General features: G+C 40.9%; 50 protein-coding genes. 16 read left to right on the forward strand and 34 right to left on the reverse strand.

The genetic code is table 11. The features are described 5' to 3' along the window. Positions 1–498 precede the first annotated feature (498 nt). The gene (locus G4P69_RS22705) at positions 499–1,719 is read left to right on the forward strand and encodes an FIST signal transduction protein (RefSeq protein ID WP_208341392.1); all 1,221 of its coding nucleotides are present in this window, start codon (positions 499–501) and stop codon (positions 1,717–1,719) included. A gap of 4 nt (positions 1,720–1,723) precedes the next feature. Here G4P69_RS22705 and G4P69_RS22710 read toward each other — a convergent pair whose 3' ends face one another. After that, complete coding sequence (locus G4P69_RS22710) at positions 1,724–2,836, reverse strand: metallophosphoesterase family protein (protein ID WP_208341391.1); 1,113 nt, start codon at positions 2,834–2,836, stop codon at positions 1,724–1,726. A 170-nt stretch (positions 2,837–3,006) separates the two neighbouring features. Then, positions 3,007–3,252: a hypothetical protein gene (locus G4P69_RS22715; RefSeq protein WP_208341390.1), complete on the reverse strand. Its 246-nt coding sequence runs from the start codon at positions 3,250–3,252 to the stop codon at positions 3,007–3,009. 249 nt (positions 3,253–3,501) lie between these two features. On the opposite strand from G4P69_RS22715, the gene G4P69_RS22720 reads away from it, so the two are divergent. The 4 genes from G4P69_RS22720 to G4P69_RS22735 all read left to right on the forward strand — a co-directional run bounded on the left by G4P69_RS22720 (position 3,502) and on the right by G4P69_RS22735 (position 7,332). After that, entirely contained in the window at positions 3,502–4,680 is a 1,179-nt protein-coding gene (locus tag G4P69_RS22720) for a pyridoxal phosphate-dependent aminotransferase (protein WP_208351322.1), read from the forward strand. A gap of 22 nt (positions 4,681–4,702) precedes the next feature. Further along, positions 4,703–5,320 carry a Uma2 family endonuclease gene (locus G4P69_RS22725; protein ID WP_208341388.1) on the forward strand — a complete coding sequence of 206 codons (618 nt, stop codon included), beginning with the start codon at positions 4,703–4,705 and terminating at the stop codon, positions 5,318–5,320. 85 nt (positions 5,321–5,405) lie between these two features. Continuing rightward, positions 5,406–5,849 (forward strand): secondary thiamine-phosphate synthase enzyme YjbQ, encoded by a 444-nt coding sequence (locus G4P69_RS22730; protein ID WP_208341387.1) that lies wholly within the window; start codon positions 5,406–5,408, stop codon positions 5,847–5,849. A 304-nt stretch (positions 5,850–6,153) separates the two neighbouring features. After that, positions 6,154–7,332 (forward strand): family 10 glycosylhydrolase, encoded by a 1,179-nt coding sequence (locus tag G4P69_RS22735; RefSeq protein WP_208341386.1) that lies wholly within the window; start codon positions 6,154–6,156, stop codon positions 7,330–7,332. Between the two features lie 6 nt (positions 7,333–7,338). On the opposite strand, the gene G4P69_RS22740 is transcribed toward G4P69_RS22735, so the two are convergent. The 3 genes from G4P69_RS22740 to G4P69_RS22750 form a co-directional block, all read right to left on the reverse strand. Beyond that, on the reverse strand, positions 7,339–8,079 hold the full coding sequence (locus G4P69_RS22740; protein WP_310834150.1) for a hypothetical protein: 741 nt from the start codon (positions 8,077–8,079) through the stop codon (positions 7,339–7,341). 292 nt (positions 8,080–8,371) lie between these two features. Continuing rightward, positions 8,372–9,448, reverse strand: a complete 1,077-nt coding sequence (gene cax / locus G4P69_RS22745; RefSeq protein ID WP_208341385.1) for a calcium/proton exchanger — start codon at positions 9,446–9,448, stop codon at positions 8,372–8,374. A gap of 80 nt (positions 9,449–9,528) precedes the next feature. Beyond that, positions 9,529–9,789, reverse strand: coding sequence for a DUF7219 family protein (locus G4P69_RS22750; RefSeq protein ID WP_208341384.1), 261 nt, complete (start codon positions 9,787–9,789; stop codon positions 9,529–9,531). A 218-nt stretch (positions 9,790–10,007) separates the two neighbouring features. On the opposite strand from G4P69_RS22750, the gene G4P69_RS22755 reads away from it, so the two are divergent. Next, positions 10,008–10,847, forward strand: a complete 840-nt coding sequence (locus tag G4P69_RS22755; protein ID WP_208341383.1) for an alpha/beta fold hydrolase — start codon at positions 10,008–10,010, stop codon at positions 10,845–10,847. Between the two features lie 272 nt (positions 10,848–11,119). On the opposite strand, the gene G4P69_RS22760 is transcribed toward G4P69_RS22755, so the two are convergent. The 8 genes from G4P69_RS22760 to G4P69_RS22795 all read right to left on the reverse strand — a co-directional run bounded on the left by G4P69_RS22760 (position 11,120) and on the right by G4P69_RS22795 (position 25,377). Next, the gene (locus G4P69_RS22760) at positions 11,120–11,728 is read right to left on the reverse strand and encodes a hypothetical protein (RefSeq protein WP_208341382.1); all 609 of its coding nucleotides are present in this window, start codon (positions 11,726–11,728) and stop codon (positions 11,120–11,122) included. 231 nt (positions 11,729–11,959) lie between these two features. Then, positions 11,960–16,165, reverse strand: a complete 4,206-nt coding sequence (locus tag G4P69_RS22765; protein ID WP_208341381.1) for a chemotaxis protein CheB — start codon at positions 16,163–16,165, stop codon at positions 11,960–11,962. A 500-nt stretch (positions 16,166–16,665) separates the two neighbouring features. Next, positions 16,666–17,937, reverse strand: coding sequence for a sensor histidine kinase (locus G4P69_RS22770; protein WP_390692866.1), 1,272 nt, complete (start codon positions 17,935–17,937; stop codon positions 16,666–16,668). Positions 17,938–18,023: 86 nt separating this feature from the next. Beyond that, positions 18,024–20,780, reverse strand: a complete 2,757-nt coding sequence (locus tag G4P69_RS22775; RefSeq protein ID WP_208345037.1) for an ATP-binding protein — start codon at positions 20,778–20,780, stop codon at positions 18,024–18,026. Positions 20,781–21,005: 225 nt separating this feature from the next. After that, positions 21,006–21,647 carry a GUN4 domain-containing protein gene (locus tag G4P69_RS22780; RefSeq protein ID WP_208345036.1) on the reverse strand — a complete coding sequence of 214 codons (642 nt, stop codon included), beginning with the start codon at positions 21,645–21,647 and terminating at the stop codon, positions 21,006–21,008. A gap of 20 nt (positions 21,648–21,667) precedes the next feature. Beyond that, positions 21,668–23,110 (reverse strand): HAMP domain-containing methyl-accepting chemotaxis protein, encoded by a 1,443-nt coding sequence (locus tag G4P69_RS22785; RefSeq protein ID WP_208345035.1) that lies wholly within the window; start codon positions 23,108–23,110, stop codon positions 21,668–21,670. A gap of 463 nt (positions 23,111–23,573) precedes the next feature. Beyond that, positions 23,574–24,362, reverse strand: a complete 789-nt coding sequence (locus G4P69_RS22790; RefSeq protein ID WP_208351324.1) for an ABC transporter permease — start codon at positions 24,360–24,362, stop codon at positions 23,574–23,576. 10 nt (positions 24,363–24,372) lie between these two features. Next, entirely contained in the window at positions 24,373–25,377 is a 1,005-nt protein-coding gene (locus tag G4P69_RS22795) for an ABC transporter ATP-binding protein (protein ID WP_208346357.1), read from the reverse strand. A gap of 388 nt (positions 25,378–25,765) precedes the next feature. Between G4P69_RS22795 and G4P69_RS22800 the strand changes: the two genes are divergently transcribed. Then, entirely contained in the window at positions 25,766–26,155 is a 390-nt protein-coding gene (locus G4P69_RS22800; protein ID WP_208351326.1) for a hypothetical protein, read from the forward strand. A gap of 95 nt (positions 26,156–26,250) precedes the next feature. On the opposite strand, the gene G4P69_RS22805 is transcribed toward G4P69_RS22800, so the two are convergent. Next, complete coding sequence (locus G4P69_RS22805; RefSeq protein WP_208346109.1) at positions 26,251–26,739, reverse strand: DUF4149 domain-containing protein; 489 nt, start codon at positions 26,737–26,739, stop codon at positions 26,251–26,253. A gap of 330 nt (positions 26,740–27,069) precedes the next feature. Here G4P69_RS22805 and G4P69_RS22810 point away from each other — a divergent pair, with 330 nt between their 5' ends. Both G4P69_RS22810 and G4P69_RS22815 read left to right on the forward strand, forming a co-directional pair. Continuing rightward, the gene (locus tag G4P69_RS22810) at positions 27,070–27,678 is read left to right on the forward strand and encodes a DUF2808 domain-containing protein (RefSeq protein WP_208351346.1); all 609 of its coding nucleotides are present in this window, start codon (positions 27,070–27,072) and stop codon (positions 27,676–27,678) included. 92 nt (positions 27,679–27,770) lie between these two features. Further along, positions 27,771–27,962 carry an RNA-binding S4 domain-containing protein gene (locus G4P69_RS22815; RefSeq protein ID WP_208346108.1) on the forward strand — a complete coding sequence of 64 codons (192 nt, stop codon included), beginning with the start codon at positions 27,771–27,773 and terminating at the stop codon, positions 27,960–27,962. Positions 27,963–28,125: 163 nt separating this feature from the next. On the opposite strand, the gene G4P69_RS22820 is transcribed toward G4P69_RS22815, so the two are convergent. From G4P69_RS22820 to G4P69_RS22855, 8 genes are all read right to left on the reverse strand, one after another. After that, positions 28,126–28,707 (reverse strand): hypothetical protein, encoded by a 582-nt coding sequence (locus tag G4P69_RS22820; RefSeq protein ID WP_208351331.1) that lies wholly within the window; start codon positions 28,705–28,707, stop codon positions 28,126–28,128. Continuing rightward, a complete protein-coding gene (locus tag G4P69_RS22825; RefSeq protein WP_208345985.1) occupies positions 28,697–30,256 on the reverse strand; it encodes an LlaJI family restriction endonuclease in 1,560 nt (519 codons plus the stop codon). The genes G4P69_RS22820 and G4P69_RS22825 overlap by 11 nt, the downstream gene beginning before the upstream one ends. A 144-nt stretch (positions 30,257–30,400) precedes the next feature. Further along, positions 30,401–31,492, reverse strand: a complete 1,092-nt coding sequence (locus G4P69_RS22830; protein WP_310834151.1) for a restriction endonuclease — start codon at positions 31,490–31,492, stop codon at positions 30,401–30,403. Between the two features lie 285 nt (positions 31,493–31,777). Continuing rightward, positions 31,778–32,578, reverse strand: a complete 801-nt coding sequence (locus tag G4P69_RS22835; protein ID WP_208351336.1) for a type 1 glutamine amidotransferase — start codon at positions 32,576–32,578, stop codon at positions 31,778–31,780. 35 nt (positions 32,579–32,613) lie between these two features. Continuing rightward, complete coding sequence (locus G4P69_RS22840) at positions 32,614–33,234, reverse strand: Uma2 family endonuclease (protein WP_208343933.1); 621 nt, start codon at positions 33,232–33,234, stop codon at positions 32,614–32,616. A 42-nt stretch (positions 33,235–33,276) separates the two neighbouring features. Further along, complete coding sequence (locus G4P69_RS22845; protein WP_208343934.1) at positions 33,277–33,612, reverse strand: XisI protein; 336 nt, start codon at positions 33,610–33,612, stop codon at positions 33,277–33,279. Positions 33,613–33,753: 141 nt separating this feature from the next. Next, a complete protein-coding gene (locus G4P69_RS22850; RefSeq protein WP_208343935.1) occupies positions 33,754–34,245 on the reverse strand; it encodes a DinB family protein in 492 nt (163 codons plus the stop codon). Positions 34,246–34,335: 90 nt separating this feature from the next. After that, positions 34,336–35,673, reverse strand: coding sequence for a Mur ligase family protein (locus tag G4P69_RS22855; protein ID WP_208343936.1), 1,338 nt, complete (start codon positions 35,671–35,673; stop codon positions 34,336–34,338). 111 nt (positions 35,674–35,784) lie between these two features. Between G4P69_RS22855 and G4P69_RS22860 the strand changes: the two genes are divergently transcribed. The 5 genes from G4P69_RS22860 to G4P69_RS22880 all read left to right on the forward strand — a co-directional run bounded on the left by G4P69_RS22860 (position 35,785) and on the right by G4P69_RS22880 (position 39,610). Next, positions 35,785–36,369, forward strand: a complete 585-nt coding sequence (locus G4P69_RS22860; protein WP_208343937.1) for a thylakoid membrane photosystem I accumulation factor — start codon at positions 35,785–35,787, stop codon at positions 36,367–36,369. A 315-nt stretch (positions 36,370–36,684) separates the two neighbouring features. Next, on the forward strand, positions 36,685–37,293 hold the full coding sequence (locus G4P69_RS22865) for a hypothetical protein (RefSeq protein WP_208343938.1): 609 nt from the start codon (positions 36,685–36,687) through the stop codon (positions 37,291–37,293). Positions 37,294–37,329: 36 nt separating this feature from the next. Next, positions 37,330–38,079: an ATP-binding cassette domain-containing protein gene (locus G4P69_RS22870; protein WP_208343939.1), complete on the forward strand. Its 750-nt coding sequence runs from the start codon at positions 37,330–37,332 to the stop codon at positions 38,077–38,079. Beyond that, positions 38,076–38,717 carry an ABC transporter permease gene (locus tag G4P69_RS22875; RefSeq protein WP_208343940.1) on the forward strand — a complete coding sequence of 214 codons (642 nt, stop codon included), beginning with the start codon at positions 38,076–38,078 and terminating at the stop codon, positions 38,715–38,717. The genes G4P69_RS22870 and G4P69_RS22875 overlap by 4 nt, the downstream gene beginning before the upstream one ends. Then, positions 38,714–39,610 carry a glycine betaine ABC transporter substrate-binding protein gene (locus tag G4P69_RS22880; RefSeq protein WP_208343941.1) on the forward strand — a complete coding sequence of 299 codons (897 nt, stop codon included), beginning with the start codon at positions 38,714–38,716 and terminating at the stop codon, positions 39,608–39,610. The genes G4P69_RS22875 and G4P69_RS22880 overlap by 4 nt, the downstream gene beginning before the upstream one ends. Before the next feature lie 9 nt (positions 39,611–39,619). On the opposite strand, the gene G4P69_RS22885 is transcribed toward G4P69_RS22880, so the two are convergent. The 9 genes from G4P69_RS22885 to G4P69_RS39415 form a co-directional block, all read right to left on the reverse strand. Beyond that, positions 39,620–40,753, reverse strand: a complete 1,134-nt coding sequence (locus tag G4P69_RS22885; protein ID WP_208343942.1) for an XdhC family protein — start codon at positions 40,751–40,753, stop codon at positions 39,620–39,622. Positions 40,754–41,218: 465 nt separating this feature from the next. Continuing rightward, positions 41,219–42,184, reverse strand: a complete 966-nt coding sequence (gene nifH / locus G4P69_RS22890; RefSeq protein WP_208343943.1) for a nitrogenase iron protein — start codon at positions 42,182–42,184, stop codon at positions 41,219–41,221. 421 nt (positions 42,185–42,605) lie between these two features. Continuing rightward, positions 42,606–42,788, reverse strand: a complete 183-nt coding sequence (locus G4P69_RS22895) for a hypothetical protein (RefSeq protein ID WP_208343944.1) — start codon at positions 42,786–42,788, stop codon at positions 42,606–42,608. A gap of 356 nt (positions 42,789–43,144) precedes the next feature. Beyond that, positions 43,145–44,152 carry an NADP-dependent oxidoreductase gene (locus G4P69_RS22900; RefSeq protein WP_208343945.1) on the reverse strand — a complete coding sequence of 336 codons (1,008 nt, stop codon included), beginning with the start codon at positions 44,150–44,152 and terminating at the stop codon, positions 43,145–43,147. Between the two features lie 1,162 nt (positions 44,153–45,314). Continuing rightward, a complete protein-coding gene (locus G4P69_RS22905; RefSeq protein WP_208343946.1) occupies positions 45,315–46,331 on the reverse strand; it encodes a patatin-like phospholipase family protein in 1,017 nt (338 codons plus the stop codon). Further along, entirely contained in the window at positions 46,328–47,305 is a 978-nt protein-coding gene (locus tag G4P69_RS22910) for a diguanylate cyclase regulator RdcB family protein (protein WP_208343947.1), read from the reverse strand. Before G4P69_RS22910 ends, G4P69_RS22905 begins: the two co-directional genes overlap by 4 nt. Continuing rightward, a complete protein-coding gene (locus G4P69_RS22915) occupies positions 47,302–49,692 on the reverse strand; it encodes a dynamin family protein (RefSeq protein WP_208343948.1) in 2,391 nt (796 codons plus the stop codon). The genes G4P69_RS22910 and G4P69_RS22915 overlap by 4 nt, the downstream gene beginning before the upstream one ends. Before the next feature lie 172 nt (positions 49,693–49,864). Then, positions 49,865–50,110, reverse strand: coding sequence for a tyrosine-type recombinase/integrase (locus G4P69_RS39410; protein WP_310833802.1), 246 nt, complete (start codon positions 50,108–50,110; stop codon positions 49,865–49,867). A 25-nt stretch (positions 50,111–50,135) separates the two neighbouring features. Beyond that, positions 50,136–50,315: a hypothetical protein gene (locus G4P69_RS39415; protein WP_243903018.1), complete on the reverse strand. Its 180-nt coding sequence runs from the start codon at positions 50,313–50,315 to the stop codon at positions 50,136–50,138. A gap of 270 nt (positions 50,316–50,585) precedes the next feature. On the opposite strand from G4P69_RS39415, the gene G4P69_RS22925 reads away from it, so the two are divergent. Together G4P69_RS22925 and G4P69_RS22930 are read left to right on the forward strand one after the other, a co-directional pair. Further along, complete coding sequence (locus tag G4P69_RS22925; protein ID WP_208343949.1) at positions 50,586–51,059, forward strand: type II toxin-antitoxin system VapC family toxin; 474 nt, start codon at positions 50,586–50,588, stop codon at positions 51,057–51,059. 2 nt (positions 51,060–51,061) lie between these two features. Then, positions 51,062–51,241 carry a hypothetical protein gene (locus G4P69_RS22930; RefSeq protein WP_208343950.1) on the forward strand — a complete coding sequence of 60 codons (180 nt, stop codon included), beginning with the start codon at positions 51,062–51,064 and terminating at the stop codon, positions 51,239–51,241. 129 nt (positions 51,242–51,370) lie between these two features. Here G4P69_RS22930 and G4P69_RS22935 read toward each other — a convergent pair whose 3' ends face one another. From G4P69_RS22935 to G4P69_RS22945, 3 genes are read right to left on the reverse strand one after another with little or no spacing between them, the layout of a single operon-like run. Beyond that, positions 51,371–53,584 carry a xanthine dehydrogenase family protein molybdopterin-binding subunit gene (locus tag G4P69_RS22935; protein WP_208351342.1) on the reverse strand — a complete coding sequence of 738 codons (2,214 nt, stop codon included), beginning with the start codon at positions 53,582–53,584 and terminating at the stop codon, positions 51,371–51,373. Further along, entirely contained in the window at positions 53,581–54,564 is a 984-nt protein-coding gene (locus G4P69_RS22940; RefSeq protein WP_208345188.1) for an FAD binding domain-containing protein, read from the reverse strand. Before G4P69_RS22940 ends, G4P69_RS22935 begins: the two co-directional genes overlap by 4 nt. Further along, positions 54,551–55,162 carry a (2Fe-2S)-binding protein gene (locus G4P69_RS22945; protein WP_208345189.1) on the reverse strand — a complete coding sequence of 204 codons (612 nt, stop codon included), beginning with the start codon at positions 55,160–55,162 and terminating at the stop codon, positions 54,551–54,553. Before G4P69_RS22945 ends, G4P69_RS22940 begins: the two co-directional genes overlap by 14 nt. Between the last annotated feature and the right edge of the window lie 335 nt (positions 55,163–55,497).

Here is a 55,497-nt window from a genome sequence, read left to right on the forward strand (position 1 = left end):
CGTATTTAAGAGCGCTGCGCGTCTCGAAATACATCTTTATTTGCAAGTGGGCTTTAAACCCACAAAGTCACGTTTTTTTTCTTTCCCTGTTCCCTGTTAAGAGTTCCCCGTTCCCTTTTTTTTGTAACTTACTCCAATGTGTTCGGCGTACTGTGATAATTTCATATTCTCAATTTAGCCATATTTGTCTATTTATGGGAATACTTGTCTATATTCTTTATAAAAATTTACAATACTTAACCCCAATGCCCCATGCCCCATGCCCCATGCCCCATTGCCCTATCCCCGATGTGTCATGCTATAATAGCCAAATATCAAAATCGGGGATAAGTACACAGATTTTCGGATCTAGACAATCGGCCTTAAGAGTTTTCTCAAGGCAATGCGGAATACCGCCTTCACCCTTAAGTGCATCTGGAGATGATGTTATATTCAGACTGTCAGAAGATATCTTTGATGTCATAAGTTGTCTGAATTAAAAGTATCAGTCTAAAACTCATGGCAGACCAAATGGAGTGGGCAAACGCCCTGACTAACCGTCCTTCCTTAGAAGCAGCTGTTACAGATGCCGTCAAACAAGCTACGTCATTGTTAGCAGGACCAGCAGATCTAGGGCTAGTATTTATTTCCTCGGCTTTTACAAGCGAGTACTCTCGCCTTTTGCCGTTACTTAACGAGCAGCTTTCAGTACCTGTATTAATAGGCTGTAGTGGCGGTGGCGTTATCGGTACAAGTCAGTGGGGAGACACTCAAGAACTGGAAGCAGAACCAGCTCTTGGTCTGACTTTGGCACGTCTGCCCGAGGTAAATGTTACACCGTTTCATGTGGTCGCAGAAGAACTACCAGACTTGGATAGTTCGCCAGATTCTTGGATTAATTTGCTCGGTGTACCACCATCACCCACACCTAAATTCGTTTTGCTGTCTGGTACTTTATCTTCTGGGATCACTGATTTGTTACAAGGACTGGATTTTGCTTATCCTGGATCGGTGACAGTGGGAGGACAAGCGATCGCTGGTAGTATGGGTGGTCGCGCCGCCTTATTCTACAACCAGAACTTGTATCGAGAGGGAACTATTGGTGTGGCTTTAAGTGGCAATATTGTTTTAGAAACAATAGTGGCACAAGGATGTCGACCAATTGGCAAGCCGCGTCAAGTGACAAAGGGCGATCGCAATATTATCTTGGAACTGGACGACGAGGTACCATTAATTGTCTTAAGAGATTTGATCGCGAGCCTTAGCGAAAAAGAACGGATGCTTGCACAAAACTCTTTGTCTGTCGGTTTGGCGATGGATGAATTTAAGCAAGATTTACACCAAGGAGACTTTTTAATTCGTAGCATATTAGGTGTAGATCCATCTGCAGGCGCAATTGCTATTACTGACTACGTACGTCCTGGACAACGCCTACAATTCCACTTACGTGATGCTCAAGCCTCTGTTGATGATTTGGAATTGATGTTGCAAAGGTATAAAAAACAACAGGTATCTGGCTCGTCTGCCTTTGGCGCGTTGATGTTTTCCTGTGTAGGGCGAGGTGAAGGGCTGTACGGAAAACCGAATGTCGATTCTCAGCTATTTAGACGCTACCTGGATAATATACCCTTGACAGGTTTATTCTGTAATGGGGAAATTGGTCCTGTAGGTGGTAGCACTTTTCTACACAATTACACCTCTGTATTTGGAATTTGCCGCTCCCTTTCAGGGCAGGATTAAAACTTCATTGAAGTAGTAACGTTGTGTTATTATCTATCAGAGAAGGAGTGCCACAAGGAGCGATCGCTCCATATTGTTCAAAATAGCAACGCACTTCTTGGGGAAAATCGGTAAACTTGGTAAAATCGAAGAGCGTATCCCCATCAGCAATGTTTGCCCACAGATCCTCTAGACAGGGAGCGATTTTTTGAGCGTCTTCAAAAGATAGGTTTAACGGCGGTACAGTCAGCATCTTAACTAAAAAAGGAAAGCTGTGATCCCGCGTCCATTGGCGTGAGGTTTTCTGTAGGTTAGGAAAATTGGGTACTGAGTCTACTCTATAAGACAAAATTTCCAACCATTCTCTACCGTGATGATCTTGACGGAACTCTAGTAGACGATAAGGATGTGGATAACTCACTAAAGAACCTGTCGTTATATCGTATACTCCTTGAGAGTAAGCAACATCCTGAATATGCAAGTGTCCTGAAAAAATAAGCTTCACTCCATATCGTCTTAACACCTGCAATAGCTCTGTTGCATTTTCCAACATATAACGCTTGGCTAACGGGTGGCGCGATTGATTAGGCAAATGTTCGATAATGTTGTGGTGCACCATCACCAATACCAATTCATCACCAGATGCTGCTAGCACTTGTTCTAGCCACCTGATTTGTTCAGAATCTACACGCCCTACCTGCTGTCCTTGGTCATTAAAACAGTTAGAATTTAAACCAATCAGCCTGACTCCAGGTAGTAACTCACAAGTGTAGTAAAGTTTATCTGGATTTTCATAACCAAATTTACGATAGTGGTATGGGAAATCCAGGAACCCAATTGATTGTTGATCCGCCCTTAAAACAGGGACATCATGATTACCAGGAACAACATAAACAGGGAAAGGTAGTTTCGATAGACGTTCTTGTAACCAAGCGTGATTCTCTGGTTCACCGTGCTGGGTTAAGTCTCCTGGAAGCAATAGAAAATCTAAATCAAGTTGCGTTAATGTTTCTAGTACACTTTCAAACGCTGGAATACTAACTTCCACAAGATGATAACGATTGGGATGGTTCCAAATTGTGTGTGGAAGCGCAATGTGTAAGTCGCTAGCTATAGCAAAACGAAAGTTGAGAGCCATTTTTCAAAGTTCAGTCCATCCCACTAGTGTTACAGATATCTTTGACGTGGTGTTTACTACCCACCTTGCTATTTTATCAGTTTTTGACTGTAACTGACTATGTGCAAACAAATTGATCCCATAGATAAGATCAATGAATTTATAGGCTTCCACTATTATTTTAATTTTTATTAAGTGTAGCTTGTTCTACGATCAATCGATTCTTTTGCATTTTTATAGAATTCTTCAAAAGTCTGAAAAGATTCTTCCGATATTTTTTGTTCAGTCAATTTTGTAACGATTTTATGGAAAATCTCATTTATTTTATCTACAAATAAGTCTTGAATTGTTCTTTGATATCTCAAAACTTGAGACACTAAGATAACATGATTTTCTGAGTTTTTTCTTTCCTGCTTTACTTCTTTAGCTAGAGTCAAAACAATTCAAAATTCAAAATGTTAAACCCATGTCTAAAGCTAGGGGCTTGTATTCTTAATTTATTAATTCAAAATTATTTCTTCAATGAGCGAATTTTGCACTTTGAATTTTGAATTCAAAAAATGGTCAGTTTTCTTTCTCGTTGTAGAGCTTCTCTCGAGGTGTTATGCTTATGCCTGCAAAGGAAGCCAATCTGAATATTACAGAATAACTTCTCCACAGAACAACTCATTAGAAGTGGCGATCGCATGAATTCTTTCATTTCTCGTATGCAGGCGGTGCAGTCACCGATCATACCGGTTGTAGGCGAATTAATAAAAAACCATCCTGGAACCATTTCTCTAGGACAAGGTGTTGTCTCTTACCCTCCACCACCTGAAGCAATAGAGATTTTACCCAAGTTTCTTGCTGAACCAGCAAATAACCTGTACAAACCTGTAGAGGGAATTCCTCCTTTATTAGTGGCGCTGACTGAAAAATTGCAGATTTTTAACGGGATAGCAATCAATAATGAAACCTGTATCGTCGTAACAGCAGGCAGTAATATGGCTTTTATGAATGCCATTCTTGCTATCACCTCACCAGGAGATGAAATTATTCTCAATACGCCCTACTATTTCAACCATGAAATGGCGATTACAATGGCGGGTTGTTTTCCTGTACTGGTAAGAACAGATGAAAATTACCAGCTAGATCCAGAGGCGATCGCATCCGCCATTACCCCAAAAACAAGGGCTCTTGTGACGATTTCCCCCAATAATCCCACAGGAGTTGTTTATTCAGAGGAGATATTACGAAAAGTTAATAAAATTTGTCGCGATCATGGTATCTACCACATCAGCGATGAAGCCTATGAATACTTTACCTATAACGGGGTTAAGCACGTTTCTCCTGGTTCATTTCCTGACAGTCATCAGCATACTATCTCCCTGTTTAGCCTTTCCAAAGCTTATGGTTTTGCTAGCTGGCGGATCGGTTATATGGTGATTCCCAAACACCTGCTTGTTGCTGTAAAAAAAGTTCAAGATACAATTTTGATTTGTCCGCCTGTGGTTTCACAGTATGCAGCTTTAGGAGCATTGCAGGCAAAAGAAGATTATTTAAAAACAAATATTAGTGCGATCGCGCAAGTCCGTCCCTGTGTACTAAATTCTCTGAACCGCCTGCAAGGGTTATGTACCATCACACCCGTCGATGGCGCTTTTTATTTTTTCCTCAAAGTTCATACTAATATAGATGCCTTTGAGTTAGTCACTAAACTCATTCAAGAGCATCAAGTTGCAGTGATTCCAGGTACAACCTTTGGTATGAATGATGGATGTTATCTACGTGTTGCCTATGGTGCACTGCAACAACAGACAGCAACAGAAGGTATTGAGCGATTGGTGAGGGGGTTACAATCGATATTACTTGACGCTGATCAATAACTGGAATCAGGGAGAATCAACTATGGTTACAACAGCACCCCTTGCAGAAACTAGGGTTGCACTTCAAGTCAGTTGGCAGACATTTAAAATCATGTTGGCTGAGACAGGAAGTGAGCGTAACTCTCGACTTGCCTATGATAATGGAATAGTAGAAATCATAAGTCCGTTAATGCCACATGAAAACTCTAATCGTTTGATTGAAGGTTTTGTGCTTGTGCTGTGTGAGGAGTTTGGTTTAGAAGTTAAAAGTGCTGGTTCTTTGACTCTCACACGGGATGATTTAGAACGGGGTGCAGAACCAGACAGTAGTTACTACATCCAGAACGAATTGTTAGTGCGAAACAAAGAAAATATTGATTTAGCGTTCGATCCACCGCCCGATCTTGTGATAGAGGTTGAGTATTCAAGATCTAAAATAGACAAGCTAAGCCTTTATGCAACAATGGGAGTTCCAGAATTCTGGCGGTTTAACGGTAATGTAATAGGGGTATATAAACTTTCAGGTGGAAAATACTCAGAAGTTGAAACTAGCCCTACCTTTACGCCAGTACCAATCAGAGAGATTCCTCGTTTTATCAATGAAAGCAAGAAGATTGGGCAAATAAATGCACTGGCCAAAATCAAAGAGATTGAGCAATAATTATATCCAAGGCTATCTTAGCCCCCTAGCAGTCATTCTGCTAAGCTAAGAAGCTGCACTGCACATGCATAAAATCTAAAAATACATGCCAATTATTAATAAATTTATTGAAATACAAACAAGCGAAAGTATTAATATATATAATATTACACCACAGATTCAAGATTTAATTGATTCTACTGCAATCAAAAACGGTCAAGTTTTAGTATTTTCTCGACATACAACAACAGCATTAGCTATTAACGAAAATGAAGAAAGATTGTTAGAAGATGTGAAAGTATTTTTGCGGAAATTAGCACCAGAATCAGCCAGCTATTTGCATAACGACCTGCATTTAAGAATTGTACCTCCAGATGAACCGATGAATGCTCACTCTCACTTAATGGCAATGATACTAAGTACAAGTGAGGTTATTCCTATCGTCGAGGGAAAGCTAGGTTTAGGAACTTATCAATCTGTGTTATTTTTTGAATTAGATGGACCACGAAAAAGGACTGTATCTTGCCAAATCTCCGGAGATTATTCGTGAAGGTATGGAATCCTCCCCTTACTGCCGTCTATTGGAAACCTATTTTAAGAGGATTTCAGGAATTGGCAATTAGAGGCTTGTAGAAATATATTATAAACAGTATTCAGAATACAGGAGTCAGGAGTCAGGAGTCAGGAGGAGCCAGTGCTCGACGCTTAGTTTCCCGGCATAAAGCATCTGGCGTTCAGAATAAGCCACCCACATTATCAGTTATCAGTGAGCAGTTATCAGTTATCACTCGAACACTGATAACTGAATTCTGAATCCTGAATTCTGAATTCTGAATTCTAACCAACTATTACCTATGTCACGTCAAAAGAAAAAGTCAACCGGATGGGGATGTGCAAATATTCCGATATCTGTAATAATACTTATCCTCGGAGGCGGTTATTGGTGGTTCACCCACAAAGTGAATATAGACACTAGTCAGCTTTTCTCTAAGATTCCAAAAATAGCCACTCCCGTTGTTAATTCTACTCCAGCTAAATTTTCAATTCCCACTTCATCTCCCTCTGTAAATCTCCCTTCCAAAAATGAGCAAGCTTCAGCCAAAACAATAACGCCTCGAAAAATACCAATAGCTCCAACTGCTTGGGAGAAAAAAGCAATTAGAGGAATTTATTTAAGTCGTTACCAAATCACAAATAATGCAGATGAACAAACGATCCGTGAAAGAGTTCGTTACTATCACTCTCAAGGAATTAATACAATTATTCACGGGGTTTGGGGTAATGGTTGTACAATGTATAATAGCCAAGTTATGCAGCAAACTCTAGGATATAAAAGTTGTCCAAACGAGTTTCAAGATCAATGGTTAGATTGGTTAATTGACGAGGCTCATAAACAGGGTATGCAAGTCCACGCTTATTTTGAGAAAGGTATTAAAATAGATAAAAATAGTCCGATTTATGATTTAGCAGTTTCTCGCCAGTGGATTGTTCCTGGAGTTGATAAAACCTATGCCGGAATCGATCATTATGTTCTTGATGTAGAGGTTCCAGAGGTTGCTAATTTATTTAGAAATGTCTTAGTAGAGTTTGTTCAGAAGTATCCTAAGATTGATGCAGTTCAATGGGATGATTATCTAGGTTACTACGCTGAATTACCAGGAAAAGTCGATCGCACGGCTAAATTAACTACTTTTATACAGCAAATGATAACGGCGATGAAACAAGCTAACCCTTCAGTTAGTTTTGATATTTGTCATCATAACCCTTATTGGGCTAAACGATATTTTGCAGCCGATTGGCAAAAATGGAAAGTTGATCGAGTTTTCATTCAAGATTATAATGATGCTAATTTCAAAGAAGAATTAAATTACGCTAAAAATTATGCTGGAATTGCCATTACCGATAAGCAATTGAATCGGTTAAAAGAATTAGTAGATAATCGCGAAATCAAGGGTATTCTAGTTTTTCCTCTCTCTGGACAACCAGAAGAAACAGCCTCTAGTATAAAAAGCTTGGTGCAGAACAAAAATTAAGATTTGCTAAGCATCAGTTTTGTCCATAGCCATCAGTTCTGCAACTTCTTGCAAAAGTAGATTTTGTTCTCTTTGAATTGCATCTAGCTTTTGAGTAATTTCTGCTATTCGTTGCTGCTTATCTTGAATAACTGGTGGAGAGTTTGTGGCTTGTAAAGCTACAATATTGTCTGCTTTTTTCTTAAAAAGAAATTTTTTAATTGCTAATCCGCCGATGGTTGTAAACGAAAAAAAGATAAATTTAATAAGATTTTGAATTATTCTTAAAGGAACTCGTAATATCGATAAACTTGCTAACTCTATTAGACGCCCAATGAGTTTAATAATGTTCCACAATATAGCTAAAGCGAAAATCAGTATTATAAAACTGATAATTGGGTGATTAACAGCCCAACCGAGAATTTTGACAATTTGAAAAATAGCAGGATGTTCTGTAAACCAATCATTTACAGAAGACGTAATTACTGTTTGAATAGCTGTTGAAGTATTGTTTTGAATTTGTCCTGCTGTTTGAAAAGTTTCTTCTACAGAAGTTTTTGCATTTCCTAGAGTCGTCGTAACTGTATTGATAGCCTGATCCGTTGCTTGAGATGCTGTTTCTTGTAAAGACTCTTTAACTTGCTGAACGGATTCAGCTAGAGAGTTAGCTTTGACGTTGACAAAATCTTGCGCCTGCTGAAAGCGCTGCAAAATTCCTTCAGGTAAATTCATACGTTGAAGTAGATAAGGAATTTCAAATTTTTGCACTACATAATATTGTAGGAAGGTTAGAATATAAAGCGCAACTAGTCTTTACATCAATTTTCTGTGAAGCTGCACATTATTTTTACCCCTCCTAACCTCTCCTTGGAAAGGGGAGGGAAAGAAGGCGGTGGGGATTCTTATGCGTCTTCATATAAAAATGGTATTACATCAATGTAACGAATTTTTGCTAAATCGACTCAGCACAGGATTGTATAAGTTTGTGATGAAATCTTTGGTTCGTAGTTGCACTTTAGTGCGAAGACAGCGCTACTACAAACAAAACGGAAAATTTGTACTAAGGGTGGAAGAAAAATGCTGTTGCTAAAACAGCGTAGGTGATAAGTAACAAAACTCCTTCTAACCAGTTGGAACTTCCATCGTTGCTAATTGAGTTGGTACTTACTACAGCCATTGTAACCGCGATGATTTCAAAAAAATTGAAAAGCAAATTCATTGGTTGACCTATTGACCAACCAACTAGAACTAGAATGGGGGCTACAAACAGTGCTATTTGTAAACTAGATCCTATAGCTACAGCAACAGCCAACTCCATCTTGTTCTTCATTGCGAAACTGACACAAGTTATAAACTCAACAATACCTCCAAAAATAGGAACGAGAATTACACCTGTAAACAGGCTAGTTAAACCTAGAGTAGAAATAGTTTTTTCTAGACTGTCAACAAGAATCTCGGATACAAATACAAGGACGACTGTACAAGTTAGCAGTACACCAATTTGTAGCCATAAATTAGTTGGTTCTGTATGTGTATGAGTAGTACTGTCCTCGGTATCCTCTTGCGGTAAATACAGGTGTTTATGAGTTCTCATTGAGAACACTAACATTAAAAAATAGAATGTAAGTAATAGTAATGATGCTGCGTAGGAAAAGTTATTAATAGTAGAGATTTCTAAGCCTTTGGAAGTTAATTGTATTGCAGTAGGTGTTATAAGAACAATGACTGCTAAGGTTAGAGAAGAAGCATTAAGACGAGCTACCGTTGACGGAAACCTTTGTTCACTAAAACGTAACCCACCTAGTAAAATAGCAAGCCCCAAGGCAAGGAGCAAGTTTGCAATTATTGAGCCTGTTAAGCTGGCTTTAACAACATCAACCAATCCAGCACGAAGGGCAACAATTGCGACAATCATTTCAGTAGCATTGCCGAATGTAGCGTTCAGTAGTCCTCCTAAAGCTGGACCAATCACACCTGCGATCGCTTCCGTAGAGTTAGCTATTAATGCAGCTAATGGAACAATTGCTAAACCGGACGTGATAAAAACGACTAAAGAATTTAAATGCAGCGATTGCGCGATCGCTGAAATTGGCACAAAAACCAGCATCGATAGCAGAACTACATTTTTCTTTGTCATGTTTTTTTACAAAGAGCTTCGTAATCGTAATCTTATCTGAATCACTCGATTACTGAATTCTTCTTTTAGTTATAGAAATGTTAAAGCTCATTTGTTACGTCTTCCTTAATCCCTAGTGCTTCGTAGCTGCTTCTTAACTGCTCCCACAAAGCCTCTAGTTGCTGGTAAGCTTCTTGGGGAGAAAATTTACCCCTAGTTTCTAGATTGGTGATATAGCCGACGCGTTGGGCAAATTCCTGAAGGTTTGCATTGAATACAAGGTTTTGTGGTTTGAACTGACCTTGATATTGATAGCGTTGGTATAGCAAATCGTTTTTATCTACCTTATTAAAAGTTGACATTATACACCTCTTTCTATCTCAAAACTTAGTTTTCTTATAGTTTCACTCTAACTAGCAAGTTCGATAGAATCAAACATACTTATTGATTATATGGATAAAATAAAATGATTGAATATTATAGTAAAATGTGTTATCAGCAGTATTGAGTTCGGCAAATTTAGTTTGATCGCCACGCGCCTTGATCACTGATAACTGTTTACTGTTCACTGATTTAAAAGATGGTACCTGTACGTAAAACCTTATCAAAGCCAGATATCCAACTTTCTTATTTGGAGTGGAACCAAGGACGAGAAGCATTACTACTGTTACATGGTTTAGCCGATCACGCTTTGGTTTGGTCTAGTTTGGGAGATTATTTGGCAGCCGATTACCACATAATTGCGCCAGATATGCGCGGTCATGGTGACACTAGCAAGCCTGACAAGGATTATACGTTTGAGAGTGCGATCGCCGACTTAGAAGCACTGATGGATCATTTGGGATGGTCAGCGACTCATGTTGTGGCTCACTCTTGGACAGGCAAATTAGCGGTGATTTGGGCTAGGCTGAATCCACAGCGCTTAAAAAGTATGGTTCTGGTAGATCCAATATTCATCTGGAAAATACCTAGCTTTTTTAAATTTACATTTCCAATGTTGTACCGTGTCTTGCCTTTTCTTCAAGGTATGGGGCCATTTGCTAGCTACGACGAGGCTGAACAAAAAGCGCGTCAGTTAAACCAATATCAGGGATGGAGCGATTTACAGCAGCAAGTATTTGCGGGAAGTATTGAACAAAAATCCGATGGTAGTTGGGGTAGTAAGTTTACCGTTTCAGCCCGTGATGGGATTTTCACAGAAGTTATGGAAGTTCCCGGATTTACAAATGTGATTGATACTCCCACCCTGTTTGTACAACCGCAAAAAGGAGTTAATCGCCAGGATTGGCAAATCAAACCCTACAAAACCTATCTCAAAAATTTACAAATATGCAAAGTCCCTGGCAATCATTGGGCATTTTTAACAGAGCCTGAAACATTTAACCAAACTGTAGAGGCTTTTTTGCGGAAGTTTGATTAAATTTTTGCGTTAACTCCTTCCCTCCCATATTAAAAGTTGCCTTGAAGCTGCAACAAAGCAATTGAGATACTTGGGTGTCTTGCCAACTGCGACCATTATTGAATCCCACGAACAGATGTCGTGGGATCCCTACACCCTGTGAAATTGTGTAAAAAGTTAAAGCTTCTATCCAAAGTCCCGTGTCTATTTGTGCATAGCTATTTTTGTTTTATTGTCGGCGTTAAGGGACGAATTGCCTAACTTAGAGATGACAAGTTTATTTTTCAGTAGCCTCACTCAGGGTGATCTACTACTGCATGAACTTGCGCAGTTCCGATTGGGAAGCCTGCCTTGAATGCAGAGATACTAAATGCACCGTTTAGAGCAGTAGCAGCATCTTCGGTCAAGGTCAACTCTACATTTCTCACCTGCAGGCGAGTACTACTATTTGAGATTGCATTAGCGGGTAGTCCCAGGTTGAACAGCGGAATGCGTCCTACCAAGTTACCATCACTAATCACAATGCCTGTTAGCACTAAATTGCCATTCAAATTAGTAATGACAAAATCAGTTAACGCTACATGGGTACTACCAGCTGTTAAGGTCAACCCCCCCTTGTGAAGGACTTCCAATTTGGTGCTACCCAAATCTACAGCGCCCCCAGAAATTGGGAAAGCTATCGCGCCATTACGAATTTTAGACCCAGTCACCAGACCAGATTGGACATTTAATGACGCCAGAGCATTGACGAAATCAGAACTGAGGGAGACAGAGGTCGAGCCACCTACTAGGTCTTCAGTGGGAGCGGAAAGAGCGGGAGATGCGAAGATAACCGATACTGCAATAGCAGCTACACCAGTAATAACCCGGATCTGCTGACGAAACACTGACAGAGCAAGCATTTGTGTGTCTCCTAAGTATTAGGTTGTACAGAATTTTTTCCATTAAGTATTTTAATATTTTTTTACAAAAGTCAACTTCTTTTTGAAGAATGTAATTTGCAAATTATTTTTCCCGCATACAATACTGGAGTTTAGTGGGTCATGAACTTTCAGTTCAGCACTAAGGATGAAGACCCTATCCCCAACAAGACTGTTCATAGAAAACGGCGAGGAAGCCTCAGCCACCCGCTTCTAACGACCAGCTAAATTTGCAATGACCCTTAAAAGTTGATCTAACTCAACAGGTTTAGGAATATGGATTTGAAAACCTGCGGCGATCGCCATTTGGCTATCTTGCTCTCGGATATAGGCGGTTAGTGCAGCGGCTCTAATGTTTCCCCCATCTTCAGGACTAAGCGCCCTAACTTGGCGAATTAGCTCGTAGCCGTCAACCTCTGGCATTCCAATATCAGAGATAAGCACATCATATTTATTAGGGTTTGCCGTTAATATTGAGAGAGCCTCACTAGCAGACGCACTCGTCGTCACTTCAATCCCATAGCTTTCGAGCATTGTTGTGAATAACTTAAGCATATCTGGTTCGTCGTCCACAAAAAGAACCCGCACACCTGCTAACGATGGAATATTACCGAGTGGCTCTTTTGGCTGGGCTGCGAAATCTGGTAAACTGGGAGGACTGATGAGCGAACTTTTTTCCAGTTCTGTTTGTACGGGGAGCCTGACGGTAAATGTTGCCCCTTGTTGTTCACCTAAACTGTGTGCATGAACTGTGCCGCCGTGGAGTTCTACCAGATGACGTACAATCGCCAGTCCTAGTCCTAACCCAGTGTTTAGTCGAGTGTAGCTACCATCCGCTTGGCGGAAGCGCTCAAACACATAGGGCAGAAAATCAGCCTTGATGCCCTGACCGGTGTCAGTAATTTCGATTTGAGCTATTGTATCAATATAGTCTAAGGAGATTGTAATTTTTCCTCCGGCTGGAGTAAATTTAATCGCATTAGAGAGCAAATTCCAGATCACCTGTTGTAGGCGGTCTGGATCACCTAACACCCTTTCGTTTAAAGCAGACAACCTACACTCAAGCTGAATGTTCTTCGCGTTTGCGGCTAAACGGACGATATCGATCGCACTTTCAATCACTGGAACAAGTTCAATATGATAGGCATTCAGCCGAAACTTGCCCGTGGTGATGCGCGAAATGTCTAAAATATCTTCGATGATTTTGTTTTGGGACTTGGCGCTGCGCTCAATGATTTCTAGAGCTTGCTCCGTTTTCGCTTGGTCAAAATTTTTCCAGCGAAGCAACTGCGCCCAGCCAATCATGGCATTGAGAGGGTTGCGCAATTCGTGAGAGACGGTGGATAAGAACTCATCCTTGGCTCGGTTCGCAAATTCAGCTTCCGTGCGGGCTGATTGTGCTTCAATCAGGAGTTGGTTGTGTTGTGCCTCTAACTGCTTTTGCTCGGTAATGTCTTCCATCGCCAACAAAATCATCTGGGTATCACCAATGGGAGGCATCTTGCGGGCATTTAGCAGCATGCTTTTCCGTCCAATCTGCTGAAAATCATGCTCGACCTCAAAATTTTCAAACTGGTCATTGCCGGAAAGAATGTCTTCTAGCAAAATACGCAATTCGGGAATATTCCACTGCCCATTGCCCAAATCAAACAACAGGTGTTGTTCAGTCTGGGTAGGCAAAACATGAAACATCTCGTAGAAAGAATGATTAGCGGTGACTACCCGCAGGTCTAGATTGAGGACTAGCAGGGGTTCGCGTACAGTTTCCACGATCATTTCAGCATAATTTCTCGCTTCGGTCAATTCCTCGGCACTGCGTTTAAGCTCGTTGATATCTACCAACACGACCACAGCACCGTCAATTTTATTATCGATTGTCCGATAGGGTCGAATCCGCAGGTCATACCAATGCCCTGTTTGATCTTGAATCTCCTGAACTTTTAAGTTCAGGGTACGTATCACCTCTAAAATCTGTTGCTCTAAGTCAGGTACATTCAACTTGTGGGTGATATCACTCAAAGATCTCCCCACATCTGTGGAAATCAAGTTGAAGATCCCTTCAACTGCTGGCGTAAACCGCCGAATCCGCAGGTCACTTCCCACCATTAAAATGGGGATATTAATACTGCCCAGGAGATTCTGCAAATCGTTGGTAATCTGAGTCGATTCTAGATTGCGTCGTTGCAGCTCATCATTAATAGTGTTTAATTCTTCATTGGTTGCCTGGATTTCTTCTTTGGCAGTTTCCAACTCCTCATTCATACTTTGCAACTCTTCGTTGCTTGACAAAATCTCCTCGTTGGCGGATCTCAAGTCTTGATTAGTGGCCTGCTGCTCGGAAATAATGGCTTGGAGATGTTCTTTTGTCGTGTTTAGTTCTTCCTGAAGTCGAGCAGTTTCATGATTGTCACCTTCATTGGTGACGTTGCTATTGTCCTGTGTTGCTGATAATACAGGGGTGACTGGAGTGGGAAAATCTTCAAACAGAATTAAAAAATAATTTCCTGGTATATTACTAGTTGAGAAGGGAGTGACATGAATGTTAAATGTCCGGATACAATTGCCCTCTATCAGTTTGACTCCTTCGCGTTTAATCGGCAAGTTCTGCTGTTTTGCCTGTTGGATTAGAATTCGTAGTTCATTGCGCAATCCAACTTTTGCCATTTTCAGTAGGTTAAAGCTTGCCCTCCCAGGAGCAGGTTCTAGGTAGGCACTGGTCTGTCCCCGAAATCGCAGAATTTCTAGGTCGGTGTCGATCACAATCCCAACTGGGGCATATTGATTCAAAACGATCTGATCTGCCTGAAGGCTGATTTCCTGGTCGTTCAATGTCCCCTCCTTTGTCTGTGCTTGTGGGTTGATGATCGGGGCGGGATAGCGACTCCTGCTAAAGTCAATGTTAAGCTCAGTTGTTACCAGTTTTTTGGCATAAAGTTTGTTCTTTTTGTCAACTATACTAAACAAATCTGCACAATCACCTACTGTTTCCGAAGTCCCTAACATCAGAAAGCCTTTGGGCTTCAGTCCATAGTGGAACATTGGCAGGAGCTTTTTCTGCAATTCGCTTCCTAGATAGATCAGTACATTCCTACAGGTAATTAAGTCCATCCGCGAAAACGGCGGATCACTAATTAGGTTTTGTCTAGCAAACACACACGTTTCGCGCACGGGTTTACTAATCTGGTATCCTCCCTCGACTTCGACAAAAAACCGATGCAAACGTTCGGGATCTACATTCGCTACTTCGCTTGCTGTATAAAAACCAGTGCGCGCTTGTGCGATCGCCCTCTCACTGATGTCTGTCGCGTAAACTTGAATCGGTATATGAGATAAGTGCTCTGCTAAAAACTCTAGCAAGCAGATAGTTATCGAGTAAGCCTCCTCGCCCGTTGAACAACCAGCAACCCAAATTCGGATCGGTGAGTTTGACGACTTATCTAATACAATTACAGGAAAGACTTTACTTTTTAAGGCTGTAAAACTTTCACTGTCGCGGAAAAAACTGGTGACATGAATCAAGCTATCTTCATATAACGCCATCACTTCTGTGGGGTTGTTGTGGAGATAACTGGCATAGTCAGTCAGCTTTTCAAACTTGTGCAACACCATTCGCCTTTGAATGCGCCGCTTTAAGGTTGTTTGCTTATAATTGGTAAAGTCAACTCCCGTGGCTGTCCACAGCAAAGTGAAGATTGTCCTTAGCGCCTCGGATCTGTCGAATTCATCCTTACTGGTAGCTGATTTTGTCATAGCTACATCAGTAATGTAGGGATGCCTGCTAATTTCCGCGATTTTCTCGGCAATTTTTCGGGGGGGCAAAACAAAATCGACCAGTCCCGTCGCCACGGCAGTGTTCGGCATACTATTAACTTTTGCTGTGTCCCCAGACTGGGCGAATGTCACCCCGCCCGCCGCTTTTACCGCTTCTAATCCTCTTGAACCATCGCCATCTCCCCCCGATAGAATCACGGCGATCGCTTTATTTCCTTGCTCTTGTGCCAGGGACAACAAAAAAGTATCGACCGACATAAACTGTCCGCCTCCTCTGTCACGAGGTGTGAGATTTAGCACCCCATTAGTGATAGCCATGCTGACATTTGGCGGTATCACATAGACATGATTGGGTGCCACTTTTATCCCTGAGTGGACTTCACTTACTGGCATCTCAGTGGACTTGGAAAGAATCTCACTTAACAAGCTTTCTTGATTTGGTGACATATGCTGGATCAGCACAAATGCCATCCCCGTATCTGTTGGCAAATGCTTCAATAATTCGATAAACGCTTCCAATCCTCCCGCAGATGCCCCAATTCCCACAATTGGAAATAATTTCTTTTCATTGTTTGCCTCCTTCCCCTCTGATCCTTCTTTGTCGGAGCCTTGGGAAGGTGATTTCTTAGAAGACTTTTTAGAGTGCATATCTTAAGTATATGGTGATAAACACCAAGTGACGGAACACAAAACTAGTACAGCACGGCGCAAATAAAGCAACCATTTCAATCAGGTACAAGCTTTGATATATAAAAAAACTTTTGAATGAGTGACTTTTGCGCAGCGGTGCTAGTCCCTAAAGCAATCTCAACTGCACCCAATTAAAATTATACTCTAAATCGGTCTACTTCGGAAATCGTAGGCGACCGTAACCTAATAACTGACCGATACCATTTTCTCCTGCTGGGTAAGCAGTAACGCCAATATAGATACACTACTTGAGTGGGATTACGTTTAGGAGCCAGGGCGAACTTTTATCCATAGTTCGCTCTCCTTTGACCACTCCCCGGTCTGAAGACTCGGGGTTTTCAATCGACCTCTTATAAACTGCTTATGTAAGTATTTTACCCCGAATATTGTCCGGTCAGAAGATTACGTCACATATCTCAAAAATGTAGTCAAGCTATCAAACATTGCCCAAATGGGTTCTATAAACGTCGGATTGGAATTTGCACAACAAACTCAGTTCCTCGTCCCGTATTGGAATAGCACTCGATCTTGCCAGCGTGTCTTTCCGTGATAATCTGATAGCTGATCGATAACCCCAATCCAGTTCCTTTACCCACTGGTTTGGTGGTGAAAAAAGGATTGAACACTTGAGAGCAAATGGCTTCTGGAATACCAACTCCGTTATCAGCAATACTAATTGAGATCCAGTTAGTATTGATCAAAGAAGTACGGATGGTGATAGTAGGTGAGGCGATAGCAGACTCTTCCAATGCATCAATCGCATTACTCAAAATATTCATAAACACCTGGTTAAGTTGGCTGGGATAGCATTCAACCTCTGGTAACTGCGCGTAGTCTTTGATGACTTGGATGGCAGGAAAATCAGGTTTAGCTTTGATGCGATGTTGTAAAATTACCAGGGTGCTATCGATACCTACATGGATATCGGCAGGTTTTAGTTCGCCTTCATCCAGACGGGAGAAATTGCGTAGAGAAAGGACGAGGTTACGAATGCGATCGCTCCCCATTTGCATTGATCTGAGTATCTTTAACAAATCCTCTTGCAAAAATGCGAGATCTATAGCGTTTGCACGCTCTTGAATTTCGTTTACTGGGTTAGGATAATGCTTTTGGTAAAGCTGAACAAATTCAAGTAAATCTTGAGTATATTCTTTTACATGATTTAGGTTGCCATTAATAAAATTCACTGGATTGTTAATTTCATGGGCAATTCCTGCAACCAGCTGACCAAGAGCAGACATTTTTTCCCCTTGTACCAAATGCAGTTGGGCTTGCTTGAGGCTTTCTAACGCTTGGTTGAGTTCATCAGTACGCTGTTCCATCACACGAGTAGCATTCCGCAGTTGTAGATGCACCCGGATACGTGCTAAGACTTCTTCATGCTGAATTGGTTTAGTGATGTAGTCCACAGCACCCAAACTTAAGCCTTTGATTTTATCGACTGAGTCAGAAAGAGCAGTCATGAAAACGACAGGAATATCGCTTGTAGCAGGATTGGCTTTTAACCTTTGACAGGTTTCAAAGCCATCAATTCCCGGCATCATCACATCTAATAAAATTAAGTTAGGCTGAGATGTTTGCATTCTTTGTAGGGCAATTTCACCATTTTTGGCGATCGCTACTCGGTAGCCCTGTTCACTTAACAAATCAAACAACACTTGCAGATTAGTGGGGGTGTCGTCTACAACCAAAATGGTGTTTTCAATAATGGACATAGATAAATTGGGCATGGGGCATTGGGCATGGGGCATGGGGCATTGGGCATGGGGGGAACAAAAAAGCATTCATCTCCCCTGCTCCCCAGTTACCAACTTGGTTATACCAAGGGTTCAAGTAACCGCAGGATGGCTTCATCATCAAACTTTTGGCTAAGTTCTAACACTCGGTTGGCAAAGGGGACATATTCAGGTGCTAATTGCTTAAGTCGGTTGGCTTCCTGTTGTACATCCGTGATGAATCCACCTTGAACAGCAGTGTAGAGGGCGGTGAGTTCTGCGGGTGGGGGCGTGACTAGATCCGTGTCGTCGTCAGTGGTGGTAATTGCTTCTGTAGATTCTGGTACGTTTTCGTAAACCCATTGCAATTGCAGCAGTCGCTTTAATTCAGCAAGTAGCCCAGTGAACTCGATGGGTTTTGGGAAAAAGCTATTGCACCCAGCATCCAGACTTGCCTGCATATCCACTTGAGAGAGTGTGGCGGGGGAGACAATAATTGGGGTGGAAATAAAGTCAGGTAGTTGACGTAAGCGACGGGTCATTTCTAAACCATCCATCACAGACATATGTACATCGGTAATGATCAAGTCGGGGCGCATTTGGATAGCGGTGTCTAAACCCGCTTGTCCATTGCTAGCTTCTCCCACTTTGAAACCCAATGGTTCTAACATATTGACTGCAACCAGTCGGTTTTCTTGGTAATCGTCAATGACCAGGATTTTGCGTGGTTCACCTTGGTAGCCGATAACTTTTTGGTTGGCGATCGCCTGTCCCACTGTCCAGTCTGAAGCTAAGGGTAAGTCGACTTCAAACCAGAAATAACTTCCTTGCCCAAGAAGACTTTCGACGTGAATAGTACTACCCATCTTCTCGATTATTTGTTGGCTGATAGCGAGTCCTAAGCCAGTACCTTCAGTATTGCGTTCTCGTTTTCCTGCTTGCTCAAACGGCAAAAAAATTGTGGATAGTTTTTCTGGTGCAATCCCAATGCCAGTATCTTTTACTTGGAAGCAAACTCTATGGATGCGCTCAGATGCTGTTGGGGTATCCACTGGTTCAACCCGGAAGGATACTCTGCCAAAGTCGGTAAACTTGATAGCATTGCTCAGTAAATTTAATAAAACCTGCCGTAGTCGTTTATCGTCAGCATAAACTGCAGTGGGAAGGTTAGCAGCCGGTTGGTAATGAAACTCTACACCCTTTTGCTCAGCTTTAACACGACAAATATCAACTGTGGAAACTAGGAAATTTCCGAGATGGAAATCTTGGGGATAGAGTTCCATCTTCTGAACTTCCAATCTTGACAGATCCAAAATGTCATTGATCAGTGTTAGTAAATGGGAAGCGCACTGATGAATTATCCCTAATCCCTTCATCTGTTTGGTTGTGGTAGTCGGATCGCGCTGGAGAATTTGGGCATAACCTAGAATGCCATTAAGTGGAGTTCGCAGTTCGTGGTTCATATTTGCAAGAAACTCGCTTTTTGTGCGGTTAGCTGCTTCGGCTACTTCCTTAGCTTGTTTCAGTTCAGCCGTGCGTTCTGTCACTCGTTCTTCTAGTTCTGCTTTACTTTTTTCTAACGCGGTAAAGGATTCACGCAGCCGTCCTGCCATTTGGTTGAAGGAATGAGCAAGACTGTTCAGTTCTTGGATATTGCTCCCTGTTACTATTTGGTCTAAGTTACCACCTGCAACTGCCTGAGTAGCTTGATTCACACTTAGAATGGGAATTGCTAAGCAGCGGGACGTGAAGATGGCGATCACGGTTGCTCCCACCAACGCCACCACACAAAGCCAAATAGTAGTTTGGGTATTGGCGTTGATTTGTGCCATGAAAATATTTTCTGGGAGGCTAGTCACGACAAACCATTCCAAGCCATATTGGTCGCGGTAGGGAGTAATAGTCACATAGTATGGCTCTCCTTGAACATTGATTTTCAGATTTTGAGCATCGGTTAAGCTGTGCAGATCTGGAATAAGGTGTTGCAGTTGCTTGGCAATCGTTTGAAGCACTAGGTTTTTGCTGTCTGTGGCTTTAAGGCGTTTAATATCCTGAGTGGCAACAGTAAAAGGCTGTAGTTCGACAGAATTAGCCACCAACATTCCATCCCTCTCCATGACAAATACTTGCACCGAGTAGCTGATATTTAGATTATGTAGAAATTCGTTCAGTTTCAACAAATGAATATCTACTCCAACCACGCCCAGTAACTTGTGGTTAGAATCATATACTGGGCGATTTGCTGACGCTATAAGATACGGCTGATCCCCAGGATCGTAGTAAGTGTAGATCCTACTCCAAATCTCTTTTCCTGCTTTGACGGGTTCAGTGTAACTAATCGCATTGAGAGTATCCCATGTACCAGTGGCGAGGATTTGAGTGGAGTTGCCATCTTTATCTGTCAGGTAAGTGGTGTTATTTTTCGGCAAATAGGGTGTTTTGGCCGCTGCCTCATTGATAATGACGGTTTTGCCATTGAAACGGCCTGCTCCCACTTGTTCCCCTGTAGGTAAGCTTACGCTAATATAGGTTAAGCCATAAGTTTGAATTTCCTGCCATAAAAATTTGCCAACGGTTTTGCGATCAACCCCTTTGATCCATCCTAGACGCATGGCATCGGCATTGATTTGGTTGATTTGATGGGGATTTTGCAGGTAATCAATCAAATGGTCATTTACATGCCCAGTAGTGCGTTCCATCAACTGCTTGGCCAAATTGTGAACCGCTTTCTCGCCATTTTTAAATGACAGATATCCAACTAGTCCCACTGCTCCAAAAATCTGTAACAGAAATGGCACAATTAACACCCATTGCAAAGGTAGCAATCTGGTTGTTAGGAATGAAAAATTCGTCTTCATAACTCACAGGGGAACGGAAAGTGATCGCCACTTTCACAACTGGTAAGTAGCGATCGCTTCATTGCTCGCCCGTCAGCATGTATTGTCTTAACCATGTTGGAAAAGAGGAATGTACGTCTTTATTCTGAGGGATACTCCGGATACTCCAAAACTAGGGGTATTTAGAAAATATCCTTACATCAGATATAGTTCCCAAATTAACCAGGGAATGTTTCATCTGCTCTTTTAAAAGTTACACCTAGTTAAGGCTCCACTGAAAGCCACATTGATGTTATAGCCTATTTCTACTGTGGGAAGGTGACCAGGAGGAGGATTCAGGTAGTTGGGCTCTTTACCTTTAACAAATTCCATTCTTTTAGTTTGTGTATTATAAGTCCATTGAAATAGCCACTGATTTGATGGTGGTAATTCTTGCCACCCGACTTTAGCATACATCTGACGATAATCACTCAGTGCCTTGAGAATATTTACTTGAACGGTAAAACCTTGTTGACCATTAGTAGCTTTACTCCAAAGCTGATCTATTGTCTTAAGATCGCTACAAGAGAGATTATCCATTTCGTCTTGAGGTATCATACCATTGGCTTGTGCCTTTGGACCTGCTGCTTCTAGCAATCGAAGATATGTCTCTCGATCGGCTTTTTTCCAGTCTTTTTGGTGCAAATATTCACGCAGTTGAGTGTAATCAACATCGCGTTTACTAGGAACTGGTGTTTCATTAACTGTGGATTTCGATAAGTTCAAGGTGTCGGATCTTGACCTGGATAAATACCACATAATTCCCCCTCCTAAGCTACATAAACCTACAAGGAGCAGTAAGCTTACTACATATAGGCGAAATATTCTTGCCTGTTTGTTCTTTTCCATGTTCAATTTCTAGAAGTGCCTTACACCATTTGCTTGAGTTCTAAAGCAGCTATGTTAAGGTGCTGAGTACCTACTCTAGTTTGACCAATGCCAATAGCAGTTTCTCTTGCGCCTTTATTAATAGCATCCATCGCTTGAACGACTTGCTGTATAGCATCAAGCTGCTGCTTAAGATTAAGTGAAATTTGTTGATTGTTCAAAACCACTTCGTTGACAGATCCCGCGACTCCTGTAAAAGCTTGATCTATTTTCTGTGCTATTTGCGTTACTGTCTTAACTGTCTTGGTGCCTTCATCGGTTACCATTACGGTAGAATTGGTCGCACTCTGAATTTGCGAAACCAAAGTAGAAATCTTCTCGGCAGAGCGTTGACTTTGATCAGCTAACCGACGAATCTCATTAGCAACTATAGAAAAACCCTTTCCATGCTCCCCTGCACGGGTGGCTTCAACTGCTGAATTGATTGCTAGTATATCAGTCTGCTTTGCTAACTCAGAAACTAACTGAGAGATACTGCCAATTTGATTGGCTTGCTCAGAAAGAGCTATCATTTGCTGGGCGATCCGTCCCACTTTGTTTTCCAGGTTAAACATACCTTCGAGGTTCTCTCGTAATGCTTGAGTACTATTCTCTGCGAGATCGAGTACCTTGTTTGCTGCTGCAACAGCAGCTTTAGCTTGCTGTGCTGATTGTCTGAATGAAGCTTCTAATTCATCCATCGTGCTAGTGGTTTCCTGCACTGAACTTGCTTGCTGACTAGTTACACTTTCTTGCTGTTCTATGGCGGCTAGAATCTGACTTGAAGATGCTGTGATCTTGCTAGCTGAGTTTTGAAGTATATGATCAATTGCTAAAGTTATCCACAAGCTCGATCCTAATGTTGATACGATAGATATTAGAGTTCCAAATATAATCGCTATATTTAAAAAGCTTTCAGCCGTTTTATCTTTTTCCTTACTCTTAGCTAGAATCATCGTTTGCTGATTAATAACTTCATCATGGAGCTTGTCAATATCTTCAATACGTACGCTATTCATTAGCTTTGTTGCTTCATTAATTTGATTTGCCTTTACTAAATCTGAAACTTGTTTAAGAACTTTTACAAAATTTTTAGCTTTCCCTAGCAGGACATTAAATTTATCTTTCTCCTGATAATCTTGAATCAGGGTTTCTAACTCTGAAGATGCTTTCTTAAAACTCTGAAATCCTTCTTCCGTTATTTGTTGTTGATTGGTTCTCTCTTGAGGTAAAAAAATCTGGCTTCTATTAGAGTGAAGCATCTGTAATAAAGCTTCAATTGACTGGTCCATCTTGTTAAGAATATTTTGTGCATTTTCTACCTCTTGTTCTCGTTTTCCTTTGAGTATGGCACTTGAATACAAAAATCCTCCTAGAACAATGAACAACACAAGAGGAATTAGATAACCCAGGAAGATACGAGTCCTCAATTTAATATTTTTCATTTTTCTTTGTCCTTGTATATAACTTTAGATACCAAACCAAATCTCTTCTATCGTTTATTAAAACGATAGTATTTTACCCGCAACTTTGATGCAGATAACCCTGTTATAAGCTGATGTTGGATTAGCGAAAAACCTATGGCATATATAATACCACCATTTTTATAAATCTAAGCATTATTACGATAAAAATAAGGAGTATTTTCTTTCGGTATTTTTATGGAAAACTTGCTTCAAAACTAAACAAGAACATAATTCTTTAGCCCTTACTAAGTAAGGGCTTTGTTATAACCAATCACCAATCACCATAAAATGGGCAAAGAAACCAAATAATGTTGTGTTAATAGCCTATTGTTGGAAATTCAGAAGAATTACATTGTAAACGTTTATACTAAATGTAATAGTCTGTTAACTTTAGTAATAAACATTAGTCAAAACGCGCAACGATAAAATAACCCAAAAACACTCAAGCACCCATTCCTGAATATCGCTTCAACCCGCGCCGCCATAACCAACGATTGAAAACAAAAAGCACTAACAGCCAACCAATCATTGACAAAAATCCTCGCAGCAGATCCACTGGTAGCCCTACTAAAAGATTTGCTGGGAAATTAATCAAATAAGGAAAAGGTGTCCAAAGTACTACAGCCCGCACAGGTTCAGGAAAGACTTCTAAAGGCGCAATCAAACCAGATAAGAATAAGTAGAATAAAAACCAGAAATCTTCTAACGCGATCGCTCTCTCAGTCCAAAAAGCAAAAATACCAAAAGTGTACTGAATGACAAAGCGTAAAGCAAAAGCCAGCACCACAGCTAAAGCAAACAGTAATAAATTGCCGAAGCTTGGTAACCAAAAAGCCTGGGGATAAAGTAAAAAAAAGAACCCTATTAACAGCAGCGTGAACGGTATCCTCGCACCCCTTTCAGCAACATGCAATGCGACATGATGCCATACAGGATCAAGTGGTTGTAACAAACGAGGTGAAAGCCTACCTTCAACAACCTCCTTCTCAAAATCATAAATCACCCAAACAGTAGTAAATTGCCTAACAACGAAAACGGCGAGAAAGTAACGCGCAAAACCTACAGGTGTCAAACCGAATCGTCCACCTTGCGCCGCCTCGATCCAGACTCCCATCAAAATAATTGGTAAAGATCCAGACAAAACCCATAAAATTAACTCGGCTCGATACTCCACCATATAGGCGTAGTAAACGGAAAGTAACGTCGAAGCTTTTCGGAAGATGCGGTTCATATGTTAGGGGTTAGGGGTTAGTGGTTAGAGTTTGGGGGGGTAATCCTGCTTGAAAAACCTGCCTAATCACATCTTCCACATCAGGCTCAGTTACTGTTAAATCGATAACTTCTAAATCCGCTAAAATCCGCGAGACAGAGCGGGTGAGCATTTCTCTCTCCACCAAAAAGCACACCATTCGCCCATCAACTGTCTTCACATCACCGTAGGACATAAGTTTGTCTTTCGATACAGGGTGGGCTAACTCCAAATGAATTTCTCGGTGAGGTGCAAACTGTTCCAATAAACCATCTAAGCTACCATCATACATCAACGTTCCTTGGTGAATTAGCAGTACTCGTTCACACAAAGCTGTGATATCAGCCATGTAATGGCTGGTCAATAGCACCGTCGCTTGATACCGCAAGTTGTATTCACGCAAAAAATCGCGCACACTTACCTGAGCATTGACATCCAATCCCAACGTTGGCTCATCGAGAAACAAAACTTGAGGACGATGTAAAAGCGCAGCTAACAGTTCCGCCTTCATCCTCTCACCTAAAGACAGTTTTCTTACTGGTTGAGTCAGTTTATCAGACAGCGATAACATTTCGCTTAATTCACCCACGCGCTCTCGAAACTCTTTATCAGAGATGTTGTAAACGGCGGCGTTAATCCTGAGAGAATCTAAAGCAGGTAAGTCCCAAAGTAGTTGCTGCTTTTGCCCCATCACTAAGGTAATCTTTCGCAAAAATGACTCCTGGCGACGAAATGGAACATTCCCAGCGACTCTAAGCTTCCCGCTAGAAGGGTGAATTAGCCCTGTAAGCATTTTCAGTGTAGTAGTTTTACCTGCACCGTTTGGTCCCAAAAATCCCACCACCTCCCCTGGTGCAATTTCAAAAGAGACATCCTGAACTGCTTTGATTTCACGGTAGGTACGGCGGAAAAAGTGGGTGATTGTCCCTTTGATACCAGGTTCTTTGATAGCGACAGGATAAACTTTGCTCAGATTTTGAGCCTCAATGATAGGCATAAATTTTATCTTCGGCGGTACGCAGATGCACAATTGTAGAAATGTAATCCATTACAAAATTTTAACAAACCGCAAAGACTCCAAGAACAAGAAATACCTAATTGAGTGCGCCTATCTCTATGGTTGAATGATTCAGTGCTCAACCTTTCTCACTAATTAGCTAGAAGTAATTATCCATAAGGATCATGGAAAGCTAAAGACCTTTAACTTAGACTGGAAGTATCTTAAAACAGTCAACAGTAAACAGTTATCAGTGATCAACGTGTATGGTGGGGAATTTTAAAGAGCCACCAATACCTACCACTAATTAGCTTTCAGTTATCAGTTCAGTATTCCTGACCGATAACTGTTAACTGTTAACTGTTAACTGTCAACAGGAGGTATAGTAATGAACCGGATTTTAAAAAGCGCACTATTACCTGGCTTGGTTGCTACCAGTCTAGTCGGTTTCAACCTAGTGTCTGTGAAACCCGTATCCGCTGGAAATCACCAGATCCGAGATATCGGTATTGGTGCAGGCGCTAGTGCAGTAACCGGCGAAATTACTGGTAACCATCATGCTGCTAAAAATGCTGTCAACGGAGCTGCTGCTGGTGCGGCGGTTCACGCTTTAGACCATGGTAGCTGTCATCGTCGAGGAGGGCACCTAGTTCGAGATATTGGAGTTGGTGCAGGAGCTAGTACCGTCGCTGGTTTGATCACAAACCGTCATCATACTTTGGGTAATGCCGTCAACGGTGCAGTTGCAGGCGGTGCTGTAAATCTTGCGGGCTGTTAATTCTGCTAGAATCACCATAATTTCAAACAAACACTCGATACCAAGTAAATTTTGGTATCGAGCTCATAAATGTTTCTTGTGAAGGGTTGGTAGTTTTAATCTAACCGGAAACACTGACTTAAAAGAGTACCGCCTGCTACTAATTTTATTGCTTCTAGCACCCAGTAAAAGCTATGCAAGAGATTCATGTCTGCTGGGACTTGAGTAACTTCCTCAAATAGGTTTAGATTAAGTCCAATAGCAGACATCTGCGGAGTCAATAAGTAAGTTTCTACTAAAGCTATGCCTAGCAATACCACAGCTAAAGCAATACCAACACGAGAAGAATTATGTTGAGTACGACACAGAGCTAATACGGATGTTAAGACTAATCCAGCAGCTAATAATTCAATCCGATTAAAATTCCAGAAAATTACATAGCCTACGGTCGAGAAACTATCTTGGCTCATCATGCCAGAGAAATAAAGACTAGGCATAATTACCCAATCCAAAAACACGCTAGCACTTAACCAAAAGCCCACCGTTAACATGGCAATAGTTTGCCAAACCGGTCGCTTGAATTGAATAGTAGAGAGGGTATTCATAATGAATAATTGCGAGGGTATTATTCATAAGTTTCTCTCTGAATCAGTTATTTTGACAACAGATATCAATTATCCTTTACAAACTTAATTATCATTTTACAAAGCCATTATGATGGTCTTTAACCTAATAGTAATTTGCTAAAATAGCTACACGTCAGTCTCAGAGGACGGTGTAGGTTTCTGTCCTTGAGAGCGATCGCTCTCCTACCTTAAAAACCATTTATATTGTTCTTGAAACTTAATAAAAATAAATATTGATTATTTTTTGCTAATAAAATCTAAAAAAGAAACCGTATGAAATCCCAGCCTTTAATTTCCGTATATAAAAGAATGCGCCTTGCATTTCTATTTGGCACAGCTATTACCTGCACAGCAGCAATTAGCACGTATGATCTCGGGCTGAGTCAAGCAGTTCAGTTGCAAGATGGTACAGTATATTTCGTTGAACCGCCAAGCCTTATTGCTGCCGTAAATAGCTATAAAGATATTTATATACCAAATGTAAGTTACTACTTTACTGTCAATATACCTGACAATGCCGGAGAGCCTCTGCAAAAGATAACAATTAACCAATATCAAGGCGCAGATGATATCCAGTTTGATCTCAAACATACCTCTGTGTATGAAGGCTCCTCACACAAAGGACAAAAGTTTGCGCTTAAAGACGTAACCAGTGATGTATCACGAACACCGACTACCCCAAGAGAAAAACTAGGTCAAACCCGCCCACGCAAAACGCGAACAGTATCGCTAACATTTGATCAACCAGTACCCCCTGGTAGAACGATCACAATTGAGCTTATAGCCGAGCAAAATCCATCAGTTTCAGGCGTATATCTCTTTGGTGTGACAGCATTTCCTCCCGGGGAAAAAGTTCATAGTCAATTTCTTGGTTTTGGAAGGTTACAATTTTATAGCTACGGTCCTGGTGGACTTTAACAAAAAGAATTCAGGAGCCAGGAGCCAGAACTCAGAAAGTTTTGGTACACAAGGACTGGGGAACAGCGCAGTGGCTCCTTCTTTAACAAACTATGATTAAACTTGACCAGTTTTTAAAATTGATGGGTGTCGCGCCTACTGGTGGACAGGCGAAGCTAATGATTATTGGTGGTGAGGTGAAAGTTAACGGTACAGTTGAAACCCGACGAGGGCGGAAATTAGTATCTGGCGATAAAGTGATGGTTCAAGGAAAAATTTTCGAGGTTGAATTCAACAGTCTCTGAATCAGAGCGGAATGTATAGGGGTATACTCTAATTCTTTACGTAGTTAGGGCTCTTTGCCCCTACTTTTTTACCGAAAATTAAGGTAAGCTTATTCAGTGCAATGGAGTGTCACGGGTGCATTTACTTAATAATAGCGCTTACGGGCGATGTCTTGGGTTCCTACTAGGTTGGTGCTTGTTTTATAGCATCCAATATTTCCTGAAGTGTAAAGTAAATGTAGTAGAAAATAGGCTGTCCATTGATGTCTATAGTACCGTAGCGGCGGTACGGTAGATATTGTAGATGTGGAATATGGGAACGATAGGGAAGACGAGGACGACCTATACGGGAATCAAGATATTTTAGTTTTATTTTTCTACTCTGAGGATGAATGTCATGTTTTGCCACTTGAATTGGCGTACATTCCTCATCAAAGGTTATACCCCACTTAATATTCACTTTTAATTTACCATTAGCCTCACGTTCTCCGAGATCGTGAAGAAGAAACTCGTAGAAGTATTTAATTTTTTTAGTATTAAAATCTCTAGGAGTAATAATTTGAGGAGAAGCTAGCTGATTTTGAACTACAGGAATATCGACTTTTAGGATATTTGTAAAAAAGTCACATGCTTCCAATATAATGTATTTCTCAGCCTTGTCCTTCTGTTCTTTATTCTTGAAAGAGATTAAAGGAACATAGTCACTTTGAAAATATAAATTTTGTTCTTGAGAACGAACACCTACAATTTCTAAGTCATTGGTCATAATTTTCTAGTAAATAGACTTCTTGAATAAAAGAAAAATTAGCTTTAACTATTTTGATTCCTTTAATATTTATTTCTGTTTTAAAATTTTGTTTAAAAGTTTTATCGTAAAAATAAGGAATAAAAAACCAGTTTTCTGAAACATTAACTTTATTTATTTGCTGAAGAGCTAATTCATAAGTTAGCTGTTTTATCAAATCAAACCGATATTTTTCATCTACTTGTTCGGGATGTCTACTTAAATTTTTATCATAAAAATCAGAGGCGATATCTTTGTAGTCAATAATATATAAGTTATAGCTATCTTCTGAGTTATACTTTAACAATAAATCCGGGCGGGGGAAACGGCGCATTGCCTTAGTTCTATCTCGTTTGTGGAAATCATCAAGATTTCTATCCGAGTACACTAAACACCCAGGTTGTGGATCGAATTCAATACAAAGCAGTTCATCCCATCCAAAGAAACCTTCTTGTTTAGGGTAGGGAATATGTGATGGAGTTTGGTAAATCCATGAATTTCCATTGTCATCTTTTGTCGGTAATTGAAAATTGCCTACTCTGTTTTTTTCTTCCTCCTTCCGTCCTGAATTCTGATACTCTTTCAAAGGAATATCCGTATCGGCAAAACAAATTGCATCGCGGTTTTTTGTAAAAAAATATGTGTGGCACATATCCTCCCAAATAAGAGAAAATCCTTGTATGCCCCAGAAATATCCATCGTTGTCCTTGGGATTAAGTTCGCCATATAAAAATGTCTCAACGGCTTCGTAAATTCCCCAATAATCATCATCTTTGTAATAAGTATTCTTGTCTATATTGTCTAGCGCCTCTTTTAAAATTATGATAGTTTCTATAAAAGTGTCCTTGTCAAAAATTGACTGGTTATAGGTTAAGTAGTCGTCCTTAAAATGTTGAGCAAGAAAGTTAATATCTTGACTGTGGACTTTAATGATATCTGGTACATCACCATGTAACTGCTGCACAATCTCATCGAGGATGTAACAATACAGATGTACTAAATCTGTACTTTCATAACGTACAGTTGGGCGGGGTAAATCCATTAGATCGACATAAATGGTATCGCTATCTGAATAAACAGCCCGATCTAGATATCTGTGAATTTGAGAATAATCGATGTCGTGACTCCGTTTGACTTTTTTTTGAATCGATTGAAGGGTAAGATTATCATAAGCTTCTAATACCTTCTCAATCATTTTGATCTTGCTGTAAAGTACACAAATTTCTCCATCTTCAGTCTGTATGCTGATACCTTTAGAAGAAAGAGTGGTTTGATCTTGTTCTTGCTGATATTTAGGCTTGTTTTTTTGGAAACGTTTACTAGATTCATTGTCACGCTCGAACTTCCGGAAAGTACGATACATTTTGAAAAATAGCTCGCGGACTTGGTCAAAATCATTCTCAGGAAAATCTTGAAAGCCGTTTGGTAGACAGAACTCGAAGCTGTTGCCAGATTTAGATTTACGAATACCAACAAAATTGTCTTTAGGATCTTTAATCTTAAGCAACTTTAGATTATAAAAATTAATCATATTGGCAAAAAAACAATTAATATTTTTGCTTGTAATCCATCTAATTGTTAGATTTCATGGCTTATACCAAGCCTATTTCAAGATGCCTAAAAATAATCGTTATTTGCTAAGCCTTTGACTCAATTAATTATATGTAGCTTCATGCTATAATGGTATGATATCTTTTTCTGTATTTTCCCATTTCATTATCTGATCAACGAAATTATTATGCATTTTAGCAAAATCTCCAAAAGTCACAAGATCGTCTAGGGGTATTTTCAAAAGATCTCGCAGCGGTTTTTTATCTCTATTAAAAACACTATCCCAAAGGAAAAACATTAATTTATTTTGTATTTTTTCCGCAGTTATAGGTTGTTTGATAAAGTAGTAACCAATTTGCTTGTCTTCAATTCCACGAACAGAGGTGTGATGGCTTTTGATAAAGTTGTTCAGATTTTTGATTAGTTTTTTCCATTCCTGTGTATTTAAAGTTCCTCCTTGCCCATAATTTGCAGCAGGAGGTTTACTGTCATCCCAATCAATAAATTCCCAATCCCAACGACGCTTAAATGCACTGTCCATGAAGTAAATAGAATTGTCTGAAGTGTTCATCGTAGCCAGAATAGAAAGGTTAGGTGGAAGCATGATTGCCTTGGTCTCTGTGTCTATTCCTAATGGGCTAAATTTATCTCTTAAAGTCTCAAAATACACATAATGATCCTCTCCTGGAAACTGATATTTTATTTGCTGTTCACCGTTATGGGTTGGGAATGAACCAGTTTTTACTCCAATCAGTTCAATAAGTTTATAAAATTCAATCATTGTTAAATTTACACTGTAGCTGGACCACCCTGTATCTTCTCTATCTAATAACTGAAAACAAATACCAAAAATTGCTGATGAGTTTCCTCGATTGATTTCGTCAATAACTAAAGCAACATTTTTAACCAGATTCCATTCAATTTGATGAACAGATTTTGGTTTGGTTATTAAAATGTTTTTATAAGCTTGTCCTAATGCTTTTAAGAAATGACCATCGTAGAAGTTATATTCTACTTTTCCAGATTTTGTGATTGGCACCAGTTTTCCCATAAAATCTCCATAAGTGTATTCAGGGTGGAAAACTGTTTTAATTACGTTTTCAGGATTTATACATTTATCTATTTGTAGTTTTTTTGGAATAATGTCACGCTCGATTCTATAGCTTTTTCCAGTTCCAGGGCTACCAAAGAGAATTTTCTGTATAGGACTTTTCACATTTGCTGATACGTGATGCTGATGGACTGACGAAGCCAGAGGTACCATATTTATTAGACACGTTGGATGATAGGGAAGTAACAGTGTAAGAGACACCGCCTTGGCTTTCACATAGTGATTAACACTCATGACAAGACAAATCACGTGTGGTATTGTCGGCAGCTAAGCCAAGTCTCGTCTCAAGGAATAATTCTAGGGTTCCCTAAAATTTATACAAACTAACAATCCCTAGCTACATGGTAGCTAGAGATTGTAAGGACAAAAGGCGAGGTGTTGGAACGAGTCTTACAATGCAGGAGCTGGTAAGCTGACTTTCAATCGCTTAAACATTGCTTCTCTGGCTTGCATGGCAAGGGTATCATCTAGTTGCGAAAGAGTGATAGATTGTTGGTACTTCAGTTGTAAGGCTGTTTGAATCAGCCAATCAGCAACAAAGGGATTTTTTGGTAACAAAGGACCATGGGAATAGGTAGCGATCGCATTCCGATAAAATGCTCCTTCTGTGCCATCCTCACCATTATTCCCCAACCCATACACCACCCGCCCCAAAGCTTCCACGTTCGCTAGCTTGGTACGTCCACCATGATTTTCAAAACCGATCAAATATGGTTTGCATCCAGTGATCTCTTCCAACTCCTGCGCCAGACGACTTGCTGTCACTTCAACAACCAAATTACCAATACAGCGACGAGTGTTTTCACCAGGATGGAGCGACACCATATCTAATATCCCTAATCCTTCAATTCGCTGTCCCAATCCTGGCTCGTAATAATGTCCCAGCAGTTGAGGTGATCCACAGGTAAAAACGCCAGGAGTACCATTTTCAATCTTTTCGCGCAATACTTCTGCTTTCTTCCCTTGCAAATCGCGCATAACAATTTCCTGCTGGCGATCTTGTGCACCACCACCCACAAACAAATCTACCGTAGCCATATCCTCTGCTGTGGTGTTTTGATCCAATGGTAGAACCTTGACATTGTATCCTCGCCACAAACTACGACGTTCAATACAAATCACATTGCCGCGATCGCCATAGGTACTCATCAGCTTTGGATACAACCAACCAATCGTTATTTCAAAACTCATAACTCTTCACTCACTAAAGTTGAACAAATTCTGATCTAGTTATCAGCAATTTCTTGTGGATTATTTTCAGGAAAAACAACATCTTCATACAGCAAAGAAATAGGACATCGGAAATCAACACTAGTCAATTGAACTTCTAATTCCGTTCCATCTTGTGTCGTTTCTTCAATTGAATAATAAGTGACTTCCCATTTTCCTTTCTCATTGCGTCGATAGCATTCTACATTCATTTTGTCTGTTTCAATGAGAATATATTCTTTTAAAGAATCAATCCGACGATAATGTCTAAATTTTTTTCCTCTATCGAATGCCTCTGTACTGGGAGACAAAACTTCTACAATTAAACACGGATGATAGATCACTTGACGCGCTCTTTGATCTTCTGGATTACAACTCACCATTACATCAGGATAGTGGAAAGGTCCCTGAAGCGAAACTCCCACTTTAGCATCTGCCATAAATACTTTACAACCTTTACCCCTAATATGATTCTTTAGTGCAGATGTAAGATTGATGGCAATGGAGTTATGGGGAAGGTTTCCCCCTGTCATAGCGAAGACTTCGCCATTAATATATTCGTACTTAATGGGTTGTTGCTCTTCCCATTCCAGATACTGCTGGGGCGTCATTAATTGGGGTTGTGGTTGAGCAATCATTTTAAATATCTCTTACTCTAAAAGTCTATAAGTGATTAGATATTAAGCAACGCCATAGCCTGTATACGGACGTTTGTAAGGTGGATGTAACCCAAGTACGATATCCTCTTTGGCAATTCCCATTTCAAGCAGTTCTTGTCCAACATCAATGTCAGTTGTATTATGCTGAAGCCAAATTTTTCCATCTTTAATATCAAAGTGTAGAATCGTGTAATAAACTCGCTCTAAACCTTTCCAACCGACTCGCATTAGTTGGTAATGATCCCGTATAGGATCAAAAAATAGTTCATTTTCTACGTCTTCATTTCGGGATTTATATTGACTATGCTTTTCTAGAAGTGTTTGAATGCAGGATCTATAAAGCTCTAACTTATCCATTGGACAATCTCCTCAGTAACTGGTTCGTACACAATGAGTTTGAGACTGGCAGATATAATCTTAATATAAGACGGTGCAAACTATTTCTATGGCTAACTCTTCTACCCATACTGAGGTTCGACTATGTTGTCTGAGTGCTTATCAAGGTCGAAGAATTCGGTGCATATCTAACGATGGTGGAGGAATCTCAGTCTGGCTAAGTAGATCGTGAATTTGTCCTCGGTGGTGTGTTTGGTGATTAAAAAAATGTGCTAATAATAAATTAACTGGATCAGTATGCTGATTACCCTGGTTATTCACGTAGCTAATTGTTTTGCTTAAAAAATCTTCATTTAATCCTGACATCCAGGCTTCGATTCGCTCATCTTCTATTACCCGAACTTGTTGAAGTTCATCAAACTCCTCGTATAGGATAGCATCAAGGTTGGTGGATGGCATCTGTTTCCCTTCAAACCTTCCCATCCAGATGCGATCGCCTACCATAATATGATTCAGCGTCCCGTGAATACTTTTGAAAAATGCTGGTCTAATGCGCTTACGTTCTTCGTCTGTAAGCTGTGAGCAAGCTTCATAAAGCTTACGGTTAGCTAAAGTATTATAACGTGCCATCATCTGGAAATGTTGAATCAGCACGGTTGATCTCCTTTAAATTTAAGATACGAAACTCTAAATTGTGGTGCGTTACGGACTTCCGTCCTAACGCACCCTACGCGTTACACCTAATTACAAAATTTTTCTACCGATTAGGGCTTCTCGTACTTCTAGCATTGCTGAATATGTGGGTAAGATGTGTAAAGTTTCGCCAGCGGGTGTAAGTTCTAGTGCTTTTGCGATCGCCTGATGTAAATCTTCTTCGACAATCAAGTTTAACTGGCTCTTAGGATCATTTTGACTATATCGTAGACGTAACGCCATATCATAGACGCGATCACCACTCACAACCAAAGTTCCTCCGCGTTCGACTAATTTTTCTGTATCAACATCCCAAATCCAAGATACATCAGTGCCATCAGGAGTGCGATCGTTCAACACTAACAGCGTTGTTGTGTCGGTGCTTTGAGTTACCACCCGAATTGTTTCATTTGTCCCGACTGGATTTTTAGACAAAAGTATTCTCACATGCTTTCCATTCACTTCTAACTCTTCCGCACGACCAAAAGCTGCTTGAAAATTGGTAACAGTATCCCGAATAGTCGCTTCATCAACCCCTAGTTCTTTAGCAGCAGTAGCAGCAGCTAAGGTATTATATTTATTGTATAAGCCTAAGAGAATTTGCGGCCATTCCGGACTATCAAGAGTTGGTTGACTCTTGCTAAAACCACAGTTAGGACAGTGAAAATCTCCTAAGTGGGATATGTAAACTCCTTTGTAATCCAAAAGGTGTCCACACTTAGGACAGTAAATAGAATCAACAGCGTGAGGAATTGCATCCAGATAATTTTCTGGTTCATTCAAGCCGAAAAATAAAACACGCTGAGGTAATTGCTGACCAAGATAAGATAACGTTGGATCATCAGCATTCGGGATGACAACCGTTTCTAGTGGTAGGGTGGAGATCACTTTTGTCCAACGCTTACTAATCGTGTCAACCTCACCATACCTATCGAGTTGATCGCGGAACAAGTTTAAACAAAGGATAACCCGAGGCTGAAGAGGTGCCAAGATTTTCGGTAGGATATTTTCATCTACCTCCAAAATGGCATAATCAACATCTAGCGTACCTACTAGGTTCGTGCTTTCCAATAAAGCAGTCATCAAACCATTTTCTAAATTCGCGCCTGTAGCATTGTGGGCGACGCGGTAGCCTTTGCGTTCTAGAATAGAATGTAAAAGAAGTGATGTGGTAGTTTTACCATTAGTACCAGCCACCAAAATCACCCCGTTTTTCACTTGCTGACTCAGTAATTCCAGTAACCGGGGTGCAATGCGACGGGCAATAGAACCCGGTAGGACACTAGCCGAACCCAAGCGTAGCGATCGCACTCCTAAAGTTACGGTTTTTGCAACTGATACAGCTAAACCCAGTCTTAGTTTATCTATAAATTGAATTTTGTTTCCCACATCTGTACCCTATAAATCAGTCAACACTGAACAGTTATCAGTAATCAACGCCTATGGTACTGTGATAACTGTTAACTGATAACTGATAACTGTTACGAAAGGTTACTGTTCATGAATAGCATAAAGTTGAAATTTTTACACAACCTGATTCTAGGCTGGCGGCGATTTTTAGGGATATTCCTACTGCTTACTTCCCTATTGTTTGTTGATATGCACTCAGCATTAGCCGATATCAACAATGACAGATACGATGGCAATATTTTTGTCGTTTATGCTGGTAATGGTTCACTAGTTCCTCCTAAAGTAACGCTAGGACAAGCTTTAGCAGCACACAAACCCACGCTTTTAGCTTTTTATGTGGATGATAGCAGCGATTGTAAGGAGTATGCCGTCGTAATTTCACGAGTACAAGAGTCTTATGGTCGAGAAGTTGAAATTATCCCTGTAACAGTTGATGGCATCGTACCCAAAAAAACTTATAGTACCACAGAACCAGGTTATTATTATTCTGGGGGGGTACCGCAAGTAGTAGTTTTCAATAAATCAGGTCAAGTGGTTTTAAATAAGAAAGGTCAAGTACCGTATGAGCAAATAGACGATAAATTTCGGGAGGTGTTTGATTTACTACCGCGTAATAAATCTGTACAGTTAAAGCGACGATCTTTCAATGAGTTTAATAGTGAATTAACTCAATAAGTATTGGGGAAGACACAATTTGTCTTCCCGATTTGTTTAGTGGTATCGATGCGGTGAACAGTAAACAGTGAACAGTTATCAGTGATCAAGGCGCTTAAAATAGTGAACAGTCAACAGTTTCTCAGTACTCAAAACATATGGTGCGGTGTTAGCTGATAACTGTTAAAGCGGTGTTTTTTGAAGGAATAATATATTATTCTTGACCGATAACTGATAACTGTTAAAGCGGTGTTTCCTCAAGGAAGAAGATATTATTCTTGACTGATAACTGATAACTGATAACTGATAACTGATAACTGGATAGAGTGTGTTCTTATGTCAAAAGTTTACACTACCAAGGAACTCATTCAAATTTTAGCTGATGAGCGACAAGCTTGCCTGACAGGAAAGCGCTTGAAGTTACCGGTAACTATATCTGGTAACCCTCTAATAGATCATTTCATCAAAACAAATGGACTGGAAAAATTCACCGCCTATCAAGATTTTAAAGCTCTGATTCACGACTATCAGAGAGAATATCACGTTTCAGGTATTATTTGGCAAAGCATTACTGTTAAGGACGAAATCTTACACTATCCTCAAGTCGATAGTCAACTAGCAGCATTACCTAGTGATATAGAGCTATTAAAGTCAGCGAAAAATTCCATCTTAGAATTTTGGCATAAAGTGACTTTAGGAATGGACTTATATTTGAGTATTAACAACAACAAACAATATCAACCAATTAACACATCAGATGTTGAAAGAATTGTTGATAGGACAGAATGGGCAAGTTTATGCAAGTGGGAAAATTCTAACTTTTTGGAAATAATTTTACAGTTGGCTTGGGGCAAACCAGAAGAAGCTTCCTATAAGCGAGGATTTCCAGCGTCGGGTAGTGAGTATATTCATGCGGTGAATCCAGGTAATTATCCGATAGGGTAAACTCAAAGCACAAGGAAACTCAAAACCGACTCACTCATGCAGCAAGAAAACCAAATCGCTGTTGAATTCCGCGATGTCACCTTGACTCGCAGTCATCGTCCGTTGGTGTCGAAGCTCAATTTTACCATCTCCAGAGGAGAAGCACTTGTATTACTCGGGCGTAGTGGTAGCGGCAAAACCACTACCATGAAATTAATTAACCGCCTCTTTACACCTACGCATGGTGAAGTATTATTTGATGGTATTCCTACAACCCAGTGGAATGAAATTAAATTACGGCGCAAAATTGGTTACGTTATTCAAGAAACTGGGTTATTTCCGCACTTCACTGTGGAACGTAACGTTGGTTTAGTTCCTTCTTTAGAACATTGGAAACCCAAGCAAATCAAGGTACGGGTTTATGAGCTTTTGCAGTTAGTAGGTTTAGATCCAGCACAATTTGCGCTACGCTATCCTCATGAGCTTTCTGGAGGACAAAGGCAAAGAGTAGGTGTTGCAAGAGCATTAGCGGCTGATCCACCAGTATTATTGATGGATGAACCTTTTGGAGCACTTGATCCCATCACACGGTTAGAACTACAACAAGAATTTAAACATTTACAACAGGAGTTACGCAAGACTGTTGTATTTGTCACTCACGATATTCAAGAAGCATTTGTTTTAGCCTCGAGAATTGGGTTAATGAATCAAGGAGAATTAGTAGTGCTGGGTACAAAGGATGAATTTATGCGATCGCAACATCCAGAAGCTCTTGCCTTTTTGCAATGTCTCAAACCTAACCTATGAACTTCAGCAACTTTTTTCTGATCAAATATGCTCCAGAAATCCTAGATCGCACCCTAGAACACTTGTTTATAGTAGGCATTTCCATTACCATTGCTACAGTTTTAGGTATACCTCTAGGCATTTTAATCACTCGCCAAAAAAAGCTCCGCCAGCCTATTTTAGGCATTGCCAATATTCTACAAACCATTCCTAGCCTAGCACTATTCGGCTTACTCATCCCTGTACCGATTATCGGTGGGATTGGAACAAATCCAGCTATTTTCGCATTAATTTTGTATTCGCTATTGCCAATTATTCGCAACACTTATACTGGAATTACTGGAGTTGATCCAGCCATTCGAGAAGCTGGGCGAGGTATGGGGATGACAGATAGAGAATTGTTGCTTCAGGTAGAAATACCCTTAGCAATGGGGGTGATTTTGGCAGGGGTGCGAGTCGCAACAGTGATTGGTATTGGAATCGCAACTATTGCCGCCGCAATTGGTGCTGGTGGTTTGGGAGAGTTGATTTTTCGCGGTATTTCCGCAGTGAACGATCAATTGTTATTAGCTGGCGCAATTCCAGCAGCAGTAATTGCTTTATTTGCAGATTTGGCAATTGGCTGGTTGGAGGGGAAATTGACAATTACAAGAAAATGAAAAGACTTTTTGCTTTTTTACTTTTAACTTTTTCTTTGCTCCTCTTAATCGCCAGTTGCAACGTTAACTCTAATAATAGTGGCAATGGTGATATTGTTGTTGGTTCTAAAGGTTTTACAGAGCAAGATATTTTAAGCGAGCTTTTAGCACAACAGATTGAAGAAACAACACATTTAAAAGTTGCTCGCCGCCGCTTCACTAGTACTTTGGTGACTCATCAAGCACTTACTAGTGGCAAAATTGATGCGTATGTTGAGTATACAGGTACAGCTTTTACTGTTATTCTCAAACAAAAAGCTATCAACGACCCAAAGTTACTTTATGAGAAGTTAAAACAAGCCTACACCCAGCAATTCAATTTAGAAGTGATGGAACCGTTAGGTTTTGAAGATACTTTTGCTATGGTAATTCGTGGTGAAGATGCAAAACGTTACAATATTCAAACTTTGTCAGATTTTGCTAAGTACGCACCAAAGCTGCGTGCTGGTTTTGGCTACGAATTTATAGAACGGGAAGATGGTTTTCCAGGCTTGGCTAAAACTTATGGCTTACACTTTGCGCAATCTCCTCGTATTATGGATTTGGGATTAATATATCGGGCGCTACAGCAAAAGCTAGTAGACATGATAAATGGTAATTCCACAGATGGGCAAATTTCTCGCTTGGGTTTGGTAGTGCTAAAGGATGATTTGTACTATTTTCCACCATACGAAGCGGCAACCATTATACGTCAGGAAACTTTAAAGAAGTATCCACAATTAAGGCAAGTACTCGCTCAACTTGTGGGACGTATTTCTGCTGATGATATGCGGCGATTAAATTCTTTAGTTGAGGGTGAGTTTCGTGAGATTAAAGATGTTGTTAGGGATTTTCGCAAAGCTAAGGGTTTATGACAGTTTTCGTCATATTGTTTCATAGAAATGAATTGGTTGATTGTTTTTTCTTAAAAAACCACCATTATGGCTTGTCTTCACTGCTTGAATTTCAGCAATAACGGCGATCGCAATTTCTTCTGGTGTATCTGCTCCAATATCAATACCAACAGGAGCGTATAATCTTTCTAATTGCTCACTAGTATAAACCATTCCTTGTGTGTGCAAATCTTGAAGTAATCGTTCTGTACGCTGCTTTGGTCCTAATATCCCAATATAGCGTGCAGGAGATGGTAGCAACATCTTCAAAATTTCCAAATCGTCAAGGTAATTATGCGTCATAACAACGGCTATCGTCTGAGAATCTATCAATACCTGTTTATATAAAATCTCTCGACGGGTAAGAATCACGTCATAAGCCATTGAAAATCGCGGTATAGTTGCCTCGTTGGCTCGACAATCAACTACAGTAACTTGCCAACCTAATGCTTGTGCAAACTGTGCTACAGGTACAGCATCATAACCAGCACCAAATAAAACTAGCGGTGTAGGTAATTGAATGACTTCGATGAAAACTTCTACACTGCCAAAAGGTAACTGATAGTTTTTTGCCTTTGACTTTTGATGAATAAAAGCTTGCTGAGCATCTGCTATCAGCGATTGGGTTAAATTTTTATCTTTTATATTAGAGATAATATCACCATTTGGATAAAGCAATAAGCGTGACCCTATTTTTATATCCGTTGCACCTTCTACGCTAAAGACTGTAGCAACAATACCAAGATGCTTGTTATCCAAGCACTCTTGCATAAATTCTATAAGATTAAGTTTATTTTGTTTGTCAAGTCTCTCGATGAGAACTTGTATTATACCATTGCACCCCAAACCAAAACCCCAGAGAATATCCTCAGAAGCAGTGTTATTGTAAGTAACCACTATCGGGTTACCATCCGACATTCGTTGCCGAGTGTGTTCAAATACATCATTTTCCAAGCAACCAGCACTAATTGTACCCACCATACGACCTGTATTTGTGATCAACATTTTCGCACCTGGTCGGCGGTAGGTTGAGCCTTGAGTTTTGACGACAGTAGCAAGGTAAGTGGTTTCTCCGCTTTGTTGACTTGACTCAAAGGCATTTAAAATGGCTTGCAATTCATTCATAAAAAAATAAACTCTAGAGCAACTGGCACATTGAAGAAGAATTCAGAAGTCAGAATTCAGGAGTCAGAATCCCCATCCAGTTGTAGATAAAGTGTAGACGCTGGGGATTTAAACCCCTTTAGTCAGACGCTCGCGGACTCGAATACAGATGCGCTATCCGCCAGTCGCACTCAGGTACATTCTGAATTCTGGACGCCAGATGCTTTATGCCGGGAAACCCGTCCATCGCACTGGCTCCTCCTGACTCCTGAGTTCTTCTAGTTAACACAAAGCCATCTACTGGGTTAAAGCCGACAAATAAGCGTTGTGTAGGAGCTTGCTCCTGTGTGACAGTTTAGCTTGATCTAAAATTCATCCCACATCTGACCCCAGAGGGATAATGTGGGATGAATTTTGGGTAATTCATAGCGGATGATTACCCACCTAAGCCATTCGGCTATAGGTGGAGTGCATTTAACAAAAACCTTACTTCTTCTGGCTACCAGAAACGATTTCTATATTTCCTTTTTTCAATGCTTCTAGTGCTTCGCCTTGGGCGTCTTCTTGCTTTTTAGCAGTGTCTGCTTGGCTAATCAGTTTCGCAGTATTTTCTTCACTTTCAAGGATACCGAATTCAATCAACAAATCTTCTAGCTCATCCATCTCGATGGGTGTGGGAATGGTAAGATTTGTATTGTCGATAATTTTATGTGCTAATGTGCGGTATTCTAACCCTTGGTTGCTGTCAGGCGCGTATTCATTCACCGTCATCCGACGCAATTCGGCGTGTTGCACGATATTGTCACGGGGGACAAAGTGAATCATGTGGGTATTTAATCTGGCTGCTAGGGTGCTAATCAGTTCGTCCTCCCGGTCAGTGTTTCGGCTGTTACAAATCAGCCCAGCTAGACGTACACCACCAGTGTGAGCATATTTGAGAACACCACGAGCAATGTTGTTTGCAGCAAACATCGCCATCATTTCTCCAGAGGTAACGATGTAGATTTCTTGGGCTTTACCCTCACGAATTGGCATAGCAAAACCACCACACACAACGTCGCCTAACACGTCGTAGGAGACGAAATCTACATCTTGATAAGCACCATTTTCTTCTAAGAAGTTGATGGCAGTGATGATACCCCGACCTGCGCAACCTACACCTGGTTCTGGTCCACCAGATTCTACACATCTGATATTCCGGAAACCAGTGATTACCACTTCTTCGAGTTCGATATCTTCCACAGCGCCTCGTTCAGCAGCTAAATGCAGCACGGTAGTTTGAGCTTTACAGTGCAAAATCAAACGAGTCGAGTCAGCTTTGGGGTCACATCCGACAATCAAGATGCGTTTACCCATTTCTGCCATAGCAGCGAGGGTATTTTGGGAAGTGGTAGATTTACCAATACCACCTTTACCGTAAAAAGCAATCTGTCTAATTTTTTCGTCGGACATTATAATTTATCCTGCAATTGTTTGTTTAGTGGGTCTGTCGGTTTATGGACATTGGCACTTTATACCCACCGGAGGTGCTTGCGCTGTGAAGTTACAGCAGTAACTATGTGTAGAAGGTCTTTGGAGGCGATCTCACTTTGTGCCCATCAGAGGTCACTAGTACACTGCGGCATAAATAAAGCAACTATTTCAAACAGCCAGAAGCCTTGATTTATAAAACTTTTGACTTTTGACTTTTGACTTTTGACTTTCGCGCAGCGTTGCTAGCCTGCTTAATTGGCTTTGCTTATTATTTTCAAAAAGCCGTATCGGATTTAACTCGTATCTACTAAGGCGAAAATGTGGTCTTTGAGTTTATACCATTTCTCTCTGACGACATGATTGTGCTTTCGCCATCTTGATTCCCCATATAGAAAGACTATCACATGGATTCCCAATTTTCTGGCAAAATGCAAATTATTTTTGCCGGTGTTTGCTTTTTAGCATCAATAAATGGATGATTTATTACAAGTGAAAACGCGATCGCGCTGCGGTGCCCACAAAATGCGATCGCACCAGCCTTGTGAACAAATTTTTGGTAAAACTGCTCAACACCAAAACTCAAGGTGGTTCAGCAATTGCAGATTCTAAATCACCGAAATTTTGTATACCCAATGCGCCACTAAATTGCTCAATAATCCGATGACTGACGGGGTGATAATTTAAACAATTACAAGTGGCGAATCATCCTAATTGCCAGTAAAGTTCAGCATTTTTTCGCAGTAGATAAATGTGCTTATCTTGTCGGATCATCGCTGACCTTAACAATCAGCTTGCCAAAGTTTAAGGTAGGTTGGGTTGAGGGACGTAGACGCCTCTGGCGGCTTCCCGCAGGGTAACCCAACACTTATAGGCATTTGTTGGGTAACGCTTATGCGCTCTACCCAAACTACTATTTTCCAAAACCCGTGCAGTATTGACTTATCTTGTCGGATCATCGCTGACCTTAACAATCAGCTTGCCAAAGTTTTTTCCTTGTAGCAAACCAATAAAGGCGTGCGGCGCATTTTTCAAACCTTCAACAACGTCTTCCTTATACTTGAGCTTCCCTTCCCGTAACCATTGAGAAACATCCTTGACAAACTCTGCCTGGCGGTTTTGGTAATCGCCTACCAAAAACCCTTTGATGAGCGCACGTTTAATCAATAGTGGCATTAAATTAGGACCAGGAGGCAGATTTTCAGCGTTGTACTGCGAAATCAAACCAACTAATGGGATTCTTGCTCCCAGATTAATATTTTGCAAAACAGCTTCTAAAATGGGACCACTTGTATTGTCAAAGTACACGTCGATCCCTTTTGGACACAAGTCTTTCAGGGAGGAATTTAAGTCTTGAGTTTTGCGGTCAATACAGGCGTCAAACCCTAATTCTTTGACAACATAATCGCATTTCTCATCACTCCCAGCAATCCCCACTGCGCGACAGTTTTTGATTTTAGCAATTTGACCAGCTACAGAACCAACAGCGCCAGATGCAGCAGAAACAACAACTGTTTCGCCAGATTGGGGTTGTCCTATATCCAGCAGGGCAAAATACGCTGTCATTCCGGGCATTCCGGTTATACCTAAAGCATAAGAGATGGGAGCTTGGTTAGGGTCAAGCTTACGCAAAGTTTTGCCTTTGGATATACCGTAAGCTTGCCAGCCGTCATAACCAAGAACAAAATCTCCTGCTGAGAATTGAGGATGGTTGGATTTTATGACTTGGCTGACTGTAGCGCCGAGCATGACATTTCCTAATTCTACAGGAGTTGCATAGGATTCGCGATCGCTCATACGACCACGCATATAAGGATCAAGCGATAGGTAAATGGTGCGGTTGAGGACTTCCCCTTCCCCTGGTTCTGGGATTGGGGTTTCGACAAGGGCGAAGTCACTCTCTTTCGGTTCCCCAACTGGACGGTTTTTAAGTAAGATTTGTTGGTTCATTTAATTAGTAGAATAAGGCAGAATTAAAAAATATAGTTTTTGGGTAATCGTAGTATCTTTAATTCTTAAGAGGAAATTGGGTAAATTACTCTAGCAGATGGTAGACATTGTAGATTAGCCATAAGCTAGGGTGTTGACTTTGGGTGTTTTGAGCCGATTTTCCAGACAACTATTTATGCTACTTTTATTTGTGGGAAAGTTTTACGGGGTAAAGGGTACAGAGTCAACACTCTACTTATAAGCCAATACGGTTCAGTTAAAGCCTAAATCCTAAAATTCCGTAGGTTGGGTTGAGGGACGAAACCCAACATTTTTAGAATTCCGTTGGGTTTCACTTCGTACCCCTACGGGGAAGCAAGCTACAACCCAACCTACCACTAACCTTAACTAAACCATATTGACTTATAGCATTTTTTTGTGAAGCTGCATATATCGACCCCCGGCTACGCCGTCCCCCCTTACCAAGGGGGGACTACAGGGGGGTAAAATTATGTGCATCTTCATAGAAAATTGGTATTATAAGCAGAATTAATCATGTGAGCCGGGTGGAACGAAAGAATAAGGGTTGTGGGGTTTGCGAAGTATAAGTTTAGATTAAGTGGCGGGTGCAAGGTGTTCAGGGGTGACGCAGTGGCGATAGGTTGAGGGATGTGTTCCACGAAATGTGTATTATGTCGTCCTCAATATTTTCCTTAAACAACAACAACAAGGATGGTTAATACCCACTTAGGACATCGTTGTTTAATTATAAGTTCGCTCAATTTAATGACGTTAGCAACGTAAGTCAGTAGACCGAACGTAGGAAGTGCGATCGCGCTTGAAAGGGGCAGTCATCGCTGAAAGAACCGCACTTGTGGGGCTTTCGGCGATGACTGCCCCTCCACCTTTCGGGAAACCCTTTAGGTATACGAACCACCCAGAGGCTAAAGGCACATCGCTGTGAAAAACATAAACAACGTAAAATCATTACCTAGTATGCGTTTTGAACGTTATGAACGAGATAATTAGGATTAGGTGGAATCGGGGGCGAAAACTATTAATTTCTCGTGTTCAGGGTATCCGCCGAGAGGTCGCTACCCAACCACAATAAATTAATACCAACTCTCAAGTACTCAAATAATCTGGCAGAAAAGTGCTCGTTTAGCGCGAACAGTTACAATTGCTATACTTCACTGTCATTTATGAGTCTCTCTGTTGAACTCAGTAAGTCATTATGAGTTTCACGCTGAGTTCCGACAACGGAGAAAATTTGGCGAATTGGCTCCAACCAGTTCTTTGCATCTTCGTATCCTCGCCGTCGCAACTCTGCAATTCGCTCAGGGCTAAAATCCAGCATGGCATGAAAGTCACTCAGGAAGGGAGTATTTGACTGATTAAGAAAATCGACTGGTCTTATTTCAAAAATTGTTTGCTCTGGGAAATTATGACGATTCCATACAGAACCATTCTCAAGATGAATTACAATCGTCTTGGTACATCCCCTTGCTATTAATGCCCCAAGAGGTACATTATCCGCTAGACCCCCATCTACATAAGTTCGACCGTTAATTTTGCGTGTCGGAAACGCTAATGGAATCGCGGCACTGGCAAGCAGCAAGTTATATAAAACTTCGGTGTCTTCACAGTCTTGTACACAAAACCAGTGGGCGCTGTTTCCTGCTTTGGCATAACACAGATCAGCCAGTGCCGTGACGACATTATATTGGAGACCTGGTATAGGCAAACTCGGGAATGCAGCCATCCAAAGTTCTGTTCCAAGTTTAAGATTGGCTGGGTTAACGGCTTCTCTTAAAAAACGTTCGATGGGTTCGGGATCGAAAATAACAGTATCGCCTTGAAGCAATCCTGTTTGTGTTAAAAAATTTAACAACCAGTTTTGGAATCCTGGGATAAACTTTTGAGCTGCATAGCCCGCGAATTGCACTACTGTATTTGGATTTGGACGAAGAATTTGAGCATCTCCTAACTTCTCCCACAAAACATTTAAACGGCGAACACCCTCTTTAAAGGGTCGGTTTGCAGATAAAATAGCTCCGTTTAATGCACCAATACTTGTACCAGCAATTATATGGGGAGCGAAGCCAATCTCAGCAAGGTAGGATAATGCTCCCGCCTGATAGGCTCCTTTCGCTCCTCCACCAGCTAAAACTAGCCCGAATTGAGGATTAGCAGATTTCATAAGTTGGTACGTCTTGATAAGATTGAAAGACAATCATTGGCAGTTTCTTCAATCAAATTGGGGACTAATTCATTGATGTCAGTGGTGTAAGAAATTACCTCAATTTGATCTCGACATAACTCAATTGCACATTCAGCTGGTTTAGTTGGTCTAATTCGCTCGGGCAGGGAGGCTAATTCTAGTGTTGTCCCGATTGTAAATAGGTAGGGAGTACTCAAAAGACGTTGTTGAGGAATTGAACGAACTTCAAGTAACCCTGTTGCTAGTTCAAGTTCCTTTTCCTTATCCACCATCAATTCATAAGTTTTATCAAGTAATTCATATAGAGCAAAGAAATTTGCGGGCATTTGTTTACTTTCAGCAATAATTTTATTAGCTAATAGTTGGCGAAATTCTCTATTATCACCAACTGTTAGCTCGTACAACGCGACTGAGCTACTAAAAACCTCCCGAATTAGCAAAATGATTTGAATAAGCCAAGGTAAGCCAGTATAAGTTTGCCTTGCAAGCCAAGCAGTGATAATTTGTTCAAAATCACGACGAGCAGAATTTTCTATTTCAAGATTGTAGATTCTTGCTTCCAAAATATTCAGTTTAGAGTCAACTTGTTTAGTCAGATAATCAAAAGTTTGACCTAACGTTTGTACATCTGATTTTTTCCTACGCATTGCAGAACGCACTTCAAGTAGAGACTGTTGAGTGAACTCCAAAGCTACTTGGCTGATTCTTAGTGAATCTGTCAACTCTAAAATCCAATCACATAATGCTTTTTGTCCTGCAATGAGGTTGCCATCTAGAAGAATTTGTCGTTGGCGATCGCTACCTCCTAATTCGTCCAGTAATCGTCCAAAGAACCCTCTATTTTTACGATAGCGAATGATATCCCTATTCACTTGAACACCATTGACCAGATCTAGTAGGACTTTATCTCCCACAACGGGAACTTTTCGTTGCAATTCTTCAAGATTTATCATTTTTGTACTAATTGTTCTGTTCTCTGGATATAGCGATCTGTGCTCTTAATTTGATTTGTTGCCTCCGGAACTAAAGCTTCCAATTCATCCAAAAGTTTCTGTTTTTTTTCCCGGGGTAAAGATTGATTTTTTAAGCCTTTCTCTAAACTACTGCGGTAGTTGCTGAGATACTGATCAAGATGAACAAAATATGCATCAATTCGCTGTTGAAAATCTTCATCAAGATATTTATTAATTCCTTCAGAAATTTTATTAACACTTTCCTCAATTGCTTGGTTAATTTGATCCACTAAAGCCTTCAATGAAACTATGTAATAAATTTCTGCACGAGTAACAGGAACTTTTTTCTCAATTTCAATTAACCAAAGAAAATACCAAGGTCTGTGTTTTTTTGTTTTGTAATCTGTAACATTCCTAGTTTCGCTATCAATTTGCAGATCCATGGAAACAAAATCACTTTGGAAAGGAGGGGATGAAGGTAGAGATAGCTGTATATTAAATTCTTGATTAAGCCGAGTCCGTGCCCGATTAATAATGTCAGTTGTTTCTTTTTCTAAAAATTTCTTTAAGTTTGTACGTTCTCGCTCAATCTCTCGTTCTGTATCTTTGCGGGCTTCTGACAGTTTTCTTTCTGCCCATATTTTTGCATAAGAATTAGCTTGATTTGCAAAATCTTCCGCCTCAGTTCGACTGCTAAATTCAATTACGTCTGACGGTTTATACTTCATTTCTTCAGGAAGTAGAAAAGAAAAAATACCCCTTGCGTCAATGTCAATCTTTTGAAGCAGAGGGCTACGTTCGTAATTCTCGCTTTTGAAGTAATATTCCAATCGCACATAAGCATTCTCTTTAAGAGGCTCAATCATTTTTTGCACATTCTGTTGCAAATTTGATTTAATTTTGTTTACTTCTTGTAAACGCTGACGACACGAAACCAGATGGTTCAAATCTTCCTCTAAGGCTTCAAGTTGCCGCTGAATTTTTTGTGAGCTTTGAATAACCAAACTGCTTAGACGAAGCTGAATATCATCTAGAAATTCACATAGAAGCGCTCTGCAAATATTAAGGGCTGATTCCATTGTTCGCGGTGCAGCACTTTTCATCAATGCGTTAATTGCCTTTTCTAAGAAGGGGGCAAAACCCGAATCTTTCCAGAGAAAGTCAGCTTCTTTTCGCAGTTCCTCGACATTGGTTTCTTTCAGTTTTTCTTCCCATCTTGCCCAAGCTTCACGAGCCAAGGCTTCTACCGTTTTCAACTCAGTAACTTTAATATCTGGATACTGGTGTCCTTCTAGCATAAAAGTTGTAGCCGTGAAGGCACGAATTGCAGAAATCTCGAATATTCTATCTGCATCATTCGATTGGCTCAACTGAAGATCGTGAGTCACAAACCTTCTCACTTCTTCGTGTGTCATTGAGCCTTTGCGTCGCTGATCGACCTTATTCACAAGAACATATAAGTTTTCTTTACCCAGCAATCTGATAATTGGTTCAACTTGTCTTTTAATTTTTGCGGCTGCCTCATTATTCAAACCTGTAAAATCTAAAACAATTAATACGATTGAGCTTCTTCGTAATTGTATTTCCACGGCATTAGATAATCTCAAATTCTCACCATCTTCGTTCGGTCCAGGCGTATCAACCATAACAAGACTTCCTAAGCGCTCATTTTGTTCGGTTCTTTGCTGCGAACGCCAAAATGGTACCTTGATTCTGATAATATCCTCAAATCTGGCTTGAGGATCGAATGATGGATCGAGTTCACTACAAAGGCGAATAGCGTCATTTAACTCAGTCAATACTTGATTAATTTGGGAGCATCCTCTCACTTCAGGGCGCATCAAAAACTCATAGTTACCTGTCAAAATCTGCCTTAACAAATCCTCCAATTTTTGAGATGAGGGTTGTTTAGCTAATTTTTGGCGTGCCCACTCAAATCCAGGATTTTGATGTTGGGTAATGTAGTCGATGTTTTGAAAAATTCGCTGGAATATCTTTATAATTTTGGGACTAAGGTTTAGGATCGGCTCTGTCAATTTATCATCGAAAATAATCTCTGTGGGGAGTGTTGTCATTGCTTCATTGCGAGTAGGCAGCAAATCCTGTCCAATAATTGCATTGATAATTGTGGATTTCCCAGCCTTCATCGGGGCAACAATAGACATGATTAGTTCTAAATTTTTTACATTTTGTAATGCTTCCTTGATCCCTTTTTGAAATCCTGCATATTTTTGAGCATATTCCTCTTCTAGTTTATCTTCTTCTTGTGAGCCATCAGAATGTAATGCAGTGTATGCTCGTTCCATCATGGCAACGACTTGGTTTAAAAGATCAGTTACATCCTCTTGTAACTTATAGGCATTAGGTTGAAGTGAATCACCAGACATAGAGTATTGTCCCTAATCAAAGTTAAGTAGGTGGGCATGAATATTTATCGTTAAGACAAGGCAGCCCCAATGCAACAAGTTTCTTCATTTTTGGCATGTTTATGCGCTGAGAGAATATATTATATTCTACAAACTGAGCATACTATTTTTCGGAATTTCGGTCTGTGTCTCCTCAAAACCCAATCACCGAAATAGCCTTCTTCCTTTGCTCTGGTGTTACTTCCAAGTAGCGCTGCAATGTCCCAAGGTCGTTGTGACCACTAATTTCCTGAATATGCCGCAAGGGAATACCAGCAGAAAACATCATAGTTAATGCAGTGCGTCTAAACGAGTGAGTACTAACATCTACCAACGCAACACGCTTACAGGCATCCCTAAGAATCTTATCAGCTGCAAACCAGGTAAGACGTTCAGTCACACCACGCAACCCAGGAAACAATACACTATCGTTGATAATCAGCTAGTAGTTCTGCTAGTCCTGCCTGAATATCCACAACACGAGTTTTTAACTTGCCTTTGGTGGTAGACTTCCTGAAGGTGATGGTTCCAGACTTGAGATCAGTAGTTTGGAGTGCCAACGCTTCACTAACACGGCAACCAGTAAAAAGACAAATGCCAAACAAGGCGCCATCGCGTGGCGTGATTAATCCATCAGTAAAAAGTAACCGCAGTTCATCGGCGGTTAGAATCTTGCCTTGTCCATTGCCTTCTACTTTCAGGCTTTCAGGACATTTTTGTTGTTGTTGTTTAAGGAAAATATTGAGGACGACATAATAGCAGTTTTGTGTAGGAAACTAGTACTAGCGATTTAAGGGGCTTAAAATGAATTTGCGATACAATACATCAAAATCATTTTGTCCCTAGATTTGCCTCTAGAATCGCCTAAATTCCACATGAGCGAAACTGTTTATATTGAAACCAGTGTCATTGGGTATTTAACCGTAAGACCCAGCAATAACCTGATTCTTATGGCTAACGCCTCAGCAACGCGCTCGTGGTGGGATACTCGTGCCCTACAGTTTACCCTTTACATTTCTCAAGTAGTCTTGGATGAGGTGGCACGAGGTGACGCTGAAATAGCTTCTAGACGACTTGAGATGCTGTGCAATTTTCCATTGCTTCAAGTAAATGAGGCTGTCAAAGACCTAGCATCACAATTTCTCACAAAAAGTAATCTTCCGCCTAAAGCTGCTGATGATGCACTTCATATTGCACTTGCTACGGTTTACAACTTGGACTATCTGTTAACGTGGAACTGTAAACATATTGCCAACGCTCAAATCCAAAAGAAACTAGCACAAATCAGCAATGTAGCTGGATATGAATTACCAACGATTTGTACACCTTATGAACTAATGGGAGAATAGCAATGTGGTCTGATGAAGTTCTCGAAGAAATTTATAGGATTCGAGAAGAACATGCCAAAGCTTTTAACTATGATCTCAAAGCTATTTGTGATGACTTGCAATCGAGGCAGGCTGCAAGTGGAAGACAACTGATTTCAAAGCCTCTCAAACAACACAGCCAGCAGCCCAACCAAACGCCGTAGTAGCTGTTATTGACCGTGACGCCGTTTACAGCTACGAAAGATTAATACTTTGAGGGTTATGTTACACGAAAATCTTGAAAGGTGTGTAGTTGCACTTTATTTTGCGCTGAAGCGCAACTACGAACGAATCTACAGGAGTTTGTCTAGGGTAATGGGCAAATCTCGGATGCGCTTACCTGTGGCATGATAAACGGCATTGGCGATCGCCGCAGCAACTCCAGTTATCCCAATTTCACCAATTCCCTTGATTCCAAGCGGGTTAATATGTGGATCATTTTCAGGAACAAACATTACGTCAATTACAGGAACATCGGCATTCACAGGTACGTGATACTCTGCTAAATCAGCATTAATAAAACGTCCTCGCTTTGGATCGCTAATGGTGTGTTCCATCAGCGCCATCCCAATACCGTAGACAATCCCGCCTATAAGCTGACTCCTCGCGGTTTTATCATTAAGTATACGTCCAACGCCATAGGTTCCAACCCAACGTGTCACTCGAACTTCCCCTGAATCTGGGTTAACTCGCACTTCAGCAAATTGCGATCCAAACGAGTGCATAGAATAATGCTCTTTTTCGTCTCCAGGCTTTGCATCTGCACGCGCTTCGAGCATTTTTAATCCATGTCGTTCTAGAATTCCTTCATAGGTTTCTGTTTTAGACGAAGATTTATCCTTGGAGAAAAGGCTACCATTTTGGGCGATTACGTCTTCAGGGTTCAAACCATAAAGGGGCGATCTTTGATCAGCAAGTGCTAATTGTAGAATCTTGCTCCGCGCTTGATTTCCTGCTAAGTGTACAGCTGAGCCTACACTGGCTGCGGTTTGAGAACCACCAGAAACAGGGGTTTCTGGCATATTAGTATCACCCAGTTCAAAGCGAATTTTCTCAACTGGTAACCCAAGTGCTTCCGCCGCTACCTGAGTCATGACGGTATAAGTTCCGGTACCAATATCTTGTGAACCACTCCTGACAACAGCTGTACCATCTGCCATGATTTGGGCGATCGCAGAAGCAGGCGATCTATTAGTAGGATAAGTTGCTGTCGCCATTCCCCAACCAATCAAATAGTTACCATCTCGCATAGAACGAGGTTTAGGATTGCGCTTCTGCCAACCGAATTTCTCTGCTCCTAGGGTGTAACATTCTTTAAGTGACTTGCTTGACCAAGGTAATTGTTTAGTTGGATCAACCTCAGCATAGTTACGCAATCGCAGTTCAATCGGATCTATATTAAGTGCATAAGCCAGTTCATCCATGGCTGATTCTAGAGCAAAAGATCCTGAAGCTTCTCCTGGCGCACGCATATATGTTGGTGTACCCATATCTAACGGAACCAGACGGTGACTGGTTTCGATATGTTCGGAAGCATAAATCATTTTTGCTGTTTTAGCGACAGGCTCGATAAATTCATCAAACGTTGAGGTTTGAGATACTCCAGTGTGTCTGAGCGCGATTAATTTTCCTTCGCGGGTTGCACCTAGAGAAACCTGTTGGATTGTCTCTGGTCTAAAGCCAACAGGACCATACATTTGCATCCGTCCTAGTACTAATTTTACAGGACGATTAACCAACCGAGCCGCCATTGCTGCTAGAACTACATGTGACCAAGCCGATCCTTTGCAACCGAAACCACCACCAACAAAGTAAGACATGGTGCGAACGTTCGTTGGTGGAATTCCTAATGCTCCTGCTACCTTTTTTTGAGCTTGAAAAATTCCCTGAGTAGCATCATACAACAGTAGTTGATCGCCTTGCCAAGCTGCTGTTGTAGCGTGAGGCTCCATGGGATTGTGATTTTCTATTGGCGTGGTATAAGTTTGCTCAACCCGAACAGCTGCCGTTGCCAGTGCTTGGCTGAAATTCCCAGATGATGAATCAGTCGGCTCGTTTCTGGGGAGTTTACTTTTCGGTAAGTATGCCTTGTCTAGGTTATCCTTGATGTTTATATTCGGCTTCTGTTCGTCATAGCGGACTTTCACCAGAGAAGCCCCGTGGATCGCTTGTTCCAAGGGATCCGCAATCACAACAGCGATATGCTGCCGGTCATAAAGTACAATGTTATCTTGTAACAGTTGCAGTTTCCGACCGCCTCCTTGATCTCCGGAAGCCTTCGGCGCGTTAAGATGGGTCATGACTGCTAGTACACCTGGTACTTTCTCGGCAGCCTTTGTATCAATCCTGGCAATCTTACCTTTGGAGATGGTGCTTTGAACTGTGACGGCGTGGGTGATTTTTGCGACAGGAAATTCAGCCGCATAACGTGCGCCGCCAGTTACCTTAAGATGTCCATCAACCCGGCTAAGCGGTTTCCCAACAATTGCGTCATTTCCTGTACTCACGCCATACCTCCGACTGTTGTAAGCGCCCGAACAACTGTACGTTTAGACAGTTCTACTTTAAATGCGTTGTATTTTTGCGGTTTGGCTTCAGCAACAGCAGCATTTGCTGCTGCTTGAAATGTTGCCTGGGTTGCTGGTTTGTTCTCAAGTAATTTTTCAGATGCGTAGGCGCGCCAAGGCTTTGTTCCCACCCCACCTAAAGCAATGCGTGCTGAGCGGATGATACCATTTTGAATATCTAGTGCTGCGGCAACTGATGCCATTGCGAAAGCATAAGAGGCGCGATCGCGAACTTTTAGGTAATGCGATCGCTTACCAAAGTTTGAAGCAGGTAAGTCAACAGCAACAATTAACTCCCCGTGTTGCAAAACTGTCTCCCGTTCCGGTGTATCTTTCGGTAAAAGATGAAAATCAACGAGTGGTATACTGCGCTTTCCATTTGGTCCCTGTGTTTGCACCACTGCATCAAGTGCTACCATTGCCACAGCCATATCTGAGGGATGGGTAGCAATACAGCGATCGCTACCACCAAGAATCGCGTGGATACGATTGTAACCTTCAATTGCCGCACACCCTGAACCAGGAACACGCTTATTACATGGCATTGACGTATCACGGAAATAATAACAGCGAGTGCGTTGTAGTAAATTTCCGCCCACTGATGCCATATTTCTCAGTTGTGGTGATGCTCCAGATAACAATGCTTCTGACAATACAGGGTAGCGATCGCGAATGACTGGGTGATAAGCAACATCGCTATTACGCGCCATTGCTCCAATTCGCACACCATTGGGCTGTATTTCTATCGTATTTAATGGTAATGAATTAATATCAACTAACTGGTGTGGGGTTTGGACGTTCAGCTTCATCAGATCAATCAAGCTAGTACCCCCAGCAAGGTACGACGTTTGAGCATCTGAAGCAACCAACGCAACAGCATTGTCTCCCTCACCGACTTTCTTGTAACTAAACGGCTGCATCTTTTTTTCCCTGTACGACATCGCGGACAGCGTCCACGATATTTGGATAAGCACCGCACCGGCATATATTACCGCTCATCAGTTCGCGAATATCAGCATCCGACTTGGCGTGTCCTTCATTCACCAAACCCACTGCTGAACAAATCTGTCCTGGTGTACAGTAGCCGCACTGAAAGGCATCGTGAGCAATAAACGCAGCTTGCATTGGGTGTAAATTGTCTCCCTGCGCTAACCCTTCTATAGTCGTAATTTCAGCGTCGGTGTGCATGATAGCGAAAGTCAAACATGAGTTGACACGCCGATTATTAATCAATACTGTACAAGCCCCACACTGACCATGATCGCACCCCTTTTTAGAGCCAGTTAGGTTCAGACGTTCACGCAGCGCATCAAGTAGTGTTACACGGGGGTCTATCTTAAGTGAGTGTTCGACTCCGTTTATACGTAGTTTAACATCAACAACACCACTTGTAGACTGAGTATAAGACTGAGGCTTTTGCTGAGCCTGCGTCTTGCCTCTAAGACCATTTAAGAGAGTCCCAAATGTGCTTACGATCCCAATCTGACCAAACCTCCGGCGTTTCAACCTCAGCCTCATAACAGTTTATCTATCCAGAGTTTTAAGTCCAAATTGAATCTTAAAAAAAAATATTCCAGTTAAATATCTCTCTACAGGCTGAAGTTACCTTTAGCACAAAATTCTGTTAAGAAGTAAGCTGACGCGCAGCTAAGTTTTATAAAGCGGAAATGTAAAATTATTGTAGTGCGGGCAAGATGCCCGCTTCCCATATAGAAACGTTGGGCGTAAGGGCTTAATAGGAAATTCCCAATCTTATTTAGGAGTTACTGACTGTACAAATTAAAAATAATTTGTTTATCAGAAAATGAAGGTCTTAAGCAGTGTGTACAACTTTGACTATTATTGAGTCTTAG

It is taken from the genome of Aetokthonos hydrillicola CCALA 1050, assembly GCF_017591665.1.
Classification (GTDB): Bacteria; Cyanobacteriota; Cyanobacteriia; order Cyanobacteriales; family Nostocaceae; genus Aetokthonos; species Aetokthonos hydrillicola.

Excerpts from the sequence above, each read along its gene's own strand:
- G4P69_RS22705 (WP_208341392.1), top strand. The coding sequence starts at position 499 with ATGGCAGACCAAATGGAGTGGGCAAACGCCCTGACTAACCGTCCTTCC.
- G4P69_RS22710 (WP_208341391.1), bottom strand. The coding sequence starts at position 2,836 with ATGGCTCTCAACTTTCGTTTTGCTATAGCTAGCGACTTACACATTGCG.
- G4P69_RS22780 (WP_208345036.1), bottom strand. The coding sequence starts at position 21,647 with ATGGAAAAGAACAAACAGGCAAGAATATTTCGCCTATATGTAGTAAGC.
- G4P69_RS22925 (WP_208343949.1), top strand. The coding sequence starts at position 50,586 with ATGAGCGAAACTGTTTATATTGAAACCAGTGTCATTGGGTATTTAACC.
- G4P69_RS22765 (WP_208341381.1), bottom strand. The coding sequence starts at position 16,165 with ATGCACTCTAAAAAGTCTTCTAAGAAATCACCTTCCCAAGGCTCCGAC.
- G4P69_RS22815 (WP_208346108.1), top strand. The coding sequence starts at position 27,771 with ATGATTAAACTTGACCAGTTTTTAAAATTGATGGGTGTCGCGCCTACT.
- G4P69_RS22755 (WP_208341383.1), top strand. The coding sequence starts at position 10,008 with ATGGTACCTGTACGTAAAACCTTATCAAAGCCAGATATCCAACTTTCT.
- G4P69_RS22870 (WP_208343939.1), top strand. The coding sequence starts at position 37,330 with ATGCAGCAAGAAAACCAAATCGCTGTTGAATTCCGCGATGTCACCTTG.
- G4P69_RS22805 (WP_208346109.1), bottom strand. The coding sequence starts at position 26,739 with ATGAATACCCTCTCTACTATTCAATTCAAGCGACCGGTTTGGCAAACT.
- G4P69_RS22810 (WP_208351346.1), top strand. The coding sequence starts at position 27,070 with ATGCGCCTTGCATTTCTATTTGGCACAGCTATTACCTGCACAGCAGCA.
- G4P69_RS22905 (WP_208343946.1), bottom strand. The coding sequence starts at position 46,331 with ATGAAATCTGCTAATCCTCAATTCGGGCTAGTTTTAGCTGGTGGAGGA.
- G4P69_RS22915 (WP_208343948.1), bottom strand. The coding sequence starts at position 49,692 with ATGTCTGGTGATTCACTTCAACCTAATGCCTATAAGTTACAAGAGGAT.
- G4P69_RS22770 (WP_390692866.1), bottom strand. The coding sequence starts at position 17,937 with ATGCCCAATTTATCTATGTCCATTATTGAAAACACCATTTTGGTTGTA.
- G4P69_RS22865 (WP_208343938.1), top strand. The coding sequence starts at position 36,685 with ATGTCAAAAGTTTACACTACCAAGGAACTCATTCAAATTTTAGCTGAT.
- G4P69_RS22845 (WP_208343934.1), bottom strand. The coding sequence starts at position 33,612 with ATGGATAAGTTAGAGCTTTATAGATCCTGCATTCAAACACTTCTAGAA.
- G4P69_RS22900 (WP_208343945.1), bottom strand. The coding sequence starts at position 44,152 with ATGAACCAACAAATCTTACTTAAAAACCGTCCAGTTGGGGAACCGAAA.
- G4P69_RS22930 (WP_208343950.1), top strand. The coding sequence starts at position 51,062 with ATGTGGTCTGATGAAGTTCTCGAAGAAATTTATAGGATTCGAGAAGAA.
- cax (WP_208341385.1), bottom strand. The coding sequence starts at position 9,448 with ATGACAAAGAAAAATGTAGTTCTGCTATCGATGCTGGTTTTTGTGCCA.
- G4P69_RS22775 (WP_208345037.1), bottom strand. The coding sequence starts at position 20,780 with ATGAAGACGAATTTTTCATTCCTAACAACCAGATTGCTACCTTTGCAA.
- G4P69_RS22760 (WP_208341382.1), bottom strand. The coding sequence starts at position 11,728 with ATGCTTGCTCTGTCAGTGTTTCGTCAGCAGATCCGGGTTATTACTGGT.
- G4P69_RS22875 (WP_208343940.1), top strand. The coding sequence starts at position 38,076 with ATGAACTTCAGCAACTTTTTTCTGATCAAATATGCTCCAGAAATCCTA.
- nifH (WP_208343943.1), bottom strand. The coding sequence starts at position 42,184 with ATGTCCGACGAAAAAATTAGACAGATTGCTTTTTACGGTAAAGGTGGT.
- G4P69_RS22885 (WP_208343942.1), bottom strand. The coding sequence starts at position 40,753 with ATGAATGAATTGCAAGCCATTTTAAATGCCTTTGAGTCAAGTCAACAA.
- G4P69_RS22800 (WP_208351326.1), top strand. The coding sequence starts at position 25,766 with ATGAACCGGATTTTAAAAAGCGCACTATTACCTGGCTTGGTTGCTACC.
- G4P69_RS22910 (WP_208343947.1), bottom strand. The coding sequence starts at position 47,305 with ATGATAAATCTTGAAGAATTGCAACGAAAAGTTCCCGTTGTGGGAGAT.
- G4P69_RS22860 (WP_208343937.1), top strand. The coding sequence starts at position 35,785 with ATGAATAGCATAAAGTTGAAATTTTTACACAACCTGATTCTAGGCTGG.
- G4P69_RS22730 (WP_208341387.1), top strand. The coding sequence starts at position 5,406 with ATGCCAATTATTAATAAATTTATTGAAATACAAACAAGCGAAAGTATT.
- G4P69_RS22735 (WP_208341386.1), top strand. The coding sequence starts at position 6,154 with ATGTCACGTCAAAAGAAAAAGTCAACCGGATGGGGATGTGCAAATATT.
- G4P69_RS22795 (WP_208346357.1), bottom strand. The coding sequence starts at position 25,377 with ATGCCTATCATTGAGGCTCAAAATCTGAGCAAAGTTTATCCTGTCGCT.
- G4P69_RS22940 (WP_208345188.1), bottom strand. The coding sequence starts at position 54,564 with ATGCAGCCGTTTAGTTACAAGAAAGTCGGTGAGGGAGACAATGCTGTT.
- G4P69_RS22880 (WP_208343941.1), top strand. The coding sequence starts at position 38,714 with ATGAAAAGACTTTTTGCTTTTTTACTTTTAACTTTTTCTTTGCTCCTC.
- G4P69_RS22945 (WP_208345189.1), bottom strand. The coding sequence starts at position 55,162 with ATGAGGCTGAGGTTGAAACGCCGGAGGTTTGGTCAGATTGGGATCGTA.
- G4P69_RS22725 (WP_208341388.1), top strand. The coding sequence starts at position 4,703 with ATGGTTACAACAGCACCCCTTGCAGAAACTAGGGTTGCACTTCAAGTC.
- G4P69_RS22820 (WP_208351331.1), bottom strand. The coding sequence starts at position 28,707 with ATGACCAATGACTTAGAAATTGTAGGTGTTCGTTCTCAAGAACAAAAT.
- G4P69_RS22750 (WP_208341384.1), bottom strand. The coding sequence starts at position 9,789 with ATGTCAACTTTTAATAAGGTAGATAAAAACGATTTGCTATACCAACGC.
- G4P69_RS22825 (WP_208345985.1), bottom strand. The coding sequence starts at position 30,256 with ATGATTAATTTTTATAATCTAAAGTTGCTTAAGATTAAAGATCCTAAA.
- G4P69_RS22840 (WP_208343933.1), bottom strand. The coding sequence starts at position 33,234 with ATGATTGCTCAACCACAACCCCAATTAATGACGCCCCAGCAGTATCTG.
- G4P69_RS22835 (WP_208351336.1), bottom strand. The coding sequence starts at position 32,578 with ATGAGTTTTGAAATAACGATTGGTTGGTTGTATCCAAAGCTGATGAGT.
- G4P69_RS22720 (WP_208351322.1), top strand. The coding sequence starts at position 3,502 with ATGAATTCTTTCATTTCTCGTATGCAGGCGGTGCAGTCACCGATCATA.
- G4P69_RS22790 (WP_208351324.1), bottom strand. The coding sequence starts at position 24,362 with ATGAACCGCATCTTCCGAAAAGCTTCGACGTTACTTTCCGTTTACTAC.
- G4P69_RS22785 (WP_208345035.1), bottom strand. The coding sequence starts at position 23,110 with ATGAAAAATATTAAATTGAGGACTCGTATCTTCCTGGGTTATCTAATT.